Source organism: Priestia sp. TRM10 (assembly GCF_057808375.1).
In genome coordinates this window covers 346,029-402,613 of the sequence record NZ_JBJZOT010000011.1, presented here as the reverse complement: position 1 = coordinate 402,613, position 56,585 = coordinate 346,029, and the positions used below count along the sequence as shown (strand labels likewise).

General features: G+C 37.6%; 63 protein-coding genes, 1 pseudogene and 1 riboswitch (1 of these 65 only partly in view). Of the genes and pseudogenes, 14 read left to right on the top strand and 50 right to left on the bottom strand.

Going from position 1 to position 56,585, the window contains the following annotated elements; translation table 11 throughout:
* Positions 1-289 precede the first annotated feature (289 nt).
* Entirely contained in the window at positions 290-1,354 is a 1,065-nt protein-coding gene (locus ACK3CR_RS10380) for an NAD(P)/FAD-dependent oxidoreductase (protein ID WP_243516766.1), read from the top strand.
* A gap of 31 nt (positions 1,355-1,385) precedes the next feature.
* Here ACK3CR_RS10380 and ACK3CR_RS10375 read toward each other — a convergent pair whose 3' ends face one another.
* Entirely contained in the window at positions 1,386-1,703 is a 318-nt protein-coding gene (locus tag ACK3CR_RS10375) for a YuzD family protein (RefSeq protein WP_243516757.1), read from the bottom strand.
* A 305-nt stretch (positions 1,704-2,008) separates the two neighbouring features.
* On the opposite strand from ACK3CR_RS10375, the gene ACK3CR_RS10370 reads away from it, so the two are divergent.
* Complete coding sequence (locus tag ACK3CR_RS10370; RefSeq protein WP_243516755.1) at positions 2,009-2,245, top strand: NifU family protein; 237 nt, start codon at positions 2,009-2,011, stop codon at positions 2,243-2,245.
* A gap of 43 nt (positions 2,246-2,288) precedes the next feature.
* Here ACK3CR_RS10370 and thrB read toward each other — a convergent pair whose 3' ends face one another.
* The 4 genes from thrB to yutH all read right to left on the bottom strand — a co-directional run bounded on the left by thrB (position 2,289) and on the right by yutH (position 6,819).
* A complete protein-coding gene (gene thrB, locus ACK3CR_RS10365; protein ID WP_243516753.1) occupies positions 2,289-3,206 on the bottom strand; it encodes a homoserine kinase in 918 nt (305 codons plus the stop codon).
* A complete protein-coding gene (gene thrC / locus ACK3CR_RS10360; RefSeq protein ID WP_243516751.1) occupies positions 3,200-4,264 on the bottom strand; it encodes a threonine synthase in 1,065 nt (354 codons plus the stop codon). Before thrC ends, thrB begins: the two co-directional genes overlap by 7 nt.
* Positions 4,261-5,562, bottom strand: a complete 1,302-nt coding sequence (locus ACK3CR_RS10355) for a homoserine dehydrogenase (protein WP_019395036.1) — start codon at positions 5,560-5,562, stop codon at positions 4,261-4,263. The genes thrC and ACK3CR_RS10355 overlap by 4 nt, the downstream gene beginning before the upstream one ends.
* 246 nt (positions 5,563-5,808) lie before the next feature.
* A complete protein-coding gene (gene yutH, locus ACK3CR_RS10350; RefSeq protein WP_243516750.1) occupies positions 5,809-6,819 on the bottom strand; it encodes a spore coat putative kinase YutH in 1,011 nt (336 codons plus the stop codon).
* Positions 6,820-7,230: 411 nt separating this feature from the next.
* Between yutH and ACK3CR_RS10345 the strand changes: the two are divergent.
* A pseudogene (locus ACK3CR_RS10345) lies at positions 7,231-7,966 on the top strand (SDR family oxidoreductase).
* A 3-nt stretch (positions 7,967-7,969) separates the two neighbouring features.
* On the opposite strand, the gene ACK3CR_RS10340 reads toward ACK3CR_RS10345, so the two are convergent.
* The 4 genes from ACK3CR_RS10340 to ACK3CR_RS10325 all read right to left on the bottom strand — a co-directional run bounded on the left by ACK3CR_RS10340 (position 7,970) and on the right by ACK3CR_RS10325 (position 10,564).
* Positions 7,970-8,710 carry an HAD family hydrolase gene (locus ACK3CR_RS10340; RefSeq protein WP_019395034.1) on the bottom strand — a complete coding sequence of 247 codons (741 nt, stop codon included), beginning with the start codon at positions 8,708-8,710 and terminating at the stop codon, positions 7,970-7,972.
* Positions 8,711-8,881: 171 nt separating this feature from the next.
* Positions 8,882-9,652, bottom strand: coding sequence for a TIGR01457 family HAD-type hydrolase (locus tag ACK3CR_RS10335; protein WP_019395033.1), 771 nt, complete (start codon positions 9,650-9,652; stop codon positions 8,882-8,884).
* 32 nt (positions 9,653-9,684) lie between these two features.
* Positions 9,685-10,122: a DUF86 domain-containing protein gene (locus tag ACK3CR_RS10330; protein WP_243516740.1), complete on the bottom strand. Its 438-nt coding sequence runs from the start codon at positions 10,120-10,122 to the stop codon at positions 9,685-9,687.
* A gap of 166 nt (positions 10,123-10,288) precedes the next feature.
* Entirely contained in the window at positions 10,289-10,564 is a 276-nt protein-coding gene (locus ACK3CR_RS10325) for a YutD family protein (protein ID WP_019395031.1), read from the bottom strand.
* A gap of 115 nt (positions 10,565-10,679) precedes the next feature.
* On the opposite strand from ACK3CR_RS10325, the gene ACK3CR_RS10320 reads away from it, so the two are divergent.
* Positions 10,680-11,261 (top strand): YhcN/YlaJ family sporulation lipoprotein, encoded by a 582-nt coding sequence (locus ACK3CR_RS10320; protein ID WP_243516738.1) that lies wholly within the window; start codon positions 10,680-10,682, stop codon positions 11,259-11,261.
* Positions 11,262-11,299: 38 nt separating this feature from the next.
* On the opposite strand, the gene lipA is transcribed toward ACK3CR_RS10320, so the two are convergent.
* Positions 11,300-12,196, bottom strand: a complete 897-nt coding sequence (lipA, locus tag ACK3CR_RS10315; RefSeq protein ID WP_019395029.1) for a lipoyl synthase — start codon at positions 12,194-12,196, stop codon at positions 11,300-11,302.
* Between the two features lie 233 nt (positions 12,197-12,429).
* Between lipA and ACK3CR_RS10310 the strand changes: the two genes are divergently transcribed.
* Positions 12,430-13,431, top strand: a complete 1,002-nt coding sequence (locus ACK3CR_RS10310; RefSeq protein WP_410914055.1) for a M23 family metallopeptidase — start codon at positions 12,430-12,432, stop codon at positions 13,429-13,431.
* Between the two features lie 30 nt (positions 13,432-13,461).
* On the opposite strand, the gene yunB is transcribed toward ACK3CR_RS10310, so the two are convergent.
* The 4 genes from yunB to ACK3CR_RS10290 all read right to left on the bottom strand — a co-directional run bounded on the left by yunB (position 13,462) and on the right by ACK3CR_RS10290 (position 16,515).
* Positions 13,462-14,223 (bottom strand): sporulation protein YunB, encoded by a 762-nt coding sequence (gene yunB / locus ACK3CR_RS10305; protein WP_243516736.1) that lies wholly within the window; start codon positions 14,221-14,223, stop codon positions 13,462-13,464.
* A gap of 89 nt (positions 14,224-14,312) precedes the next feature.
* Positions 14,313-14,615 (bottom strand): YunC family protein, encoded by a 303-nt coding sequence (locus ACK3CR_RS10300; protein ID WP_019395024.1) that lies wholly within the window; start codon positions 14,613-14,615, stop codon positions 14,313-14,315.
* Positions 14,616-14,677: 62 nt separating this feature from the next.
* Positions 14,678-15,541, bottom strand: a complete 864-nt coding sequence (locus tag ACK3CR_RS10295; RefSeq protein ID WP_488975339.1) for a DUF72 domain-containing protein — start codon at positions 15,539-15,541, stop codon at positions 14,678-14,680.
* 104 nt (positions 15,542-15,645) lie between these two features.
* Positions 15,646-16,515: an SDR family oxidoreductase gene (locus tag ACK3CR_RS10290; RefSeq protein WP_328122162.1), complete on the bottom strand. Its 870-nt coding sequence runs from the start codon at positions 16,513-16,515 to the stop codon at positions 15,646-15,648.
* Between the two features lie 253 nt (positions 16,516-16,768).
* On the opposite strand from ACK3CR_RS10290, the gene ACK3CR_RS10285 reads away from it, so the two are divergent.
* Complete coding sequence (locus tag ACK3CR_RS10285) at positions 16,769-16,900, top strand: hypothetical protein (RefSeq protein ID WP_019395021.1); 132 nt, start codon at positions 16,769-16,771, stop codon at positions 16,898-16,900.
* 49 nt (positions 16,901-16,949) lie between these two features.
* Here the strand turns inward: ACK3CR_RS10285 and sufB are convergent, their stop codons facing one another.
* The 18 genes from sufB to ACK3CR_RS10195 form a co-directional block, all read right to left on the bottom strand.
* Positions 16,950-18,347 carry a Fe-S cluster assembly protein SufB gene (sufB, locus tag ACK3CR_RS10280; protein WP_243516730.1) on the bottom strand — a complete coding sequence of 466 codons (1,398 nt, stop codon included), beginning with the start codon at positions 18,345-18,347 and terminating at the stop codon, positions 16,950-16,952.
* Positions 18,348-18,393: 46 nt separating this feature from the next.
* Positions 18,394-18,840, bottom strand: coding sequence for a Fe-S cluster assembly sulfur transfer protein SufU (gene sufU, locus ACK3CR_RS10275; protein ID WP_061804612.1), 447 nt, complete (start codon positions 18,838-18,840; stop codon positions 18,394-18,396).
* Entirely contained in the window at positions 18,830-20,050 is a 1,221-nt protein-coding gene (locus ACK3CR_RS10270; RefSeq protein ID WP_488975328.1) for a cysteine desulfurase, read from the bottom strand. Before ACK3CR_RS10270 ends, sufU begins: the two co-directional genes overlap by 11 nt.
* A complete protein-coding gene (gene sufD, locus ACK3CR_RS10265; protein ID WP_243516725.1) occupies positions 20,050-21,354 on the bottom strand; it encodes a Fe-S cluster assembly protein SufD in 1,305 nt (434 codons plus the stop codon). Before sufD ends, ACK3CR_RS10270 begins: the two co-directional genes overlap by 1 nt.
* A 23-nt stretch (positions 21,355-21,377) precedes the next feature.
* Entirely contained in the window at positions 21,378-22,163 is a 786-nt protein-coding gene (gene sufC / locus ACK3CR_RS10260) for a Fe-S cluster assembly ATPase SufC (protein WP_040060177.1), read from the bottom strand.
* Between the two features lie 325 nt (positions 22,164-22,488).
* Positions 22,489-22,851, bottom strand: a complete 363-nt coding sequence (locus tag ACK3CR_RS10255; protein WP_243516723.1) for a carboxymuconolactone decarboxylase family protein — start codon at positions 22,849-22,851, stop codon at positions 22,489-22,491.
* A 121-nt stretch (positions 22,852-22,972) separates the two neighbouring features.
* Positions 22,973-23,800: a MetQ/NlpA family ABC transporter substrate-binding protein gene (locus tag ACK3CR_RS10250; RefSeq protein ID WP_124051185.1), complete on the bottom strand. Its 828-nt coding sequence runs from the start codon at positions 23,798-23,800 to the stop codon at positions 22,973-22,975.
* Between the two features lie 39 nt (positions 23,801-23,839).
* Positions 23,840-24,508 carry a methionine ABC transporter permease gene (locus ACK3CR_RS10245; protein ID WP_243516721.1) on the bottom strand — a complete coding sequence of 223 codons (669 nt, stop codon included), beginning with the start codon at positions 24,506-24,508 and terminating at the stop codon, positions 23,840-23,842.
* Positions 24,501-25,526 (bottom strand): methionine ABC transporter ATP-binding protein, encoded by a 1,026-nt coding sequence (locus ACK3CR_RS10240; RefSeq protein WP_243516710.1) that lies wholly within the window; start codon positions 25,524-25,526, stop codon positions 24,501-24,503. Before ACK3CR_RS10240 ends, ACK3CR_RS10245 begins: the two co-directional genes overlap by 8 nt.
* A 175-nt stretch (positions 25,527-25,701) precedes the next feature.
* A riboswitch (SAM riboswitch) is annotated at positions 25,702-25,815 on the bottom strand.
* 103 nt (positions 25,816-25,918) lie between these two features.
* A complete protein-coding gene (locus tag ACK3CR_RS10235) occupies positions 25,919-26,284 on the bottom strand; it encodes an SCP2 sterol-binding domain-containing protein (RefSeq protein ID WP_243516708.1) in 366 nt (121 codons plus the stop codon).
* Positions 26,285-26,433: 149 nt separating this feature from the next.
* Positions 26,434-26,754, bottom strand: a complete 321-nt coding sequence (locus ACK3CR_RS10230; protein WP_243520690.1) for a thioredoxin family protein — start codon at positions 26,752-26,754, stop codon at positions 26,434-26,436.
* 15 nt (positions 26,755-26,769) lie between these two features.
* A complete protein-coding gene (locus ACK3CR_RS10225; protein ID WP_410914052.1) occupies positions 26,770-27,117 on the bottom strand; it encodes a toprim domain-containing protein in 348 nt (115 codons plus the stop codon).
* 151 nt (positions 27,118-27,268) lie between these two features.
* Complete coding sequence (locus ACK3CR_RS10220; RefSeq protein ID WP_040060178.1) at positions 27,269-27,514, bottom strand: YusG family protein; 246 nt, start codon at positions 27,512-27,514, stop codon at positions 27,269-27,271.
* Between the two features lie 125 nt (positions 27,515-27,639).
* Entirely contained in the window at positions 27,640-28,020 is a 381-nt protein-coding gene (gcvH, locus tag ACK3CR_RS10215) for a glycine cleavage system protein GcvH (RefSeq protein ID WP_019395005.1), read from the bottom strand.
* A 163-nt stretch (positions 28,021-28,183) separates the two neighbouring features.
* A complete protein-coding gene (locus tag ACK3CR_RS10210) occupies positions 28,184-28,540 on the bottom strand; it encodes an arsenate reductase family protein (RefSeq protein ID WP_243516706.1) in 357 nt (118 codons plus the stop codon).
* 104 nt (positions 28,541-28,644) lie between these two features.
* Positions 28,645-30,429, bottom strand: coding sequence for an acyl-CoA dehydrogenase FadE (locus ACK3CR_RS10205; RefSeq protein ID WP_243516704.1), 1,785 nt, complete (start codon positions 30,427-30,429; stop codon positions 28,645-28,647).
* A gap of 14 nt (positions 30,430-30,443) precedes the next feature.
* On the bottom strand, positions 30,444-31,622 hold the full coding sequence (locus ACK3CR_RS10200) for an acetyl-CoA C-acetyltransferase (protein ID WP_243516702.1): 1,179 nt from the start codon (positions 31,620-31,622) through the stop codon (positions 30,444-30,446).
* A 16-nt stretch (positions 31,623-31,638) separates the two neighbouring features.
* Entirely contained in the window at positions 31,639-33,996 is a 2,358-nt protein-coding gene (locus ACK3CR_RS10195) for a 3-hydroxyacyl-CoA dehydrogenase/enoyl-CoA hydratase family protein (RefSeq protein WP_488975327.1), read from the bottom strand.
* 168 nt (positions 33,997-34,164) lie between these two features.
* On the opposite strand from ACK3CR_RS10195, the gene ACK3CR_RS10190 reads away from it, so the two are divergent.
* The gene (locus ACK3CR_RS10190) at positions 34,165-34,311 is read left to right on the top strand and encodes a YuzL family protein (RefSeq protein WP_019394999.1); all 147 of its coding nucleotides are present in this window, start codon (positions 34,165-34,167) and stop codon (positions 34,309-34,311) included.
* A 38-nt stretch (positions 34,312-34,349) separates the two neighbouring features.
* On the opposite strand, the gene ACK3CR_RS10185 is transcribed toward ACK3CR_RS10190, so the two are convergent.
* On the bottom strand, positions 34,350-35,267 hold the full coding sequence (locus ACK3CR_RS10185; protein WP_111924102.1) for a proline dehydrogenase family protein: 918 nt from the start codon (positions 35,265-35,267) through the stop codon (positions 34,350-34,352).
* A 313-nt stretch (positions 35,268-35,580) separates the two neighbouring features.
* On the opposite strand from ACK3CR_RS10185, the gene ACK3CR_RS10180 reads away from it, so the two are divergent.
* The gene (locus tag ACK3CR_RS10180; protein WP_040060185.1) at positions 35,581-35,853 is read left to right on the top strand and encodes a hypothetical protein; all 273 of its coding nucleotides are present in this window, start codon (positions 35,581-35,583) and stop codon (positions 35,851-35,853) included.
* A 14-nt stretch (positions 35,854-35,867) separates the two neighbouring features.
* Complete coding sequence (locus tag ACK3CR_RS10175) at positions 35,868-36,188, top strand: spore coat protein (RefSeq protein WP_243516696.1); 321 nt, start codon at positions 35,868-35,870, stop codon at positions 36,186-36,188.
* A 22-nt stretch (positions 36,189-36,210) separates the two neighbouring features.
* Here ACK3CR_RS10175 and ACK3CR_RS10170 read toward each other — a convergent pair whose 3' ends face one another.
* The 4 genes from ACK3CR_RS10170 to ACK3CR_RS10155 all read right to left on the bottom strand — a co-directional run bounded on the left by ACK3CR_RS10170 (position 36,211) and on the right by ACK3CR_RS10155 (position 39,466).
* Positions 36,211-36,465 carry a DUF2573 family protein gene (locus ACK3CR_RS10170; RefSeq protein ID WP_019394995.1) on the bottom strand — a complete coding sequence of 85 codons (255 nt, stop codon included), beginning with the start codon at positions 36,463-36,465 and terminating at the stop codon, positions 36,211-36,213.
* 46 nt (positions 36,466-36,511) lie between these two features.
* A complete protein-coding gene (locus ACK3CR_RS10165; protein ID WP_061804630.1) occupies positions 36,512-37,342 on the bottom strand; it encodes an ABC transporter ATP-binding protein in 831 nt (276 codons plus the stop codon).
* Between the two features lie 67 nt (positions 37,343-37,409).
* Positions 37,410-38,465 (bottom strand): FecCD family ABC transporter permease, encoded by a 1,056-nt coding sequence (locus ACK3CR_RS10160; protein WP_430239822.1) that lies wholly within the window; start codon positions 38,463-38,465, stop codon positions 37,410-37,412.
* Positions 38,462-39,466, bottom strand: coding sequence for a FecCD family ABC transporter permease (locus ACK3CR_RS10155; protein WP_430239824.1), 1,005 nt, complete (start codon positions 39,464-39,466; stop codon positions 38,462-38,464). Before ACK3CR_RS10155 ends, ACK3CR_RS10160 begins: the two co-directional genes overlap by 4 nt.
* Before the next feature lie 183 nt (positions 39,467-39,649).
* On the opposite strand from ACK3CR_RS10155, the gene ACK3CR_RS10150 reads away from it, so the two are divergent.
* Complete coding sequence (locus ACK3CR_RS10150; protein ID WP_488975326.1) at positions 39,650-40,615, top strand: ABC transporter substrate-binding protein; 966 nt, start codon at positions 39,650-39,652, stop codon at positions 40,613-40,615.
* A 29-nt stretch (positions 40,616-40,644) separates the two neighbouring features.
* Here the strand turns inward: ACK3CR_RS10150 and ACK3CR_RS10145 are convergent, their stop codons facing one another.
* From ACK3CR_RS10145 to ACK3CR_RS10095, 11 genes are all read right to left on the bottom strand, one after another.
* A complete protein-coding gene (locus tag ACK3CR_RS10145) occupies positions 40,645-41,619 on the bottom strand; it encodes a LacI family DNA-binding transcriptional regulator (protein WP_328122153.1) in 975 nt (324 codons plus the stop codon).
* Positions 41,620-41,682: 63 nt separating this feature from the next.
* On the bottom strand, positions 41,683-42,315 hold the full coding sequence (locus tag ACK3CR_RS10140; protein WP_243516687.1) for a response regulator: 633 nt from the start codon (positions 42,313-42,315) through the stop codon (positions 41,683-41,685).
* On the bottom strand, positions 42,315-43,367 hold the full coding sequence (locus tag ACK3CR_RS10135) for a sensor histidine kinase (protein WP_019394988.1): 1,053 nt from the start codon (positions 43,365-43,367) through the stop codon (positions 42,315-42,317). The genes ACK3CR_RS10140 and ACK3CR_RS10135 overlap by 1 nt, the downstream gene beginning before the upstream one ends.
* Positions 43,364-44,140, bottom strand: coding sequence for a cell wall-active antibiotics response protein LiaF (gene liaF, locus ACK3CR_RS10130; protein WP_243516678.1), 777 nt, complete (start codon positions 44,138-44,140; stop codon positions 43,364-43,366). The genes ACK3CR_RS10135 and liaF overlap by 4 nt, the downstream gene beginning before the upstream one ends.
* Before the next feature lie 20 nt (positions 44,141-44,160).
* Positions 44,161-45,024 (bottom strand): LiaG family protein, encoded by an 864-nt coding sequence (gene liaG, locus ACK3CR_RS10125; protein WP_243516676.1) that lies wholly within the window; start codon positions 45,022-45,024, stop codon positions 44,161-44,163.
* A 76-nt stretch (positions 45,025-45,100) separates the two neighbouring features.
* Entirely contained in the window at positions 45,101-45,757 is a 657-nt protein-coding gene (locus ACK3CR_RS10120) for a PspA/IM30 family protein (protein ID WP_243516674.1), read from the bottom strand.
* 27 nt (positions 45,758-45,784) lie between these two features.
* Positions 45,785-46,180 carry a LiaF transmembrane domain-containing protein gene (locus ACK3CR_RS10115; RefSeq protein ID WP_019394984.1) on the bottom strand — a complete coding sequence of 132 codons (396 nt, stop codon included), beginning with the start codon at positions 46,178-46,180 and terminating at the stop codon, positions 45,785-45,787.
* Positions 46,181-46,379: 199 nt separating this feature from the next.
* Positions 46,380-47,087, bottom strand: coding sequence for a response regulator (locus ACK3CR_RS10110; protein WP_243516672.1), 708 nt, complete (start codon positions 47,085-47,087; stop codon positions 46,380-46,382).
* Positions 47,084-48,685, bottom strand: coding sequence for a DcuS/MalK family sensor histidine kinase (gene dcuS, locus ACK3CR_RS10105; RefSeq protein WP_488975325.1), 1,602 nt, complete (start codon positions 48,683-48,685; stop codon positions 47,084-47,086). The genes ACK3CR_RS10110 and dcuS overlap by 4 nt, the downstream gene beginning before the upstream one ends.
* A 169-nt stretch (positions 48,686-48,854) precedes the next feature.
* Positions 48,855-50,387 carry a solute symporter family protein gene (locus ACK3CR_RS10100; RefSeq protein WP_488975324.1) on the bottom strand — a complete coding sequence of 511 codons (1,533 nt, stop codon included), beginning with the start codon at positions 50,385-50,387 and terminating at the stop codon, positions 48,855-48,857.
* Between the two features lie 15 nt (positions 50,388-50,402).
* Complete coding sequence (locus ACK3CR_RS10095; protein WP_019394980.1) at positions 50,403-50,735, bottom strand: DUF485 domain-containing protein; 333 nt, start codon at positions 50,733-50,735, stop codon at positions 50,403-50,405.
* A 200-nt stretch (positions 50,736-50,935) separates the two neighbouring features.
* On the opposite strand from ACK3CR_RS10095, the gene ACK3CR_RS10090 reads away from it, so the two are divergent.
* Positions 50,936-52,135: an MFS transporter gene (locus ACK3CR_RS10090; protein ID WP_488975323.1), complete on the top strand. Its 1,200-nt coding sequence runs from the start codon at positions 50,936-50,938 to the stop codon at positions 52,133-52,135.
* 46 nt (positions 52,136-52,181) lie between these two features.
* On the opposite strand, the gene ACK3CR_RS10085 is transcribed toward ACK3CR_RS10090, so the two are convergent.
* Together ACK3CR_RS10085 and ACK3CR_RS10080 are read right to left on the bottom strand one after the other, a co-directional pair.
* Entirely contained in the window at positions 52,182-53,540 is a 1,359-nt protein-coding gene (locus tag ACK3CR_RS10085; RefSeq protein ID WP_488975322.1) for a HAMP domain-containing sensor histidine kinase, read from the bottom strand.
* Complete coding sequence (locus ACK3CR_RS10080) at positions 53,537-54,208, bottom strand: response regulator transcription factor (RefSeq protein WP_243516661.1); 672 nt, start codon at positions 54,206-54,208, stop codon at positions 53,537-53,539. Before ACK3CR_RS10080 ends, ACK3CR_RS10085 begins: the two co-directional genes overlap by 4 nt.
* A gap of 149 nt (positions 54,209-54,357) precedes the next feature.
* On the opposite strand from ACK3CR_RS10080, the gene ACK3CR_RS10075 reads away from it, so the two are divergent.
* The 3 genes in view from ACK3CR_RS10075 to ACK3CR_RS10065 are tightly spaced (each overlapping or abutting the next) and all read left to right on the top strand, a layout consistent with a single transcriptional unit that may run on beyond the window.
* A complete protein-coding gene (locus ACK3CR_RS10075; RefSeq protein ID WP_243516659.1) occupies positions 54,358-55,296 on the top strand; it encodes an ABC transporter ATP-binding protein in 939 nt (312 codons plus the stop codon).
* On the top strand, positions 55,262-55,969 hold the full coding sequence (locus tag ACK3CR_RS10070) for an ABC transporter permease (RefSeq protein WP_243516657.1): 708 nt from the start codon (positions 55,262-55,264) through the stop codon (positions 55,967-55,969). The genes ACK3CR_RS10075 and ACK3CR_RS10070 overlap by 35 nt, the downstream gene beginning before the upstream one ends.
* Positions 55,969-56,585 carry the 5' portion of an ABC transporter permease gene (locus ACK3CR_RS10065; RefSeq protein WP_488975321.1) on the top strand. The gene runs 118 nt beyond the window's last position, so only the first 617 of its 735 coding nucleotides appear in the window; the start codon lies at positions 55,969-55,971; its stop codon lies off the right edge, out of view. Before ACK3CR_RS10070 ends, ACK3CR_RS10065 begins: the two co-directional genes overlap by 1 nt.

Here is a 56,585-nt window from a genome sequence, read left to right as displayed (position 1 = left end):
CATTCATACTATAGTAAAAAAATAAAATTTCATCTATACCTTAAAATCCTAGCACTTCTTTAAGTAGGTGTTAATTGTTCACTCATTTTAGTTTGTTCTCTCTTTCACGTCAAATATTATCTACTAAATCATATCAATATACAAATCTATTAACAAAGCTTGTGATTTTTTTTCAATTTGGCTATACTTTTAATGTGTTTTTGATTTAAAATGTTATCAAGAAACCTTTTCACACCGAATTATGTTACTCCATTTACAATATACATAAAACTTTAAAGGGGAAATTTCTATGAAAAAGTTTGTTATTCTCGGTGGCGGTTACGGTGGTATGCGCATGCTTCAGCGCCTTCTTCCAAACGCATTGCCAAATGATGTTGAAATTACGCTTGTTGATCGAGCGCCTTATCATTCTTTAAAAACTGAGTTTTACGCGCTTGCAGCAGGGACGATTTCAGACCAGCATGTTCGCGTTTCCTTTCCTGATGAACCTCGTTTAAACATTAAATATGGAACAATTGTAAGCATTGATCTTCAGAACAATCTCGTCCATTTCGAAGATGGAAGTACCCTTTCTTATGATGATCTTGTAATTGGCTTAGGCTGTGAAGACAAGTATCATAACGTGCCTGGAGCACCGGAACACACCTATAGTATCCAATCCATTGATCAATCTCGAGCAACATATCAAACACTAAACAACCTTCCTCCACATGGCGTTGTATCTATTGTTGGTGCTGGTTTAAGCGGAGTTGAGCTTGCAAGTGAGCTAAGTGAAAGCAGACCAGATTTAACAATTAAACTTTTCGACCGTGGTGCCCTTATTTTATCCGCATTTCCTGAGCGTTTAAGTAACTATGTACAAAAATGGTTTGTAGAAAACGGAGTCGAAATTGTAAGTAAGGCAAATATTACAAGAGTAGAAGAAAACAAACTTTACAATCATGATGAAGAGATTTATAGTGATGCAATCGTCTGGACTGCAGGAATTCAGCCAAGTAAAGTTGTTCGTAACTTGGATGTAGAAAAAGACCCTCAAGGTCGTGTTATCCTCACTCCTCATCATAATATTCCAAACAATGAACATGTATATGTATTAGGTGACTGTGCAAGCCTTCCGCATGCCCCAAGTGCACAGCTTGCGGAAGGCCAAGCCGAACAGATTGTTCAAGTTCTTCTTTCTCGCTGGAAAGGTGAACAGCCTCCTGAACTTTCAACAATTAAGCTTAAAGGAGTGCTCGGCTCTCTTGGAAAGAAACACGGCTTTGGCTTACTTGCAGAGCGTCCTATTACAGGTCGTGTTGCTCGGCTCTTAAAGTCTGGTCTTCTTTGGATGTACAAACACCATAATGGATAAAAAAAGGCGGTTAGCTTATACTAGCCGCCTCTTATACTAACTGCTGAAGCTTTTGATGCAAATGCGAGAGCTGAATATGTCCTTCTCCAGCAATTTCTCCGTTTATTGTCACAAGCGGATAAAAAAACTCTTCTTCTAGAATTCTCTTGCACATATCCGTTTGCTCTCTATCTGATTGTTGTTCATTTATGTCAACATATATAAAATCAAAACAATGCTGACCATATTTACGCGACAGAGCTGCTTTTAGCCATTCAAATGTATCTTTTGAAGAGGGAGCATTTACACAACTTGCACAAATCACTTCTGCTCCATACACACAAATATTAACGACCGATTTTTGAGACATTTCTCAATTCCCCTCTCTTTTTCTCTTTTACTTTATATATTCTCTTCGTTTGCAGGTTTTCTTTCTTTTTTATTCCTAATAAAAAAACTTGATACTATGCGCTTCTGGAAGCGAAAAACAAATTTTCCTTTCTTAAGTTCTGTTCCTCGGATAGATTTTTTTCTTTATAACCTTTATAATGTAGTTAGGTTAGCAAAACCGTTAAGCTTCACATATAAAATTATAAGTATTCATGAGTTCCAAAGTCTTTTTTAGACAAGACTATAAACTCTTTTTAATATTGAAACAGAAAGGGGTTTTCAGGAATGGAAACTGTAGAAATGAAAGGCCAAGTACAAGAGGTTCTTGATAAACTTCGTCCGTTTTTACTACGTGACGGTGGAGACTGTGAGCTTGTTGATGTAGAAGATGGTATTGTAAAACTTCGTCTTCTTGGAGCTTGTGGAAGCTGCCCAAGTTCAACAATCACTTTAAAAGCTGGTATTGAGCGTGCACTTCTTGAGGAAGTACCTGGCGTTATAGAAGTTGAACAAGTATTTTAATAATAATAACAGCCCTTTTGCCTCAGGCAGAAGGGCTGTTTTTTTATGCATGTTCATTTGTAACAGTTTCTACTGAAACACCTTTTACATCAATTTGAATTGCTTCTACAAGGCAATGAGTGAGCGATGGAGCTAAAGCAGCCGCAAGCTCTTCTCCACGACCTTTTTCAACTAAACAAAGCACTGTTGGCCCTGCACCACTTAAAGCTGTACCAAAGGCTCCAAATTCTTTTGCTTTACGACGAACAAAAGAGAGCTCTGGAACAAACTGTTCTCGATATGGCTCATGAAAAGAATCTTGCTCCATCATCTCTCCAACTGTTTTCCAATCTTCAATAAGCAATGCTCCTGTTAATACATTACTTACAGCACTTGCTTCGACAGCTCCCTTAAATGAAAACTGAGAAGGAAGCGCATTTCTAGCATCATCTGTTTTAAGCTCATAATTCGGGATGATAACAACAACATCCACATCTTTTGGCACAATAGAAACAGTATATGTCTTAGCTTCCGTGTGGCAGCCTACGACAATTCCTCCGTTAACTGTTGGCGCCACATTGTCAGGATGTCCTTCCAAAAGGCTTGCAATCCGGATTTTCTCTTCATTGGATAAATTCAGCTCGCACAGCTGATTAGCAAGTTCAATCCCTGCAATAATAGCTGAAGCACTACTTCCAAGGCCTCGTGCAAGGGGAATATTACTTTTTACCTCAACACGTGCACTCGGAAGCGAGACATCAAATTTGTCTGCTACATGCTTAGCTACTTCATACATCATGTTATCTGTTCCTTGAGGAATAAGCGCTACCTCTTGAGTAAGGGGAACAAATGACCATTTTTCAGCAGGATCAACTGTTAGCTCAAGGTATTTTCCAAGGGCCATTCCAACTGAATCAAACCCTGGACCAAGGTTTGCCGTGCTTGCTGGAACGGTAATATGAAACCGTTCCATGGCTAGCATGAAGCGACAACTCCTTGGATATATTGAAATACCTCTTCTTCATCATTTGGAAGAACAGTTGGTGTAAAGTTGTTAGACTCAATGGCAACGTTAGGATCTTTCAAACCGTTACCTGTCAGCACTGCAACAACTGTCTCACCTTTTTTAATTTTACCTGCTTTTAAATCTTTAATAACACCTGCTACAGAAGCTGCTGAAGCTGGCTCTGCAAACACACCTTCTCTTTTAGCAATAAGATGGTAAGCTTCTAAAATCTCCTCATCTGTTACATAGTCAATTTTTCCATTTGAGTTTTCTGCCGCTTCCACTGCAAAGTTCCAGCTTGCCGGATTTCCAATTCGAATAGCTGTTGCAACTGTTTCAGGTTGTTCAATTACTTTATTCTGAACAATAGCTGCTGCTCCCTCTGCTTCAAAACCGTGCATACGAGGTAACCCTGTATTTTTCTTATCGTTATACTCGTTGAAACCTTTCCAATATGCTGTAATATTGCCTGCATTCCCAACTGGGATAGCTAGTACATCAGGCGCTACTCCTAAAGCGTCACAAACCTCAAAAGCAGCTGTTTTTTGTCCTTCAATACGATATGGATTTACAGAGTTTACGAGCGTTAATGGAGTTGTTTCGCTAAGTTTACGCACCATTTTAAGCGCTTCGTCAAAGTTTCCATCAATTGCGATAATCTCTGCTCCATACATTACAGCTTGCGCAAGTTTCCCCATAGCAATCTTGCCATTTGGAATAACAACAATACAACGGAGTCCAGCGCGAGCTGCATATGCAGCTGCAGCTGCTGATGTGTTCCCTGTTGAAGCACACACCACTGTTTTACTTCCTTCTTCTTTCGCCTTCGCAACAGCCATAACCATTCCACGATCTTTAAAAGAACCTGTTGGGTTAGCTCCGTCAAATTTAACATGTAAATTAATTCCAAGTTCTTCTGAAAGAGAAGCTAGATGAACAAGTGGCGTATTTCCTTCATGAAGTGTTAATAATGGCGTATTCTCATTTACGGGTAGAAACTCTCTATACTCACTTAACAAACCTTTCCATGTCATAGCGATCCATCTCCTTCAACTCTATAGCTGCTTTTAATTTCTTGAACAATTGGCAGTGCTTCAATAGCATGTAATACTTTTTCATATTTTCCTAGCGATGCTTCATGCGTAACAAGAACAATTTCAGCTAGATCACTGTCTTTAACAGGAAGCTGAATAATTCTTTCAAGACTTACTCCTTGATCTGAAAACAAGTTTGTCAGCTCTGAGAATGCTCCAACTTGATCATGGACATGAAGACGAAGGAAATATTTCGAAAGTACTTTTTCGTCTGCTTTAAGCTGTTTCGGGAATTGCGGAGCAACTGCACTGCTTCCGTTCACACCAAGTCTCATGTTCTTCATTACTCCAACAAGATCTGATACAACTGCTGTTGCTGTTGGCAAACTACCTGCTCCAGGTCCATAAAACATTGTTTCCCCGACAGCTTCCCCATACACATAGACAGCGTTATACTCATCATTTACTCCTGCTAATGGATGATTGTTCGCAATCAATGTTGGTTGAACACTAACTTCAATTTCTTCTTCATCTCGATGAGCATAACCAATGAGTTTCATTGTATAACCTAGTTGTTTACTATACTGCAAATCTTCCTCTGTAACTCTAGTAATTCCTTCTACCTTTACATCATCAAGATCGACTTTCATAGAAAAACCAAGCGTTGCCAAAATAGTCATCTTACGGGCTGCATCTAGTCCTTCTACATCTGCAGTTGGGTCTGCTTCTGCATAGCCAAGCTTTTGGGCTTCAGCTAGAACGTCATCATATGCTTTTCCTTCATTGCTCATTTTTGTTAGAATGAAGTTTGTTGTACCGTTCACAATTCCCATCATCTTCGTAATTCTATCCGAAGAAAGACCATCAACTAATCCTCTTAAAATTGGGATTCCTCCTGCAACACTTGCTTCGTAAAATAAATCGCATTTATTATCAGCTGCTACTGTCAGCAATTCTGAACCGTATAAAGCCATTAAATCTTTATTTGCTGTTACAACATGCTTTTTATTTTGAAGTGCTGTTAGTAGATAATCACGCGTTTCTTCGACTCCGCCCATTACTTCAATTACAACATCGATTTCTGGGTCATGTAAAATATCGCTTACGTTCTCTGTGAATTTTTCCTTCGTTAAATTCGTATCACGGCTTTTATCAAGGTCACGTACTAATGCCTTTTTTATCTCAACAGGACATCCAATTTGATGCTGCAGCTTATCCTGATGTTCTTCAACAATTTTCACAACACCTGATCCAACTGTTCCAAGTCCTAGTAAACCGACCGATATTTTTTTTGTCATAGCTGTGCCACGCTCCTTCGAATGTTTATCTTGAAAATACATATGTACTCGTATAAAAGACATTATAAAGCTTTTTAAGGATTTTACAACCCATTTTGCTAACAAATATAAATTTTCTAATTATTTTAAAGGAAAGAATGATCTTTCACAATAGCTTTTCATGATTAAAAAGAAAAAGTCGCAACGTTCTTTTATTTTAAAGAATATTGCGACTCCTTTTATTATATCATATCCTACTTCTATATATTAAGAAGAGAGCCAAGGAATTTCCGGGATATAATAGCGCTTTGTAGAAATTCCTAGTAAGCGATAAAATTCTCCTAAAAAAGATTCATAGTTTCCTGACGTATGGAGCATATCTTCTAGTTCTTTTCTGTACTGTTCTTTTAAATCTTCGTTATTCGTGCTATAAAAGCCTTCAACTATCTCAAAATAATGCAGTGGACATAGAAGCCTCGAGTAAAGAAGACGCCAAGCAAAGGATGAGAGAGGTGTTTTACGCTCATACTTTTCTAAAAAAGCGTACATGCTGGCTTGGAACGTTTCTGGTTCTTGAAAATAAATAGTGCGAATGTATTCACTGAGATCTCTACTTGGATGGTCATAAACCCAGTCCATTGGGAATTTCACAAATTTCTCTGCGCTCCATATCTCTTTTGTAAAACGATGATGACAAACAGTTGCTGTGTCAAATGCTCGCGGAAGATCGTCGATCTCTGTATCCACTAAATATTGAATTGCATTTTCAGTAAGACCTGAATAATAAGGAAAAGATTCAATTAATCTTTTATCCATTTCATCATTTGGATGATCGCGCACCTTTAAAATCCAAAATTTCTCCATCTGATCGTGTCTTGTTGCCCAGAGCTCTTTCCAATTTCCAAACCTGCTGCGATGAATTTTTTCTTGTCCACCATACATCATCTTTCCTCGTTCATGAAACAAAGCAAGTTCTTCTCCTAAAGTGGAAAAGGCTTTGTTTGAATGAGCCATATGACGGCAAAGCATAAATTTTTCATCTTGCCATTCAGAAATAAGCTTTCCTTCTTTATTCTGAAGAAATAAACCTGCTTCTTTGTCTCCTTTAGCAATTAAATGCTGACCCATTTCAAAAAGTTCCCTTACTTCTTCTTCACTAAATGAGGAAGCAGGAATAATTGTATATAAAAGATGTCCTTGCGAAAAACCGTCATATCCTAATATATCCGAGAAAGAAGTTGGTTGAATTCCATACATTTCATAAATTGCTTGTTGCAATGCTATCGCTCCTTCTCTATTCATTTCTCTTTATGATTATATGAAGAGATTCCTGTAAAATGGTTACTTTTCTCATCATCAAAAAAGAGCAGCTGTTAGCTGCTCTTTCCTTCTTAAATGATTGGATAGTACTCTATATAACTTGCAGTACAATAGTATGGCAATCTTGCCCGTATTTTGTGTTTTAAAAAGGATACGAGTTATCTCATTCTTTTTAGTTGGCTCTCTTTCTATATAGAAGGCTGCTGAGAAAAGAAAGGGGATTGAGGGTTGTATCGCATAACATCCCCCTGGATGCTCTTCTGTTTACTATCGTCTTATACAGCGTTTCATCAGGTTGCTTACTCAACAGACATTACATTAGATTAATTTGCATAGTGTATAAAGAATTTGATCGTTTTTAGGAAAAAAATGAAACCAAGATATCCATTAATGCCCTACTATGAAAAGGTCACAAAATATGAGGATGTCCCAAGTAGCTTTTCATCTCAATGAAAAACAAAACACCCGGGGCTTGAAAAACTTATGAACCTAAGACCCATTATTAAGAAGTTGGAAGTGGAAAACTAACTGGAAGGGAAGCCTTAATTATTGGTGACGATAGCGGGATTGGAGCAGATGTTGCTATCTCCTACATTGACAAACATGAAGACGCCAAATGAACGAAAACATGCGTTGAGGAACTTAGCAGACGCTTCTTGTTCCTTCCTATTGACTTGCGTGACAAACATCGTTTTCAAGGCATTGTAGAGGCTACAATAGACACATTCAGACATCTTGAAAACATTCGCAACCACGTAGGCATACAGGTTCAACAACTAAGCTTGTTAGATATCACAGATAAACAATTTGATGATATCTTCAAAGTAAACATCTATTTTCCTTTCTATACAACGAGAGCTTTAGCAAATAGCATGATTGATATTGGAATAAAAGTAAATACTATCACTCCTATCCCTGTGTACCCCCCGCTCATTCCAGCTGGTTTCTCAGCTGATTCTGTAAGTATGCATGATTCAGATGTACCAATTAGACGGTCAGCACAGCCTTTTGAGCTTGCTCCAACATACGTTCATTTGGCATTGATGATTCATGCTACATAACAGAACAGACGCTTCATGTTAACGGTATGATGATTATGCCGTAACCTTTAGAGCGCTTTATCTTCCTTAGCATATTGTTTAATAAGAGTTGGCACTTGAGTAAGGGAGTTTAAAGTAATAAGCTCACCTGTTGGATCGATATCAAGCTTAATTTGGTTATAACTCCATTCAAGTTCAGAAGGAATATGAATAGCGTGAATTCCAAGCTCAACAGCTGGCTTAATATCTGTTTTTAGGGAATTGCCTATCATCCATGTTTGTTTAGGGTTAGAGCGGATAGTTTGTAAAACAGTTTGAAGAGCCTCTGTATTCTTGTGTTCAAAAATAAAAACACGATTCCCAAAATACGTTTCAAGCTCAAGCTGCACAACTTTCCTGCTCTGGTTCTCTTCATCACCACCTGTAAAAAGATAAAGCTCGTGTCCTTCATTTTGCAGTGTTGACAACACTTCATACATATATGGAAAAGGCTGTACTTCAATTTCAAAAACGCTCACACCAATTTTTCTTATTTCTTCTATCTCTGTTTCTTTTATCTCTTTCTTTTGCTTCTCACAAAAAAATTTATAAGTTGAAACAAGAGATTCAGGGAACCTTGAGGAATGAAGTCCATGTTGTTCAATGCTTTCTAAATCAATCTGGAGCTGCTTTTCTTTAATTTCATCAGCAGTAAGAGTAGAAAACCATTGTTGCATTGTTGATACAAAAGTATTAATTGTTGCTCGAAAGTATTTATTACAATGAATAAGTGTGTCATCTAAATCAAAAATCAATGTTTGTTTTTCCATCTGTTCAATCCCCTTTTTTTAGTGTGTATAAATAGTATATGTAGAAGAAGCATATCAGTGTTCACAGAATTGTCAAATTATATCTTTGTAATATAAGTGAACTGTTAGTTTTTATTAAAGAAAAGGCTTTTATTCGATAAAAAAAGAGAGGAACAAAAGTTCCTCTCTTCATTAAATAGATTCCATCCATTCTAAAAGTGAGTGTGCAACATGGGTAGGCTGCTGTTCAAATGTTGTTAAATGTTCTGGAGTGGTAACTCCTGTATGAACAAGAAGCGTGTCAATTCCTGCATTCATTCCAGCCATAATATCTGTGTGATAATTATCACCAATCATAAGCGTTTCAGATCTTGGTGTCCCAATTACTTCAAGCGCTTGTTCCATAATAATTTTTTCTGGTTTTCCTATAAAAATTGGCTGTGTTTCTGTTGACACTGTAACAACAGATGTAAGAGAACCATTTCCAGGTAAAAGTCCTCTCTCAGTCGGAATCGCAATGTCACCATTAGTGGATACGAACGTTGCTCCATTTCTTACTCCTAAACAAGCCTTCGTAAGTTTCTCATAACTTATGCTTCTGTCAATCCCAACAACAACAAAGTCTGGATTCTCGTCTTGAAGCGTAAATCCTTTTTCAATCAGTGCTTGTTGAATTCCTTCTTCACCAATCACATATGCTGTTGCATTTTCTTTTTTCTCCGCTAAAAAGTTTGCTGTTGCTTGGCTTGTTGTAAAAACTTGTGGACCCTCTGCTGGGATACCAAAATCTCTTAATTTTGCAGCTACTTGCTCAGGTGTTCTTGAAGAATTGTTCGTTACAAAAAGATATGGGAGATTCTTTTCTTTAAGTTTTACAACAAAGTCTCTTGCTTCTGCGATAAGCTCTGTTCCTTTATACATTGTTCCATCTAAATCAAATAAATAGCCTTTATACTTTTTCAAACCGTAAATCCTCCTTATGTCACTCGTTGTTGTTAGTTTTTAAATGCTGAAACAGGACCAAGTTCATTTTCCAAATATGTACGGATTCGTGTTGGGAATGCTTCAAGCACTGGTGCATTTCTTTTTAAAGCCTCAATAAGTTCTTCATGGTTAATATCTATATACTGCTGTACAAGCTCTTTACGATAGCGAATAAAGTCTTTTAGTAATCCTTCGTCTTCGCTTGTAATAACTTTCTCGTCATGCAAAATATCTACAATATCATCATAGCTTCCCGGATCTCTCATAATAAAGCCGTCAATCATATCGTTCCCAACATCTAGAATGCCTTCGATGAGAAGGTGACCAATTCGCTCAAGAGCTCGTAGCTCCAGTTCGCTTTCCCACTTTTCATGATGTAAAAAAAGCGCATACTGCTCCTCAAAATGAACCAATATCTTTTCAATACGACCTCGATCAACAAAATACATGCTTACTCATCCCCTTATGTTGCATAAGCTAATTTTTGTTTTAGTATTTTCCATCTATAGTTTACCATACAAGGGCAAGCTCTTATACTAAATAACCTAGGAGAAAGCTCAGTAAAACTTCATCAAAAAAATAAAAGCCAAAGCCTTTAATAAAGTGCCTTGGCTTTTATTTTTTTATCTTACGAAGCACAAAATAAGCGCATCCAAAGTTACAGTATTCAAATAAATACTCCTGCAGCGTGCTAATTTTCGTGTCATATGTTGAACGATTGTTTTGATCTTCGAAAAATCCTTTTAGGCGAAGCTGATTATATCCCCAGTCACCTACAATATAATCATATTTATTTAAAATTTCACTGTAGCGTGCTTTGAAAGCCTCCTCTTGAAAACCTTCTTTAACATCTTCAATTAATTCATACGTATTATTTTGAACTTGTACCAAAAACTTCACCTCATTTCTCTCATTTTAACATACCATAACAAAACCCATGAAACCATCATTTGACAGAAAAAAACGCTCGTATTTGTCGCATTCTAATAGGAAAGGAGGTGCTTAAATGAAACGTCTTATTTTCCCTTTTTCTTGTTTGCTTCTTTTCACAGCAGCATGCCAACAAAACGCTGCTGAGAATGATTCTTTAACAGATGAAGGAACAACTCCCATTACGGTTTCAGATCGAAATACTGAAAATGATACAAACTCTAACTATGGCTATGTTAGGCGTCAAAGAAATGATGGAGAAAACCAAGAACAACGACAAGAAGGTGTTCCATACTTAGATCGAGAAGCATTAGCTGACTCTATTAGCCGAATGGCCTCATCGCTTCCAAATGTAGAAGATACGGCAACGCTTGTTACAGATAAAGAAGTGCTCATTTCATACAAAACTAGCGCCCAAGATCGCTCTGCTACAGCAGATAGCGTTAAGCGAACAGCTTTATCTGTTGTGCCTCGTTACTACCATGTATACGTTTCTGATAACGAGGAACATCTAGACCTTATTGAACGTTTAAGCAATGGAAACTCTGCTACAGCATCAGACGAGTTTCGAGACACGTTGAATAAGACGATAGAAAAAATGAAAACTTCACCACAAGGTAAAGAAGTTAACAATAATGAAAACGCAAATGGCGAATAAAAAACAACACGCGTTTTATTAACGCGTGTTGTTTTTGTTTATGCTTTTTCTTGACGTGCTTTTGAAGCTGCATTTACTTGCTCATCAGCATGATAAGAAGAACGAACAAGAGGGCCTGCTTCAACGTGGCTGAAGCCTTTTGTTAAAGCAATATTTTTTAACTCTTCAAACTCATCTGGATGATAATATTTCTGTACTTTAAGATGTTTTTTAGATGGTTGTAGATATTGACCAATTGTCATGATATCTACATTGTTTGCACGTAAGTCATCCATTGTTTCAATAATCTCTTCTTTAGTTTCTCCAAGACCAACCATAAGACTTGATTTCGTTGGAATATCAGGCTGCATCTCTTTTGCACGGCGTAAAAACTCTAGTGAGCGGTCATATGTAGCACGAGCACGAACTCTCTTAGTAAGATTTCGAACAGTTTCAATGTTGTGATTTAAGATGTCGGGACGAGCATCCATTAACATTTTTAAGTTTTCTTCCACTCCACCCATATCTGAAGGAAGAACCTCAATTGTTGTAAATGGATTTTTTCTACGTACAGCGCGAACTGTTTCCGCAAATACTTGGGCGCCGCCGTCTTTTAAATCATCACGAGCTACAGCTGTGATAACTGCGTGTTTCAGGTTCATAAGTTGAACGGAATCTGCTACGCGTTCCGGCTCTTGTAAATCTAGCTCTGTCGGTAAACCTGTTTTTACCGCACAGAAACGACAGGCACGTGTACATACAGCACCTAGAATCATGAACGTAGCTGTACGACGTACTGCCCAGCATTCATGGATATTCGGACATTTTGCTTCCTCACAAACTGTATGAAGATTGTTTTCTCTCATCATCTTCTTTAAGCCTGTATAGTTCTCATTTGTGTTTAGCTTAATTTTCAACCAATCTGGTTTACGAATATGATCTTCTTTCGTTGCCATATCCCATCATCTCCATCATATAAAAGTTGTTATTTTTCTAAAAATTTTTAAGTAAATAATAAGTCAATCCTATGCCACTTTATCATATTTACCATTAAATAGACAAGCTTGCTTGCTTATTCTTCCATGAGTTCTGTGCCTCCTGAAAAGGCTTTTCCATAATTTTAAGTTTATGAAAAAAAAACTTTTTCACACACTAATGAATAGCAGTTTGAAGAAAGGAGGACTTTTCGTTGCGAACCTTATTTATTGGTTTATTTATAATTAGTTTTTTCTTTAGTAATGTGCAAGCTGCTTTTAGCGCGGAGAATGAAAAAGACGAAAAAACGCTTCGTGAAGAACGTATGAGCTTGTATAAAAAAGCAGAAGCAACAACACATATTCCTTGGTATTACTTTGCTGGAATTGATCAATATGAGCGCCAAGTCCGACGAACTCATAAAGATATTCCGCATGAAAAAGGAGCACTTGGGATTTATATCGAGCCAAGCCGTTGGGTTGGACTAATGAATCCTCATAAAGAGGCTCAGAATGAAACAGTTATCTCCTTGTTTGGAGGAATAGGGAAAGATGGAAATGGTGATGGAAAAGCGGATCAATATGACGACGAAGACATTTTATATACAATTGGTTCTTATTTGCAGTCATATGGAATTACCCCTTCTCAAATTAAGATTGGCCTTTGGCAATATTACCATCGTGACCGAACTGTAAGTATTATTCTAGGACATGCAAAGCTCTTTAAAACTTTTGGAACTCTAGATTTAGATCATCATGCTTTCCCGCTCCCGCTTAACGCTAATTTCAGCTACAAAAACACATGGGGAGATGCACGCGGATGGGGCGGGCGTCGCATCCATGAAGGAACAGACATCTTTGCAAACTACAGCGTTCCTGTTCGTTCTACTTGCTATGGAATTATTGAAATGAAAGGTTGGAATAGATATGGCGGATGGCGGCTTGGCATACGCGATGTAAATAATAATTATCACTACTTTGCTCACTTAAGCGGATTTACGAAAGATCTTGAAGTTGGGCAGGTTGTGGAGCCAGGAATGGTTGTCGGCGGTGTTGGAAGCACTGGTTATGGCCCTCCTGGAACATCAGGAAAATTCCCACCTCATCTTCATTATGGGATGTATAAAGACAATGGGCGAACTGAGTGGTCTTTTGACCCTTACTCACATTTAAAAATGTGGGAACGAGCAGATCGTCAAAAAGCAAAAGGAGATTAAATAAAAGGGCTTCCTTTCCTGGAAGTCCTTTTATTTTTTCCCTGGCAGTTCTATTGCTGCTCCATTCCCGTCTCCGCCTCTATTGTAATAGTCTGGTACACTTCCTTCATGAATTCTCATTGCAACAGGAACTTTCGTTGTTACCCTAGCTACGTCTGTTGCAAACGGAAGCACTACTTGCACATCAACTTGAACTTTCACATAAACAGTAATCATAGCATTATTAATTCCGTACTCCTCAATACTTGTGTCTACATCTGTATGGGCCGCTCCAATTGTGCTAAACTCTACGGGAATGTCTGGACCTAGATTTGCAAGCAACGCATTATCTGTAGCACGCCCAAGTGGAATATGATACAAAATTCCCTCTTCACGGAGTTTTTTATTTTCTTCTATTTCTACTCCACTAGGGGGATCTGTAATTTGTCCTTCTCCTTTTTCAATATCGCGCAGGCTTTTTTGTACAAGTGTTGTTGTCTCTTTTAAAACATTTGTTACAACAGCTGTATTAAGATTTACTGCTGTGCCATCTCCTGCTTCTCCAGTTGTACTAAATACCGACTCAGGATCAAGCTGGTTTGTAATTTCTTTATCAATTGCTTCATTAATGACATACTGAGCAATTTTTTTCGTTTGCATATTTGCATAAGCCATAAGTGTCGGTTCTACCGCTTTGTTAATAAGCCAAATTCCAAGCGACGTCGAGAAAATAAAGAAAACAAAGCTTAACAATAATACATACCGAAATGGCAAAGGACCTTTGCGATGGGGTCTTCTTCTTAATCTGTACACGGCTTATCCCCCCTACAAACTATATATATGCAAGAGAAGATAAGCTCATTTCTAAATTCACAAAAAAGAAGACGGCATCTTCCGTCTTCCTACACCATTTTCAATAAAGCATCTTTTCCCTTCATGCCAGCCACAATCCCTTTTTGTTCTGCATAAAGTGTCACAGATTCAAGAGGAGCCTCTAAGAGTTGGTCAATTGTTTTAACCCCTGTTGCCCGTCCTGCTAGAATATTGCGATCTTTTAACTTATCGTTTAATAATCCGACATCAAGGGCACCACACATAATGTATCCTTTATCGTTAGAGACAACAAGCAGCGTTGTTTTTGGCAGAGCAACTGTTGTAGCATTGAATGTTTTTCCTTCAATTACAATTGGTTCTAACGTTATCATTTTGACTACACCCCTTCTATAGTCAATGTATGATAGCCATTTAGAAAGGTGATTAATGGCAGTTATAAATCAAAGAAATCTAGCTGCTTTGGAGCAAGCCCTTCATACTCTAGATCAAGAAGGTCAATCATCTGCTTAGCATTATCTGCAGCATCTCCTGCTGAATTGTTGTTAAAAAGAAGACAAATTTCTTTTGTTTCCTTTTTCATCTCTTCAAGTCGATTTTTCCACTCTGCTAATTCCTTTTCATTATAGCGGTACAAGCAGCGTACTTTTCGCCATTCTGCATTTGAGCGATTCCCTCTCGTCCATCCTGCACTATTACGACCGTGAAAACGAATAATTGTTAACTCTTTGGATGTTGCCTTTGGCACAATTGGAACGTACCCTTCTCCACTTTGAAGCTGTGGTTCATCACATACAGTGTGAATCCATCCGTTTTCTTTCAGATAAGATATTGTACGCTCTCTCATATCTCCTTCAAACCATGTTTTATTGCGAAATTCAATTGCAATAGGAATAGGTCCCATCATTTTCTTTGTATAGTTCAGTAAGTTGACTGAAGCTTTTTCACATCTGAACCAAGGCGGATATTGAAAGAGAACAGCCTTTAGCTTACCTGATTTTATAAGAGGAGAAATGGATAGCTTAAACTTCTCAAACATTTCCTCTTTCGACTCAAAAGGAATTTCTTCTTTCAAATGTCCTGTCATTCCTTGATATGCCTTTACAATAAATCCAAATGATTTTGGTGTTTGTGCTACCCATTTCTCAAATGTTGAAGAATGTTGAACAGCATAAAATGAGGAATCCACTTCAACAATCGGAAAATGGCCGCTGTATACTTCTAATTTTTCATTACTTCTTGTTCTAGCTGGATAAAGGGAATCATGATCACCCCAGCCTGTTACACCTATTTGAATCATATCAAAACCCCACACCATTTTATTTTCTTCTATTATATCCTATTCTTTTCGATTTCTCGATTGAGCAGTGTTGATAATAAAAAAAAGCCGGAAATCGGCTTTTTTTAGCTTGAAATGTAGGCTCCTCCATTAATGTGGATGAACTGACCTGTCATATATGATGATTCATCACTTGCAAGCAGTACATAACTTCCTACGTGCTCTACAGGCTGTCCTGGTCTATTCATTAATGTGTCTAAGCCAAACTCTTCTACTTGTTCTTTTGGGAATGTCGCCGGAATAAGCGGTGTCCAAATTGGACCGGGTGCTACACCATTCACTCGAATCCCTTTATCTGCAAGAGACTGTGCCATTGAACGTGTGAAGGCCACAATTGCTCCTTTTGTTGAAGAGTAATCAATAAGAGTTGCATGCCCTCTATATGCATTAATAGAAGCTGTATTGATAATTGTGCTTCCTTCTTTCATATAGGGAAGAGCACCTTTTGTTAGATAAAACATAGAGAAGAAGTTTGTTTGGAACGTTTTATGCAATTGCTCTGTTGAAATGTTTTCAATTCCGTCTTGTGGGTGCTGTTCACCTGCATTGTTTACTAGAATATCAATACGGCCATGCTCAGCTACAACATCTTTAATAAGACGTTTACAGAAGTCTTCATCTCCTACGTCACCTGCATGAAGCGTACATTTTACTCCTTCTTTCTCAACTGCTTCTTTAACAACTTCTGCATCTCCCTCTTCATCTAAGTAAGAAACAGCAACATGGGCGCCTTCTTTTGCATAAGCAATTGCTACAGCTCTACCGATTCCGCTATCTCCACCTGTAATAAGAGCTACTTTGTTTTTTAATTTGTCCGCACCTTTATAGTCCTTCTCTTCATATACAGGTCTAGGATCCATTTCACTTTCAATTCCTGGCTGACGATCTTGAGTTTGTCCTTTTGTTCCGCCAACTTGTCGATTTGTGTCCTTCATTCTCAATTCCTCCTTGCTATTATCTTTAATTATTTTTTATTGTTGTATTTATCAGTACCACGTTTAATTTTTCTTTAAACAGGGCGATAGGTTACGATTACAATAATGTTTATTCTAAAAAAAATGGGGAAAAGGATAGATGAATGCTTTTTAAGAGGAGGAAGATATGGTAGAAGCTTAATTTCTAGAACAATCTAATGGACAGTACGTAAGCTGCTTTGATTACAAATTTTAAAAAAGGAATGATCAACAAGTGGAAATCCCTCATTCTAACAATGAGACAGAAAAGATTGAAGAAAAAGCGAAAAGAGACCATATTGAAGACCAAAAAGCAAAAAGAATGGTAGAAGAAGCCAAACAAAAAAGCCTTAACGCTCTACGATAAAGAAAAAGGGTGAACCTCTTTGAAAGAGGTTCACCCTTTTTTCTGTTTATTAACCAATAGAACCTTCCATTTCGAACTTGATAAGACGGTTCATTTCAACTGCATATTCCATTGGAAGTTCTTTTGTAAACGGCTCGATGAAGCCCATTACGATCATTTCTGTTGCTTCTTCTTCTGAGATACCACGGCTCATTAGATAGAAAAGCTGTTCTTCAGATACTTTTGAAACTTTTGCTTCGTGTTCAAGCGAGATGTTATCGTTTAAAATCTCGTTATACGGAATTGTATCTGATGTTGATTTGTTATCCATGATAAGCGTATCGCACTCGATATTAGAGCGAGCACCTTCTGCACGACGACCAAAGTGAACAATACCACGGTACGTTACTTTTCCGCCATGTTTAGAAATCGATTTAGAAACGATTGTAGAAGACGTATTTGGTGCTAAGTGAATCATTTTAGCTCCTGCATCTTGGTGCTGACCTTTACCAGCTAGAGCGATAGAAAGTGTCATACCACGAGCACCTTCACCCTTTAAGATAACTGCTGGATATTTCATTGTAAGTTTTGAACCGATGTTACCATCAATCCATTCCATTGTCGCATTTTCTTCACAAACTGCGCGTTTTGTTACAAGGTTGTATACGTTGTTCGCCCAGTTTTGAATTGTTGTATAACGACAATAAGCATCTTTTTTGATGATGATTTCTACAACGGCACTATGAAGTGAGTTTGTTGTATAAACAGGTGCTGTACAGCCTTCAACATAGTGTACATGTGCGCCTTCATCAACAATGATAAGCGTACGTTCAAACTGTCCCATATTTTCTGAGTTAATACGGAAGTAAGCTTGAAGAGGTGTTTCCACTTTTACACCTTTTGGTACGTAAATGAATGATCCACCAGACCAAACTGCTGAGTTTAGCGCTGCAAACTTATTGTCTGTTGGCGGGATTACTTTTGCCCAGTGTTCACGGAAAAGCTCTTCATTTTCTTTTAGGGCTGAATCTGTATCCTTGAAGACAATCCCTTTTGCTTCAAGATCTTCTTGCATGTTATGGTAAACAACTTCTGACTCATACTGAGCAGACACCCCTGCAAGATACTTTTGTTCTGCTTCTGGAATTCCTAATTTATCAAACGTTTGTTTGATTTCTTCAGGTACTTCATCCCAAGAACGCTCTGAACGCTCTGATGGTTTTACATAATACGTAATCTCATCAAAGTTTAAGCTATTTAAGTCTCCGCCCCATTGAGGCATTGGCATGTTATAAAAATGTTCAAGCGACTTTAAACGGAAATCAAGCATCCACTGTGGCTCTTCCTTCATACGTGAAATTTCTTCTACGATTTCTTTCGTTAAACCACGTTCTGAACGGAAAATGGATACGTCTTTATCGGAAAAACCGTACTTGTAATCGCCGATTTCTGGCATCTTCTTCGCCATTTTTTACTACCCCCTACATATTGGTTTGATACGATCATAAAGCTACTTATGCGTCGCTATCCTTCTCGTGCAAACCTTTTTCCATTGCTTTCCAAGCTAATGTTGCACATTTAATGCGGGCTGGAAACTGGGATACACCTTGTAACGCTTCAATATCTTCTAACTCAAGGCTGCTATCTTCATATTCTTTTCCCTGCATCATATCTGAAAAAACTTTTGACATTTTAAGAGCATCTTCAACTTTTAAGCCTTTAATAGCTTGTGTCATCATAGAAGCACTTGATAATGAAATTGAACAACCTTCACCATCAAACTTCGCATCGACGACTTTATCATCCTCAACTTTTAAAGAAAGTTGAATTCGATCACCACAAGTTGGGTTGTTCATATTAATTGTCACTGTGTCGTCATCAAGGTTACCCTTGTTACGAGGATTTTTATAATGATCCATAATCACTTGACGGTACAGTGTATCAAGGTTACTAAAAGACATTTGTGAAATACTCCTTCGTTTTAATTAATGAAGAAACAAAACGGTCAATTTCTTCTTCTGTATTGTATAGATAGAAACTTGCACGAGCTGTTGCAGATACGTTCAAGTACTTCATAAGAGGCTGTGCACAGTGATGACCAGCACGAACAGCAATTCCATCCGCATCAAGTACTGTTGCTACATCGTGTGGATGTACCTCATCTAGATTGAACGTTACAACTCCTGCGCGTTCTTTCGGTCCATAAATCGTAATGCCTTCAACTGTTGACAACTTTTCTAACGCATATTGTGCAAGCTTATGCTCATGTGCAGCGATGTTATTAAGACCTACATCTTCTAGAAAATCAATTGCAGCGCCTAATCCAATAGCTCCTGCAATGATTGGTGTTCCACCTTCAAATTTCCAAGGAAGCTCTTTCCATGTTGAATCATAAAGGTTAACAAAATCAATCATTTCTCCTCCAAATTCAACAGGCTCCATTTTTTCTAGAAGTGCTTTCTTTCCATAAAGAACACCGATACCAGTCGGACCACCCATTTTGTGTCCTGAAAAAGCATAAAAATCACAGTCAAGATCTTGGACGTCCACTTTCATATGTGGCGCACTTTGTGCTCCGTCTACAACCATAACTGCTTCATTTTCATGAGCAATGCGAGCAATTTCTTTAACAGGGTTGATTGTTCCAAGAACGTTAGAAACGTGCATAACAGCTACAATCTTTGTGTTTGATGTAACTGTATTGCGTACTTCTTCTAAATCTAGGGAACCATCATCTGTTAATGGTATATATTTTAACGTAGCTCCTGTTGCTTTGGCAACTTGCTGCCATGGAATGATGTTACTATGGTGCTCCATATAAGTGATAACAATTTCATCGCCTTCCCCTACATTTGCACGCCCATAGCTTGCAGCAATCGTATTAAGAGCCGTTGTTGTACCTCTTGTAAAAATAACTTCCTCTGTTGATGAAGCATTAATAAATTTACGTACTTTTTCACGAGCCCCTTCATATCCATCTGTTGCTCTTGTACCAAGTGTATGAACACCGCGGTGCACGTTTGAGTTATACTCACGGTAGTATTTATCAACTGCTTCAATCACTTTTAGAGGTTTCTGTGATGTTGCAGCACTATCTAGATAAACAAGCGGATTTCCATTGACCTCTTGATGTAGAATTGGAAACTGTTCACGAATATCGTGGATATTCATTACTTAACTTTCCTTTCGATTACCTCAACAAGCTGTTTTTTAACTTCTTCAATTGGTAATTCGCGAACAACTGGGTCAAGGAAACCATAAACAATTAGACGTTCTGCTTCAGCTTTTGAAATACCGCGGCTCATTAGATAGTAAAGTTGAATTGGATCAACGCGACCAACAGAAGCTGCGTGTCCTGCTGTTACATCATCTTCATCAATAAGAAGAATTGGATTTGCATCTCCACGTGCTTTTTCACTTAACATAAGAACCCGAGACTCTTGTTCAGCATTTGATTTTGATGCACCATGCTCAATTTTACCGATACCGTTAAAAATTGAAGATGCACTATCTTTCATAACGCCGTGCTTTAAGATATATCCTTCAGAGTTTTTACCGAAGTGTGTAATGTTCGTTGTTAAGTTTTGTGTTTGATGACCACGGCCAACTGTTACTGTTTTAATATCGCCATATGAACCATCGCCGATTAGATGTGTAATGTTTTCAGCAACAGTATTGCCTTCATTCATTAATCCAAGTGCCCATTCAATACGGCCATCGCGTCCTGCAATACCACGACGATTCACATATGTTGTTGTACCTTCTCCAAGGTAGTCTACAGCACCAAATGTCACTTTCGCGTTATTGTTTGCGAAAACTTCCGTCACGATGTTTGCGATACTTTCATCTGCATTTGTTGTTGAAATGTAGTTCTCAACATATGTTACAGAACTATTATCATCAGCAACAACAATAACATGGTTGAATAATGGTGTTTTAGCATTTTCATGAACAAAAACAGCTTGCAACGGTTCTTTTACTTCAACGTTCTTTGGAACATAAACGAACACGCCGCCATTCATTAGAGCTGCGTGAAGAGCTGTCAGACGGTTTTCGTCTACTTTTGCTCCTTGCATGAAGTATTTCTGTACAAGGTCACTATGCTCTTTTGCTGCTTTTTGAATGTCTGTAAAAATAACACCTTGCTCTTTAAGATCTGCTGTTAACTCTGAGTAAACAGCCGTCTGATTTTGCTGAACGTATAGATTATTTGCATTCTCTTTATTAATTAAAGACTGTACAACTTCAGGTAGCTCATCAATAGAAGAAATTGCAGAACCTTCTACTGTATGCTCCTTAAAGCTTGTAAAATTCCAGTTTGTAATCTTTGTTTTTTCTGCTTTTGGCAGTGGAAGAGATTCCGCTTGTTCAAGAGCTTGTAAGCGGATGTCTGTTAGCCATGTTGGCTCTTCTGACTGCTGTGAGTAATTACGGACATACTCTTTATCAAATGGTAATGTTGTCTCAATCGTCATGACATTTCCTCCTAACGCTTACTTTATGCTTCTTGTCCTACTGTTTCATCTTCAATACCAAGTTCTTTTTTAATCCAGTCGTAGCCTTCTGATTCTAGACGTTGTGCTAGTTCTGGACCACCAGATTTAACAACGCGTCCTTGCATCATAACGTGAACATGATCAGGTGTAATGTAGTTAAGTAAACGTTGATAGTGAGTAATCATTAAGCAGCCGAAGTCTTCTCCGCGCATTTCATTGATTCCTTTAGAAACAACCTTTAATGCATCAATATCAAGACCAGAGTCAATTTCATCAAGGATTGCTAGTTTTGGCTCAAGCATCATAAGTTGAAGAATTTCATTACGTTTCTTCTCCCCACCAGAGAAACCTTCGTTTAGGTAACGCTGTGCCATGTCTTGATCCATTTCAAGCAATTCCATTTTTGAATCTAATTTACGGATGAATTTCATTAGAGAAATTTCATCACCTTCTTCACGACGAGCATTAATTGCTGAACGTAGGAAATCTGCGTTTGTTACACCGCTGATTTCACTTGGGTATTGCATCGCAAGGAAAAGACCTGCTTGTGCACGTTCGTCAACTTCCATCTCAAGAACATCTTTTCCATCAAGCGTGATGCTACCTTTTGTTACCTCATACTTAGGGTGTCCCATAATTGCAGATGATAACGTTGATTTACCAGTACCGTTCGGTCCCATAACAGCGTGGATTTCGCCACCTTTAATTTCTAAGTTAACACCTTTTAAAATCTCTTTTCCTTCAATCTCAACATGAAGGTCTGTAATCTTTAATGTTGAACCTGCCATTCGTAAACCCTCCAATTATTAGCTTATATATGCCAATATTTATTATTAATTTTATTACTAATCATTCTCATTTTATTCTCATTATAATTTTATAACAAATAAAATCCTATGGCAACCCAGAAAGGCTAATCTCCTTATTAGGCTTAGCTCTTAATCTCTTCTCATTCTATCCTATTTTCTACTATAGAAACAGGGAAAAGTTTTAACTAAATTTAAGGAATAGGCTGTTATTGGTTTCTTTCCTTACTTATGTAAAAGACCCCTTTTGAAAAAGGGGCATTGCAAAGCTTGAACACTAATCTCGAAACCTTAATCAAACGTTTGTTTAATGTGTGCGCTGATCTAGTTCTCCAATGCATTCTTGCACGAGCGTAACAGCTTGACTCATTGCTGCTCCTCCGCCAAATGCTGCGCCAACGCCGCATGCTTCAAGAATTTCCTTCTCACTTGCGCCTTCATCTAGACATCCTTTTGTATGGTAAATAATACAGTATTCATCTTGTGCTACAAGACTGATTCCAAGAGCAATCAGCTGTTTCTGTTTTGCTGAAAGTTCTCCTTCTTTAAAACATGTTTCTGTAAATGCGTTAAATGCTTCAGCAACATCTGGAAGCTTCTGTGTAAATTCACCAATACCTACTTTATACGCATGCAACGCCTGGTCTGTTGAATTTTGACCTGTATCCATCCCTATCAACTCCATTTCTTTAAACTTTTCAACACTAGTATGGTCTTCTAGAAAAAAATGTATGCTTTCTGCACTTCTTATAAAAATAAAAAGGGGAGCGCAAATGCGCCCCCTTTCCAAATTATTTTGAAACTGGAATGATAGAACCTTTATATTTCTCTTTAATAAAGTCTTGAATCTCTTTTGAATGAAGAACTTTCATAAGTTCTTTAATTTCTTCACGATCTTCGTCACCTTTTTTAACTGCAACGATATTCACGTATGGTGAATCTTCTCCTTCTAACTCAATCGCATCTTTTGTTGGCGTTAAGTCAGCTCCGATTGCATAGTTAGTGTTAATAATAACTGCGTCTGCTTCTTCATTTTCATATGCTTTTGGCATTAAAGCAGCATCTCCACCAACTTTAATGTTGATATTTTTCTTATTTTCTACAATATCTTTCTTCGTTGCTGAAACAGGGTCAACGCCTTCTTTTAGTTTAATAAGACCGCCTTGTTGTAAAAGAGAAAGCATGCGTCCTTCTTCTGCTACGTTATTACTAATCATAATTGTTCCGTTTTTAGGAATTTCATCAAGGTTTTTATATTTTTTAGAGTATACACCCATTGGCTCAAGATGTACGCCACCTGCACTTACAAGATCAAAGCTTTTGTCTTCCTTCATTGCATTTTTAAGGTATGGTGTATGTTGGAAAAAGTTTGCATCAACTTCACCACTAGCTAGCATTTTGTTTTGTAAACTGTAATCGTCGTTCACTTCAACATCAAGCTTGATGTCTTTCTTTTCTAAAATTGAGGCTGCTTCTTCTAAAATCTCAGCATGTGGAGTACTTGTTGCTACAATTTTAATTTCTTTTTCTTTAGAGCTGTCGCTACCGCCGCTTGAACCACAAGCTGCAAGGCTTGTCACAGATAAAGCTAGGACAGCTGATGCAAATAACTTTTTCATGTAATGACTCTCCTTCTATTTTTAAATTAGTTTATAGCATTAGCGTTTGTCGATTTTCTTTGTCGCTAAGTCGCCAATAAATTGAAGAATAAATACAATAACTAAAATTAATGCTGTTGCTAAAAATGTTACATCATTCTCATTACGTTTAAATCCTTGGTCATATGCTAGAGCGCCAAGTCCTCCTGCTCCAATTGCTGCCGCTACTGCTGTGTATCCAATAAGAGCAATAGCTGTTACAGTAATACCTGAAATAAGGGCTGGCAATGACTCTGGTAACAATACTTTGAAAATGATAGTTCTTGTTTTCGCTCCCATTGCTTGAGCTGCTTCAATAACGCCACGATCAATTTCACGCAGCGCAATTTCTACAAGTCGCGCATAGAAAGGGGCTGCTCCAATAATTAATGCTGGAAGAGCTGCTTTTGGACCAAACATAGAACCAATTATAAAGTTTGTAAAAGGAAGCAATAGAATGATTAAAATGATAAAGGGAATGGAACGAAATACGTTCACAATAACAGCAATAATCGTGTTAAAGAACTTGTTTTCCCATAGACTTCCCTTAGATGTTAAAAATAATAAGAGTCCAAGTAAAATCCCCAAAATAAACGTTGCAATAACTGAGATAGACGTCATATAGAGCGTCTCAACTGTTGCTTGCTGAAAAGACTCTAAGTCTACGTTTGGAAACCATTCACTAAACATGATTGATCACCTCTACTTCGATGTTCTCTTGTTGTAAAAAGGCTAATGCCTTGTTTAGTTCTTCTTCATTTCCATCAAGATGGATAAATAATGTACCGTACGCACCATCTTGGAGCTGAGACACTTTCCCTTGTACAATGTTTACCGCAATATCAAACTTTCGGATAAGTTGAGTAATAAGCGGCTGCTCTGCATCATCTCCGATAAATGTGAGCTGTACAATTCGTCCGCTCTTATAACGTTCTACTAAAGTAGAGATTGTTTCAGAAGCATCTTCTGCTTCTGCTATTTGCTTCACGAAACGTTTTGTTACGTTCTGCTGTGGATTGCGGAAGACTTCTAATACTTCCCCATGCTCCACGATATTCCCGCTCTCCATCACTGCTACACGATGGCAAATTTTGCGAATAACATGCATTTCATGCGTAATAAGAACAATTGTTAGTCCTAATTTTTTATTAATGTCTACGAGTAAATCTAAAATCGAATCTGTTGTTTGAGGATCAAGTGCTGAAGTTGCTTCATCACAAAGAAGGACTTTTGGATTGTTAGCAAGTGCTCTCGCAATTCCAACCCTTTGTTTTTGTCCTCCACTTAATTGAGAAGGGTAAGCTTTCTCGCGCCCTTCAAGCCCAACAAGCTTAATAAGCTCCTCTGCTCTTTTTTGTCTCTCTTTCTTTGGCACTCCAGCAATTTCAAGAGGAAACGAAATATTATCACGTACAGTTCGAGACCATAATAAATTGAAATGTTGAAAGATCATTCCTATTTCTTGACGGGCTTTTCGAAGCTGTTCGCCCTTTATATGACCAATATTGTTATCTGCTACTACGACATCCCCACTTGTAGGTTTCTCAAGGCCGTTAAAAAGTCGAACCATCGTACTTTTTCCGGCTCCGCTGTAACCAATAATACCAAAGATTTCTCCCTTTCCAACTTCGAGATTGACGTCTTTGACTGCTACAACTTCACCTGATTTTGTTTTGTATGTCTTGTTGACGTTCTTCAATGTAATCATTGCGTATTCACCTTCTTCGATCTGTCAGTTATTCTTGTTTATCGTTTAAAAAGTCAGTTTTTTCCGATAAAGAGGCCTAGTAATGAAGAATAGTATCCCCAAACAAAATCTTTTCAGCATAATAAAAAAACCTTTCTGCACGACGAGCAGAAAGGTTGTGTATGTTCAAGCCTCTCTCTCATCTCTCAAAGTCGTATTACACAACTTTGCAGGAATTGGCACCTTTTCAGATTATCTGACGGTTGCCGGGCTTCATCGGGCACAGTCCCTCCACCTCTCTTGATAAGAGTTGCAATATTTAATTAAACGATTAGAAGTTACGAGAGTGATTGTAGCACCTATCATAAACAATGTCAAATAATTTTCAACAGTGATAACATTTCTATTTTTTGCTATGAGGCTAACTGGACAACTTTTCCTTTTTGCTCTTTCGTAGCCAGTTTAATCAACATTTCAGCTTTCAGAACGTCTGCAAAACTACCTTCTATAACCACTTCGTGCTGTTTACTTAGCTTCTGCAGAGCTTCTAAACTTAGTAGTAAATCATAATAACTTTTATTATCACCCTGAATCCGAACGTTCGCTTGTTGAACTAATCCAGACACAACAATTTGCTCGTCTTTTGAAATAAGCAAGGAATAGGAATCTGTTTCATCTTGAAGAGAAATAACAAAATATTCTTCTCCCATTAACGGCAGTAAGTGAGCGCTTTTAGTAAGGCGTTTCATAAAACTGTGAACTAATGTTTTTAGTTTCATCCGCTTACACTCCTTTTTTCTCGTATTGTTAAAGTTCTCTCTTTTTTTTCCTGTTCCTTGTTCTTTTTCTCGACAATCTCTTTTCTTAAACTTCAAACAATGTCGTAACACCTTTATTTCCTAAGAAATATGTCAAAAAGTGCTTTACATTAGCGTAAAGCACTTTCATAAGAGCCTAATTTTCCAATAATGTTTTCAACTGAATGAAAAGCATATACTTTTTCTTCTAATTTCCCATCTTTCAAAATGAGCAAACACGGTACACTTTCTATCTTAAATTCACTTGCCTTATCTGGCATATAGTTTAAATTAGCTGCTCCAATATTTACATCTGGTAGCACTTTCTCACTTACTTCAAGCATCTTCTTTGCAAGCTGACATGTTCCACAAAGTGGGGTGTAAAAATAGAGAAAGCGATATCCGTCTTTGTTTATATTTTCATTTACAATCTCTTCTGTCCATTCCTGCATCATTAACCAAATCCTTTAAACTAAAAATTCTGTGTTGATATCAATATTAGCACTCAACAACACGGTTGCAATATGGTTTCTTGGTGCAGCAGCTACTTCTCGATAAGATCGATCAATATAAAGATGTTCTGCCTCAGGAAATTCACGACGAAATTGTTTTCTAAGTTTATCACCAGCATCGTCTGAATCGACTAATATATAGACGTCTCTGTCGAATGTGGCATCAATAATTTCATCAAGTTTGGCCACACTAAGCGTGCCATTTGTACAAATGATCTCAATCGGTTCTCTAATAATGTTTTCAATCCTTTTTTTATCCGATCTTCCCTCAACAATAATTACCTTATCCATACCTTCTACCATTGTCATCACCTGTTTGTTAGAATGTACACCAATATCCATTTATCCTTTAGTATACAGTATTCGCTTTCTCACGTCTTTTCCCCTGTTTCTTCATATTTAATTTTGTAAAATGCTTTCTTTAAGAGAAAAAGCAGCGGAATCCCGCTGCTTTTTAGCACCAACCTTCTTCATTGTCACAATCGGTGTACTTCATGTCTTTACCTGTTGTAACATCTGTATGTTGGTAAAATTTATTATCGCGATATTGATATCCGTTATTTAACTGATACTCTGATTTTCCTTGCTCGTTAACAGTCATCTTCCCAATCGGTTCATTTTCAACGTATAAATTCAATTCATCATTTACATACTTTCCGACAACTCGGTCCGTTACATCAATATGACGCTTTTCTAACATTAAGCTTCACTCCTCCTAGACGAATCTAACTATAGATTCTCCTGAAAGCGAAGGGTTCATAAATGAAATTTTTCCCTTTCCAAAAGAAAAAAGGAATGTTTCCCTTTTGGAAACATTCCTTTTTTTTATTCTGAAATCATTTTTTGATATTCTTCTGCTGTCATTAATTTCTCAATATCTTCCTTATTATCAGGCTCCAAAACAATCATCCATGCATTTTCGTATGGAGATTCATTAACAAACTCTGGGCTGTCATCTAGGTTTTCGTTGATTTCAACTACTTTTCCACTAATTGGTGCGTACAACTCAGATACTGTTTTAACAGACTCAACGCTTCCAAAAGGCTCGTCCGCTTCAATTGTTGCGCCTACTTCAGGAAGCTCAACAAATACGATATCGCCTAGTTCTGATTGCGCAAAGTCAGTAATTCCAATTGTTACTTTGTCACCCTCAACTTTTACCCACTCGTGTTCTTCTGAATAACGTAAATCTTTTGGTAAATTCATTTTAGTTCCCTCCATACATCGTTCATTTTCTTATCATTTTTATTCGTTATCAAAGGGAGCACCATAAACGCTCTCATATTATCTTAATTGTAACGTAAAAATAGAATATTTTCTATTTGAAAGCATTCTAAAATAAGAAAAACTTTTAATAAGCATTATCCTTCTATTTCCATTCTTTCTGAAACATCTCATCTTTAAACCCAATCGTTACTTTCTCCCCATCTGTCACAATTGGTCGTTTTAAAAGCATGCCATCTGAAGCTAAAATTTCAAAAAGTTCTTCATTTGAAGCAGAAGCTACTTTATCTTTTAATCCAAGCTCACGATACTTTTTACCACTTGTATTAAAGAATTTCTTTAGCTCTAAACCGCTCTTTTCATAAAGTTCCCTAATTTCTTCTTTTGAAGGAGGATTTTCTACAATATGTATTGCGTTATATTCCACATTATGTTCATCAAGCCATTTCTTTGCATTTCGACATGTACTACATTTTGGATATTCATATATTGTTATACTCATTTATTACACCACCATAATTCCATATATTTTCTTTCTCATTTTATCGTGAACCTTCATTAAAAAACAAGGAAAGCTCGAACGCTCTCCCTGTTTTTTTATAGTCATTACACAGCAAACTCCTCTTGTTCGATTAGCACTTCAGCTACTTCTCTTTTCTTAGTAATTATATTTTTGGGGATGTATTTCGTAAATTTACGCAAAGCAGAAAGCATCATTCGGAGACTATCCCCATCTTCAACATATGAAAGAGTTTCTTTTGCATGATGCTCAATTTTTTGAAATGCTTCTTGACAAAAGATTTCGGTATAACGTACTTTTAATTGATTTTTCTCTTCCCCAGTAGCGCTCACTGCCTTTTGCGTTCGAAGTAAAACAGATTCCATTGCATATACTTCGCTAATAATATCAGCAGCATTTGCCAAAATTTCTTGTTCTTCCGCTGCTTTTTTTCCATACTTTTGAGCAATAAGACCAAGAATTAATAAAGCAATTTTTTTACCGTTCTTCACTAAGTTCTCTTCCTGATCAAGAAGCCCTTCTCCTGCTTCTACAGCTCTTGTCATCATCATTTCTTCTTGAAGAGCTTGCGCTTTCTCAAATAGAGGTAGCTCTCCTTTTACTCCTTTACGCAAATAAGTTGCTGGGACAAGCAATCGATTAATTTCATTCGTGCCTTCAAATATCCGATTAATGCGTGAATCTTGATAAAGCCGTGAAATTTCGTATTCTTCCATAAATCCGTAGCCGCCATGAAGCTGCAACCCTTCATCAACAACATAATCAAGCACTTCTGTACCAAAGAATTTATTTAGTGAACATTCAATAGCGTATTCAGCAATTGAAGCCGCTACTTTTCCACCATCTTTTCTTTCCGCTTCGTTTAAGGATCCCATTCTCTCTTCAAAAAGCCCCACTGTTCGATAAACAGAGCTTTCTGTTGCATAAATCTTAGCTGCCATTGTTGCTAACTTTTCCTTTGTTAAAGCGAACTGTGAAATCTTTGTTTTAAATTGCTTTCGCTCATTTGTATATTTTACAGCAAGTTCAAAGGCATGTTTTGAAGCTCCAATTGCTCCAACGCCCAATTTATAACGGCCAATATTTAAAATATTAAAAGCAATGATATGCCCTCTCCCAATTTCCCCTAACACATTTTCTTTAGGGACTCTAGCATCTTCTAAAATAAGGGTTCTTGTTGATGAACTTTTAATTCCCATTTTCTTTTCTTCTGGGCCTGTTGAAACTCCCTCTGCTGTTCGTTCTACAATAAATGCGCTAAAATGCTCTCCATCTACTTTCGCATATACAATAAAGAGATCCGCAAATCCTGCATTTGTAATCCACTGCTTTTCACCATTTAAAAGATAATGTGTTCCTTCTTCATTTAGACGTGCCGTTGTTTTAGCACCAAGAGCATCAGAACCAGATCCAGGTTCTGTTAAAGCATATGCTGCAATCTTATCCCCGCTTGCAAGCTCAGGTAAGTATGTTTGCTTTTGCTGTTCTGTACCGAAAAGAACAATTGGCAAAGAACCAATTCCAACGTGCGCTCCGTGAGTAATAGAGAATCCGCCTGCTTTTGAAAACTTTTCTGCTACAAGGGCTGAGCTGATTTTATCAAGATCAAGTCCCCCATACTCCTCTGGAATATCTCCGCCGAGCAATCCAAGATCCCCTGCTTTTTTCAACAGCTTCACAGATCGGTCAAACTCATGATTCTCAAGATGCTCTACTTCTTTTAATACTTCTTTATCAATATAGTCAGCTGCTGTTTTAGCAATCATTTTGTGTTCATCTGTAAAGTCTTCTGGGGTGTATACCATAGCAGGATCAATATCTTCTAAAATGAAACTTCCACCTTTTACTACTTTCTCCCCTTTGCTTTTCATAACTCTTCCTCCCTTTATGATAAAAGTTCGAAAACCCCAGCCGCTCCCATGCCGCCGCCAACGCACATTGTCACGATGCCAAATTGTTCTCCTCTTCGCTTCATCTCATGCAAAAGCGATAGAGTTAGTTTGGTTCCTGTACATCCAAGTGGATGGCCAAGCGCAATTGCTCCTCCATTTACGTTTACTTTTTCCTCGTCTATCCCCAGCTCTCTAATAATCTGAATGGCTTGTGATGCAAATGCTTCATTTAATTCAAACAGCCCGATATCACTCAATGACAGGCCAGCTTGCTTCAAAGCCTTTGGAATAGCAACAACAGGACCGACTCCCATTATTTCAGGCGGAACTCCCCCAACAGCAAATGAACGGAATTTGGCCATTGGTTTAAGACCTTCTGCTTTCGCCTTTTCATGATCCATCAAAAAGACAGCTGCTCCTCCGTCACTTGTTTGAGAAGCATTTCCTGCTGTCACTGAACCATTCAGGGCAAAAGCTGGACGAAGGTGCCTAAGGGCTTCCATTGTTGTGCCAGGACGTACTCCCTCATCTTTGCTAAACAACACTTTCTTCTCTTGCCATTTATGATGTTCATCCACCGTTCTTATCGGTACTTCCACAGGTACTATTTCATCTTTAAATTTACCTTCCTGTATTGCTTTTGCTGCTTTTTGGTGACTTCTTACAGCAAAGGCATCTTGATCTTCCCTGCTAATGCCATACTTATCGGCAACTCGTTCAGCTGTATGCCCCATTGCCATATAATACTCCGGTTTTTCTTCCGCCAGGCGAACATTTAATCGTGTCACATGCCCTATCATCGGCACAAGGCTCATTGATTCTACGCCTCCTGCTAATACTGCATTTGCTTTTCCAAGCATAATACTCTCTGCACCATACGCAATCGTTTGTAATCCAGATGAGCAGTACCGATTGATCGTAACCGCTGGAACGGTGTACGGTAACCCTGCTAAAGCCCCAATGTTCCGCGCTAAGTTTAACCCTTGCTCTGCTTCTGGAATCGAACAACCGATAATGAGATCATCAATTTCACCACTATATCCGCCTGCTCTTTTCAACGTTTCTTGCACAGCAAGGGCTCCTAAGTCATCAGGTCTTACGTTTGCTAATGATCCTTTTTTCGCTTTTCCAACAGGTGTTCTTGCTCCAGCTACAATAACTGCTTCTCTCACAGTCCTACTCCCCCTTCTAATTACGCAATGGTTTGCCTTTCAAAAGCATATGCTGCATTCTCTCCTGTGACTTTAGCTCTCCAATCAGGCTTAAAAAAGCTTCACGCTCTAAATCTAATAAGTATTGTTCATCCACTTTTGTACCAAAAGGTAGTCTCCCACCAGCGATCACAAAAGCAAGCTTTTTAGCAATTTTCAAATCATGATCAGAAATATATCCAGAGTATTTCATGCTTTGCGCACCAAGCAAAAGCGTCGCATAACCGCTCTCTCCAACAACCGGAATCTTTTGCTGTACAGGCGCACGATAATCAGAAGAAAGATGAATGACTGCTTGTTTTGCATCATAGAGTAGGAATTCTTCATTTTGCGTGATTTTATCTTGTGGATTTAAAAAACCAAGCTCCCCTGCTTCACGAGCAGAAGTCGAAACTTTTGCCATCGCAATCGTTTCAAAAACGTGTGAAGCTACTTTTAAAAGATCTGTCCCACTCCCACTTTGAGAAAGAACTTTTTGATAAAGGTTTTGACTTCCTCCCCCGCCAGGAATAAGACCAACTCCGCCTTCTACAAGTCCCATATATGTTTCACTTGCAGCTTGAATATGGGCAGAAGGCAAACAAACTTCCGCTCCTCCACCAAGTGTCATGGAAAATGGAGCAGTTACAACAGGTACAAGGCTATATTTGATATGCTGCATTGCTCCTTGAAATTTGGAGATAACAAAATCAATTTCTTCATAGTTATCGTCCTGTGCTTCCATTAGCATCATGGCAAGATTGGCGCCAACACAGAAGTTTTTTCCTTGATTTCCAATAACGAGCCCTTTATAATTTTGCTCTGCTTCATTAATACCTTTGTGAATCATGTCGATAATATCAAGACCAATTGCATTGTTCGGTGATGTAAATTGTAAACAAAGCACATCGTCCCCCATATCGAGTAAAGAAGCACCGCTATTTTTCTGAAGTACGTTTGTTTTTTCAAGACTCGCTAGATGAATCCTTTTTTCTTCTCTTTCTTTTACTTTGTACTCACTCTCTTTAAAATAGAATAGAGCTTCAGGGGTTTGCTTATAGAAGGTAGTGAAGCCACTTTCAAGCATTTCTTCAACCCAGCTTGGAACCGTTTTTTCTTCGTTTTTCATTTTGGCGACGGTCTCTTCTACACCAAGCTCATCCCATAGCTCAAATGGTCCTTTCTTCCATCCAAACCCAGCTCGCATTGCTTCATCAATATCAATAATATTGTCAGCAATCTGTGACACAAGATGGGCAGAGTAAAGTAATACAGGGCTAATGATGTTCCATAGAAATTGATCTTCTCTGTTCGACGAATATAAAAGCGCTTTCATATCTTTCTTCTTGCCTTTACTTTTATCTGTCAGCGGGAACTTTTGACGTGGTTCATATTGAAGTGTATCAGTATTTAATTGAAGAATTTCTTTTCCTTCTTTTTTATAAAAACCCTTTCCTGCTTTGCTTCCATAAAAGCCCTTTTCTAACATCGCTTCCATAAAAGGTGGAATGGTAAAAAACTCTCTTTCTTCTCCCTCTACATGCTGAAATACATTGTGTGCAACGTGAGCAAATGTATCTAATCCAACCACATCGAGCGTTCGAAATGTTGCGCTTTTTGGTCTTCCAATAAGAGGCCCTGTTAGAGAATCGACTTCTCCAACATTTAACTGACTTTTGTTCATCTCTCTTACTGTTACAAGCAATCCATATGTGCCAATTCTATTGGCAATAAAGTTTGGCGTGTCTTTGGCAAACACTACTTTCTTACCTAATACTTCTTCACCAAAGTTTTGCATATATTGAGCAATAGCTGATTTTGTCTCTTTTGTTGGGATAATTTCTAGTAGTTTGAGGTAGCGAGGTGGGTTAAAAAAATGAGTGCCTAGAAAATGCTCTTTAAAATCTTGTGAGCATTCCTCCGACATGGCATGAACAGAGATTCCTGATGTGTTAGAACTTACAATGCTTCCTTTCTTTCTTACTCTATCAATGTTTTGAAGCACTTGTTTCTTCACTTGTAAATTCTCTACGACAACTTCAACAATCCAATCACATGTTTTTAATTCATTCCAATGGTCTTCAGTATTTCCAATCGTTATAAAGTCGATGTTTTTCTTTGACGTAAAAGGAGCTGGCTTTCTTTTTAAAGATTGCTCTAACGATGTTTTCGCTAGTCTGTTTCGCACTTCATCATCATCTTTAGATAATCCTTTCTTCTTTTCAGCTTCTGTGAGCTCGTTTGGCACAACATCTAAGAGGAGTGTTCGAATACCTACGTTTGCAAGTAAAGCAGCAATCCCTGACCCCATTACACCTGAACCAATGACAGCTGCTTTTCGAATCGTTTTCACCATATAAATTCCCTCCAAACTCTATTGAATGAATAACCATTCATTTTATGGCTAAAAAACGCCTTATTTACCCTTCTTTTAATATATATTATTTTTAGAATTTTCTCAATACTAATCGTTTGGTTATTTTGCTTTTTTCAGGTTATGTTAAAAAAGGGAGGTGGTTATGCGATGGCACGTTTGCAAAAAAATCCGTCTCGAAATGGCGTAAGCGCTGCAAGTGTGAAAGGAAATGCAGGTCCTCATGGAAGAGATAATACGGGAAAACAAAAATCACAAAATCAACAGTACAAACAAGAAAATACCCAAGGACATTAACGATAAAAAGACTTGCTAAAATAGTAGCAAGTCTTTTTCTACTTTTTGCTCATTCCTTTTAAAACAAAAGCTACGTTTGCAGGACGCTCTGCTAGTCTTCTCATAAAATAGCCATACCAATCTGTCCCATAAGGAACATACACCCTCATTCTGTACCCATCTTTCACAAGCTCTTCCTGCTTTTCAGTTCGAATCCCATACAGCATTTGAAACTCAAATTGTTCCTTTGGGATGTTATGTTTTAAAACTAGATTTTTTGTGTATTCGATGATCTTGTCATCATGTGTTGCAACAGCTGTATAATGACCATTGAGCATATGCATTTCAATAATCTTCTTAAAATTTTCATCAACATCCTGCTTTTTTGGGAAAACTACTTCTTTTGGTTCCTTGTATGCCCCTTTAACAAGACGTAAATTTGGCTCGTATGCATCAAGTTCTTTCATATCATTTTCTGTCCGTCGCAAATATGCTTGAATCACTGTTCCAATATTATCATACTTTGTTTTAAGTTCTTTGAAGATTCTAAGCGTTTTCTCACAGCGTGAATAATCTTCCATATCAATTGTTACAAACACCCCGTTTGCCTCTGCTTCATCTAAAATACGCTTCATATTTTGTATTGCTATATCTGAAGACAAATCAAGTCCAAGTGATGTGAGCTTAAGAGAGAGCTGTGACTCTATACTTTCACGTCCGATTGCTTGTATTGCTTCAATGCACTGATTTGTCATTTCCATTGCTTCTTCTTCGCTTTCGATAAACTCACCAAGATAATCAATTGTAACGTCCAATCCTTTATTATTTAATCCTCTAATAACATCCACTGCCAAATTAATTGTATCCCCTGCTACAAATCGTTTAGCTCCAAATTGTAAACCATACTTTTTAGCTACTTTCGTAAGCGCTTTATTCCTAGATAAATATAGAAAAAAACCTCGCATTGCTTGTTCCATTTCTTTCTCCCCCTTGATTAAATAACATTTAATGCTACTTAAATGATTTCATTCCTTTAAAATAGCAGTAGACCATCAGAGCTAGATTGAATATCTTTAAATGTTTCTGTGTGTAAAGGGTAACGTACTAGAAATTTACCCTCCCTAAAAAAAAGACAAACATTTTTTCAAAAAGTAGGCTCATTTACTCAGGTCTTTTTTTTTTTCATTCAAACATATATTTATGCTATATAATATGAAATTTCCGGTGAATAGGAACATCCTAAAGAAGCCAAAATAAAGGAGAATTTTTTGGTCTTAAGGAGGGGTTTTTATGCAAAATGAAATGAATGAACAAAGTACAAATCAATCACAACCAATGTTTATGGAACCACCAAAAGTCATTTCTACAAAAGACGCTCTTTATATTGCAGATATGTTAACGTGGAACTTAGTAGCAATGAAAAAAGCACATTTCTTTGCTTCTCAATGTCAAGATGCAGAGATTGCACAAGAAATAGAAAAAGTATGTAAAATGCATCAGCGCCATTATGAAAGAATCTTACCTCATCTCGAAAATACACAATCACAGCAAACTTTACAGTAAAGGAGAAATAAACGATGGCTGATCAGAAAATCAAAAATCCAGAATTACCAATTAACAAAACGTCTGCAATGAATGACCTTGATTTTATTACAGACATCCTTTCAACTGAGAAATATATGACAGCTTCATATTGCACGGCTCTTAATGAATTTAGTCATGATGAACTATATCAAGAGATTTCATCAATCTTTAACGAATCACAAGACTGTCAGCGTGAGATTTATAATCTTATGTTTAAAAAGGGATTTTACGGTATTGAGGCTCAGGATTCAAATAAACTTCAGCAAAGCTATGAACAATTCCAAGGATATATGAATCAATTTCCAACTCATTAAAAAAAGGCTTGATACTAAAGTATCAAGCCTTTTTTTGATTTTCCCGATGTCTCTCGTTCAGTTCTTTAATCTCCCGCACAAGATCAATCATTTCTTTCTTTGCGTCTGGATACTGACTGTTCCAATGTTTAGCAAGAGGTGGCATCGTTTTAGAGATATGGGTATACAGAGCCCACATTTTGATTTTTTCTTGAAGTTCTTCTGACGTATCTCCAAGCATAAGCTCTGTATATTTTTCAATTAATGCTGAAAATTGACCTTGGAACTCTTCTTTCATTATTATCCCTCCAAGCTTTTAAAGGTTTCCCTTTACCGCTTGCTTGTTATCCAACGTCTGCATTTTGATTTTTTGTTACTTGCTGAACAATACATCTTCCTTTTCCATGTGGAATACAAAGAGGCGTTCCAAAGAGCGGGTCAACCGTTACTTGACAGCTCATTTCAAAAACGTTCTTTACAAGTTCACAGCTTACAATATCTTCTGGACGCCCTTGTGCATATACTTTTTTATCACGAATAGCTACAATATGGTGTGCATAGCGACAGGCAAGGTTCAGATCATGAAGTACCATTACAATCGTGCGCTGTTCTTTCTCATTTAAATCAAATAGCAAATCTAAAATTTCAATTTGGTGTGTCATATCTAGATATGTTGTTGGTTCATCAAGCAAAATAATTTCTGTATCTTGAGCAAGCGTCATAGCAATCCATGCTCTTTGACGTTGACCACCTGAAAGGGAATCAACGTGGCGATCCGCAAGAGCGCTCATCCCTGTTGATTCAAGCGCATTCTGAACTTTTCTCTCATCTTCTTCAGACCACTGTTTCAACCAGTTTTGGTAAGGATAACGACCTTGTTTTACAAGTTGTAACACAGTAAGTCCTTCTGGAGCTACAGGGCCCTGTGGTAAAATCGCAAGCTTTTTAGCTACTTCTTTTGTAGCAATTTTGCTCATCATTTCTCCCTCAAGTACAACAGAGCCTTGCTGCGGTTTTAGCAAACGTGCCATTGAACGAAGCAACGTTGATTTTCCACAACCATTTCCCCCAATAAAAACGGTTATCTCTCCTTTAGGAATTTCCAAGTTCAGTTCGTCAATAATAACCGTTTCTCCATATCCTAATGTTAAATCTTTTGTTTCCATTGCCTTCATATGTGCTAACGCTCCTTCAACAGAAATTTTCTTTTCTCATTTATACACTCCATAAACTTCTGTTTCCCTATCCTACATTGCGCTGTTTGTAGAGTAAAAAAATAAAATAAGGAGCTCCGACAGCTGCCGTAAAGACTCCGGCTGGTATCTCTAATGGAAGAAATACAACTCTTCCAATCGTATCTGAAATCAAAACTAAAATTGCTCCAATAAAAGCACTTAGTGGAAGTAATGCCCCAAATGATGATCCTACAAGTCTTCTTGCAATATGTGGAGCTAATAAACCGACAAAACTAATCCCCCCACCAAAAGCAACGGCGCTTCCTGTTAACGCTGTGCTTACAAGCAGTAGGAAAAAGCGGGAGAGTTGAACACGGTTTCCAACTGAAGTTGCTACGTCTTCTCCAAACTCTTGAATATTAATCATTCTAATCATCACTATTGTAACAAAAAATAAAATAAGCGTAATAGGAAAAAGAATCCGAACTCCTTCCCATGAAGCTCCATATACTGATCCTGTAATCCAAATATTTGCCTGACTTTGTTGATGGATCGGTCCCATAATAAGAAGAAGTGTTGTTGCAGCTTTCGTAAAAGCCCACATTCCAATACCTACAAGAACCATTCGAACGGGTGAGACTCCACCTTGCCATGCAAAAAGGTAAAGAAGAATAGAAATGATACAGGCCCCAGTAAATGCTGCAAGCGGAAGCCACTCAATACTCACAGTTAGTGTCCCACTATCTGTACTAAAAAGATTCAAAAATAGCACAACGGCAGCAGCAGCTCCTCCTGTAATCCCAATGATATCAGGAGATGCTATAGGATTTTTTACCACTCCTTGTAAAATTGCCCCTGCTATTGCTAAACAAATGCCAACAAATATCGCAATAATAATTCGAGGTAGACGAAAGGAGTTCACAATAAGCGTTGAAAAAGGATCGCCATTCCCGAACAAGACAGCAACAACTTTTAAAGGGGAAATAAACTGCTCTCCAAGCCCTATTACAACAATCGCGCTCCCCAACAATAAGACAAAAAAGACAATATTAATATTTAATGATTTCCGATCTATTAAGAATGAAAAGCTATTACGCATCCGAAAAGGTGTATATTTGTTCATAAAACCTCTCCTTTTCTACGCGCAATGTATATGAAAAAAGGAGTTCCCAAAATAGCTGTCATAATTCCCACAGGCACTTCTTCTGGCATGATTACATATCGTGCTCCAATATCTGCTAGAAGTAGTAGCACAGCTCCTAGCACTCCGCTGTAAGGAATGAGCCATCGATAATCATTTCCAATCACAAAACGAGCAAGCTGTGGAATAATAATGCCAACAAAGCCAATTGGCCCTGCTACAGCAACTGCTCCTCCCGCTAACAGAATGGTCACAACTGCTGTTATTAGTTTGACAGTTCCTGTTCGTTGACCAAGTCCAAGAGCTACCTCTTCACCCATTGCTAGTGTATTTAATTTTCCTCCTAGAAATAAGGAGACAGCCGTTGCTCCTACAAGATAAGGTAAAACAGCTTGTAAAAGTGATAAATCACGGCCCTGTACAGAACCAGCCAACCAGAAGAGCATCTGTTCAAGAGCTTGTTCATCCAAAACAAGTAAACCTTGCGTTAATGAAGCAAACATGGCTGCGATTGCTGCTCCCGCTAACGTAAGCTTCATTGGTGTAAGACCATCTCGCCCAGCTGAAGCAAGCAAGTAAACGACAATACCTGAAAAAGCAGCTCCTAAAAAAGCAAGCCAAGTAAATCCCTGCAACGAATTGATGGAAAAAATCATAAGTCCTATCACAATGAAAAAACTTGCTCCTGCATTAAAACCAATAATATCTGGAGAAGCGAGCGGATTTTTAGTTAAAGCTTGCAAAAGCAAACCAGAGATAGCTAAGCTGCTTCCTATTGCCGTTGCAATTAAAGCTCTTGGGATTCGCACAGTTCTTACGACAATTTGCTCATTAGAACCATTAAAATGCGATACGGCATTTATAACAGTATGTATTCCTGTATTCGTATAACCCATTAAAACACTTAAACACATACAAAGTATTAACAAAAGAATGAGCAAAAAAAGGCCAAGACTTCTTTGAAGAGGTGTGCTCAGATTCATGACGGTGACCCCTATTCTATCTTAAGTATAAAATTTTCTGTTTTTTTTCTCTCTTTAGTGTATGAGATGATAAAAATACTGTCAATGACTTTGAAAATCATTTTCAATTATTATTGACTTTCCATTTTCTTTCTCCTATTATCTAATTGATAATGGTTTTCATATATTGAGGGGGATGAAGATATGCTAAAGATTACAAAAAATCGTTTTCTTGCTCTTTTTACTATCCTAACATTGCTATTTGTATTAGCAGCATGCGGAAACAGTGAAAGTTCAGGAAAGGAAAAAAGCAGTGAAAAAGAAACAATACCAATTAAACATGCAATGGGAGAATCCAAAGTTCCACAGAATCCGAAACGAGTTGTTGTGTTAACAAATGAGGGAACAGAGGCCCTTCTTGCACTTGGTATTAAACCTGTTGGTGCTGTTCAATCATGGACAGGCAACCCATGGTATAACCATATTAAAGATGACATGAAAGGCGTTAAAGTTGTCGGAACAGAAATGGAGCCAAGTCTTGAAACAATTGCGGCTCTTAAACCAGATTTGATTATTGGAAATAAAGTACGACAAGAGAAAGTATATGATAAGTTAAACGCTATTGCTCCAACTGTTTTCACTGAAGAACTTCGCGGAGATTGGAAGGAAAACTTCAAGGTGTACGCAAAAACGGTTAATAAAGAAAAAGAAGGAAATAAAGTATTAAGTGATTTTGATAATCGTGTTGCTGGACTAAAAGAAGAGCTTGGGGATGAAACAAATAAAAAAGTCTCACTTGTTCGCTTTATGGCTGGTGAAACAAGAATTTATCATAAAGATACATTTGCAGGAATTATTTTAGATCAACTAGGTTTTAAGCGTCCTGAAGAACAGAATAAAGCAGACTTTGCTGAGATGGGTGTAACGGACGAACGCATTCCTGCAATGGATGGAGATGTTCTCTTCTATTTCACGTATGACACAGGCGATAAAAAAGGAAATGAAGTAGAAAAAGAGTGGACAAACAAAGAGCTTTTCAAAAACCTTTCCGTTTCTAAAAATGGGCAAGTTTATAAAGTTGATGATGCCACTTGGAACACTGCAGGTGGTGTAATTGCAGCAGATAAAATGCTTGATGATATTGAAAAATACTTTTTGAATAAGAAATAATATGAAGGAGGCTAATAATAGCCTCCTTTTTATACTGTTCTCCGTTCAATTAATTTTAAAGGAAGTTGAGATTGAGAAGGAGCTTCTGCTTCATGCAGAACTGAATGAATCTTTGCAAGAGCTCTTGAACCAAGCTCTACAATCGGATGTTCAATTGTCGTAATATGAAGTGCTTCTGCTAATGGGTGATTATCAAAACCTATGAATGCTAAATCTTTTGGAACTTTTACCCAGTATTCATCACAACTCGTCATGATCCCTGCTGCAACATAATCACTTGCCACAAGTAAAGCAGTTGGCGACTCAGGCATCTTCTTTAACTGCTCTATCACTCTTTTCCCGTCTTCAATAAATAAACATCCCTTAAAAATCCACTGTTCTCTAACATCCATTTCAAACTTTTCCCCGAAGTCATAGTAAGCTTGTATCCTTTTTTTACTATTTGATCCTTCTAAACGATTAAGACAGCAGCCAACTCTCTTGTGTCCCTTTTCTCTCAAATAGTTCATTCCAATGGCAAAGCCTTCGTAGTGGTTAATTGAGATCGTAGAGATTTTTTTACTCTCTCGGTCTTCACAAATAAGGATAGGACCATACTCACTATAAGATTCGATAAGACTCCATTCTACTTTCCGAGAAATAATAATAAGGCCATCAACCTGCTTTTTCTTTAACATTTCTAGGGCTTCAATTTCCTTTTCTCTTTCATACTTTGTTTGATAGATCATTAGTTTATAATCATGTTCCATCGCTTGATTTGAAATGCCATCTACAACACCGCTGAAATAAGGAAGAGTCATATTAGGAACGACAACACCAACAATACCTGTGTGACCTTTTGCAAGATGAATCGCATTAATATTAGGCGTATAATTTAATTGTTTGATAATGTCTAATACTGCTTTTCGCTTTTCTTCAGCCACATATGGATGATTATTTAACACTCTAGAAACTGTTGTAATAGAAACATTTGCAAGCTCTGCAATCTTACGAATGTTACTCATCTCTTCCCTCCTTCTTTTATAAAGCAAAAAAGCATAGGAGAATACTCTTATGCATAAATCCAACTAGTCCACAAGTTTGTTTCGGTGAGCATAGATAGCTGCTTGTGTCCGATCTTCTACTTCTAGTTTTGAAAATATATTTGTTGTATGAGTTTTAACTGTCTTCACAGCAATAAAGAGAGCTTCTGCAATCTCTCCATTTGTTTTTCCTTCTGCAATAAGACGAAGAATTTCAAGCTCACGCGCTGTTAAAAAATCATGTGGAAAAGACTGTGAAGGCGTTCGCATTCTTGATAGCACTTTTCCCGTTACCTTTGCTTCAAGGACAGACTCACCTTTAGCAGCAGCTCTAATTGCAGAAGCAATTTCATGAGCTTTCGAAGTTTTAAGCAAATAGCTTAATGCCCCAGCTTCAATAACGGGATACACTTTATCATCATCAATAAAGCTTGTTAGAACGATAACTTTAGCATCTGACATAGATGAACAGATTCGTTTTGTTGCTTCAACACCATCCATTCCTTCCATCACAAGATCCATTAAGATAACGTCTGGTTTATGTTCTAAAGCAAGCTGGATTCCTTCCTCCCCGTTTGACGCTTCCCCAACAACTTCAATATCAGGCTGTGCTTCTAAATAAGCAGCCATTCCAAGTCTAACCATTTCATGGTCGTCTACTAGCAGTACCCGAATCATTATTCTCTCTCCTTACTCTCATCTACAATCGGTATTTTTACTGTTATTTGTGTTCCTTTATCAGGAAGCGATATAATCTCGGCTACTCCTCCAACCTCACTTGCTCGCTCTGTAATAGACTGCAAACCGTATGAAGAAGCTTTGGTATCTCCCTGATCAAACCCTACACCATTATCAATAATCTTTAAATATACTCCATTATGTACTTTATGAAGCTTCACAACGACAGCACTGGCCTTTGAATGTCTAAAGACGTTTGAAAGTGCTTCTTGCACAATACGAAACAAGTGATCTTCAATGCCTTTTGAAAGGAGAATATCTTCAAAGTCCCAATGAATGTCCATTGTTTGTTTGCTATTTAATTCTTGCAAAAGTTCCTGTAGTCCTTCATTGAGCGATTTATTTTCAAGCGTTGCTGGACGCAAATGTAATAAAAGGGCTCTCATTTCATTCTGAGCATCTCCTGCCATTTTCTCGATTAATGTAAGTTGTTTTAAATGCTTGCTGTCCTGCTGCGTCATTTCCTTTACAGCAGAAGACATCATTGAGATAGCAAAAAGTTGCTGACTTACTGCGTCATGAAGCTCTCGTGCCAAACGCTGCCGCTCTTCAACAACAGCTGAACGTCTTAGCTGATCACGCCACTCTACTTTCTCTGCTGAAAGTTTTTGAAGAGAAGCTACTTGCTTTTCAATTTGACTAGCCATCTGATTAAGCTGTTCTCCAATTAAACCAACCTCATCTTCCCCAAGGTTAGATAATCTATAAGAAAAGTTTCCTTTTTCATACCGTAAAATAGATTCAAATAAGACCTCCAGCCGTTCTTTAAGAGGATTTCCATATGAGTAGCCTGCTACAACACCAATTCCGATCACAGCAAAGAGAAGAAAGAAAATAAAGGGGATATTAAACCAATTCAAGCTCAAAAAATCGAGGGGATTAAGTTTGAAATAAGACATTACAATTGTTAAAACAAAAAGAAGAGTAATAATGTTCATGACTACGAAAATATTAATAAAGCGCCACTGAATATTTAATCGTTTCCTTTTCATAAATGCCTCACATCAATATCCCCAATAAGCGTGGTAATAGCAATCTTCACTTTCGCATCAGCCCCTTCGTATCCGTTTGTAGCAATAGAGGCTTGGCGATTGAATCCGCTTTGTTCATAGTGGAAAACTTTTGTTTTCCCAAATAGATTTGTTGTTGTTACCGAAACTTCCAAGTCATACGGTACATAAATATCAACATCTCCAATAAGTCCACTAATAACAATGGCATTTTCACCGCCTGGAACAATTGCTTTAGATAGATCAATTTTCACATCTCCAATAAGATGAGAAAGATTTAAATCTTTTAAATCAAACTGATGATTAATCAAACGAAAATCACCAAGAAGTGAATTTTGGTATGGTATTCCTCGCACATTGATATCTTCTTTGTATACTTGTTCCTCTTTTTGAAATGAAATAGGTTCCTTGCCTTTCTTAGAAAAGAACCCTTTCTTTTTACGATTCTCTTGCTTTTCTCGTGTTTTCCACATCTTTTTCCCTGAAAGAAGACGATAGCCAACATATATAAAAGCTGCTGCAACTGCTAATCCTGCTAGATTTATATTGAAAATATTTTGAAAAGCAACAACTGCTGAAAGACCTAAAAATCCTATGCCAATCATTCGATTGCTGTATCGTAAAAAGAAGGCGCCAACCATAAATAAAAAGAGAGGACCTGCTAATATACCAGCTAAATGAATAATGTTTAGTAAAATACTAATTCCGATAAAAACAATTAGAAGTCCGAGTAGTTTGTTTTTAGGCAGGCGCACATCCTCCCCTCCTTTTCCCATTATTGAATATCAATATCACCGCTTGTAGCCTTGATGTTGAAAGCGTATTTTCCATTTCCTTCTTTAGCCTCTAAATCTTCTTCCATTTGTGTTTTCACTTTAAATCTTTGATCTACGTTAATATCGCCTGAAGAAACATGGGCTTTGAGGTGCGTATTGCTCTTATGTGGAAGTTTGACGTCAATATCGCCTGACGTTGCTTTCACATTTCCGTTACCTTTAACCTCATCCATTACAATGGAGATATTACCTGAGGTTGCTTTTGCATCAATTTCTCCTTCAAATCCGTTAAGCGTCAAATTTCCTGATGTTAAATGAGCAAAGGTGGTCTCTGTACTAAGATTTTCACCCTTCACATTTCCAGAAGACTTTTCAATGTGAAGCTGTTTGGCATCTATATCAAAAAGCTGCGTATCTCCTGAGGTAGCTTGAACGATAAGACGATCTAATTCCAATGGTTTCTCCCCATTATTCTTAATGGAAACATTACCAGAGCTTGATGCAATATTTACATCTCTTTCATAGCTACTTGGTACCTCTATTGTAACCTTTGTAGATTGAAACATATTAAACGCAGCACCTTTTTGTTTAATATTTAACACATCTCCAACTTGATTCATGCTTATACTCTTTTTAAATGCCCGCTTATCTTCTACGATTACTTTAATATCTCGACGGTCTTTTGCAATAAAGTTAACATCAGCACTTTTAATGTTTAACTTAATATTATGAATCTCATCTTCTGCAAACGTCTCACTTTTCGTTCTCTTGTCTCCAAATGCAAAAGAACTTTGATTAATAAGAAAACTAGACAGCACGGTTATTCCTATAATAACAAATAAAAGCCCTATTAATTTTTTCATATTCGTTTCTCCTTAGCCTAAAGTAAAATTCCCATCGGTGCGGAAAGAACACCGATGGTTTGTTTACTTTTCATAGTTAAGCCTTTTGTACTTCTTTCAATTTTTGAAGCTCTTTTTCTACATCTTCCTCATGCTCAAGCTTTGTAAATGATGTTTGTTCTCCACCAAAGTTGTAGGAAGTATATACATTTGCTTTTGTTTCCATGTCCATAATACGCGCTTCAAGACGCTGAAATTCTCTGTATGAACTATTCGAATCAATTCGATTAATAGATGCATTCATATGTTCTTTTGCTTTTACAACATTTGCACGTGCAACAAGCGTATGTCTCTTATCTCTTAAAGCTTGAATTCTTTCTTCTAGTTTTCCTAATTGTTCTTTTAATTCAACAAGCTGGGCTACAGATTGCTCATATATCTCTTCGTATTGTAACACTTTTTCTTCATATTGTTTCATCTCCATGAGTGCTTTTCGAGCTAAATCTTCCTCACCAGAATTAACAGCAATCTGAGCTTGATCATAGCGTTTCTTTTTCATTTTTTGAGAGTATGTTAAACGACGTTCAAAATCTGCTTTAATAGCTTCTTGCTGAGCGACAGCATGCCTTGCTTTGGAAAGCTCTTCTTCCATATCGCGTAAATATTGATTAATCATCACTAGCGGATTTTCCATCTTGTCTAAGTTATCGTTTACTGTTGCAACAACCATATTTCTAATTCTTCTTAATACCATTTTTATTTCCTCCTCAGGGGTTTTAAATTATTTATCTTTTTTCAAGAAATCTTCCCATTCTGTATCAAATGAACTTTTGGTTACAGGGTCTGAAACAACTGGGCTACTGTAATGATATTCTTCTGATGAAGTTTCTTTTTGGCTTGTTAGCATCTTCCAGCCAACATAGATAAAGAAAGCAGCGAAAGCAACTCCCGCTAGAAACGGTACTGCGTTTGCAATTAAGATGATTCCAAAGAAAATAGCAATGATGCCTAATACTTTTTTTCCTTTTGAATCCCCTTTATTTACCGTTAGCCACCCATAGTATAAAAGGACGCATGCTACAAGGAATGATAGAATCCCTCCTAAAAAACCGTTTCCTAGTAAAATGCTTCCTCCAATAAGTACGAAGACAATTCCAAGCAATGCTTTTACATTCAATGTTTTGTCCCCTCCTTTCGTTTCGTTACTTTTACTATAGGTAATTTTTATTGTTCTCATAACGTCTTAGCGGTGCATTTTGCGCTAAGACTCTAGTCTTATTTTTATGTCAGTCCACCAAAAAAAGAGGATTCCCCTTAGCGGAGAACCCTCTTTTTCAGGCTAATCAAACGTTTGTTTAAACGACATTCGCCTACTCTTACAAATAGTTCTTAACAAGTGAACGATTCTTTTCATTAAAGTGATAAAGATAAACAGGTCTTCCTACTGTACCATATGTCATCTTTTCCTCTAATACATGAATGTCTGTTAAAAAACGCAAATATTTTCGAACAGAAACCCTTGAAATCCCTACATCTTCGGCAACATCGTCTGTTGAAAATGGATCTTTTTCCATATTCTCGATTGCTGCTAGTAAAATTTTAAGAGTGCTTTTAGTTAATCCTTTTGGCAATGATTCTGTAACTGTTTTTTGTGTTCTACTTAGAATATTCTGATCCAAATCTTCTTGCTTAACATTTGTTTGCATGTCAAAAAATGCTCGTTTCTCCCGATATGATACAAGTGCACGATTAAAACGATCAAATTCAAATGGTTTAATTAAATAATCTACAGCTCCATAACGCAATGCTGTTTGGACCTTGTCCACTTCAGAAGCTGCCGTAATTAAGATAACATCAATTTTCTTATGCTGTTTACGAATTTCATCTAACAGCTCTAGGCCTGTACGTTCAGGCATAAAAACGTCTAAAAGTATCAAATCAACAACTGTATCTTGCAACTTCCCGAGTGCCTCATCGACAGAATAAGCTACCCCAGCAAGCTCAAATCCTTCTATTTCTTCAAGGTAGCGTTTATTAAATTCAGCTACCATTGGATCGTCTTCAACAATTAAGACTCTAATCACGCTTCTTCACCTCTAGGTTCATAAAATAGTTCTACAACAAATGTTGTTCCTTCGCTAGGCGTTGACTCTACGTCAATATAGCCACCAAGCTCTCTTACACTTCTCTCTACCAAATAAAGTCCTATTCCTCTATTGTTTCCTTTTGTGGAGAAGCCTTTAATAAATAAATTTTTCTGGACTTCTTCTGAAATGCCAGCCCCTGTATCATTTACTTCAATCGTTAGACGATTGTTTTTATAGTGTAAATTAACCGTAACTTCTTTTCTTTCCCCTTTTGCTACAGCATCAATTGCATTATCAATTAAGTTTCCGATGATTGTAATAAGCTCGTGAGTTACTTCTGGTGATTTAGGTTCAGGGATAGGTGTTTCACTATCAATTTGCAAGCTTGTTCTTTCTTCTCTCGCATAGCTTAATTTCCCGATAATAAAACCAGCAAGCGCAGGGCTCTTAATATGTTTCATCACAAGCCCAACTTCTTGATTTTGATGATTTACAAGCTGGTTAATGTAATCAGATAGCTCATCATAATATCCCATTTGGGTCATCCCTAAAATTACGTGAAGTTTATTTTTAAACTCATGTGATTGTGCTCTCAACGCTTCTGCATAAAGTCGTACTCCTGTTAACTGCTCTGCTAGCTGGTTCACTTCTGTCTTATCGCGAAGTGTTGAGATAGCTCCAACAACTTTATCTTCCAAAATAAGCGGAACTCTGTTTACAAGCATTGAAACCCCATTAATATTAATCTCTTCATCTAACTGAACCTGTCTTCTTTTCAAAATAGTGCTTAGTTTTGATACGGGCAGATATTCGTCTACAGCCTTCCCAATTGGCTCATTTGATAAGCCTGCTCTTTGAAAAAGACGCAGAGCAGAGCGGTTAACAAGCGTAATCTTACCATCTCGGTCAACGGCAACAATACCTTCATGAGCAGACTGAAGCATTGTATTTCGCTCTTCTAATATTTTAGCAATTGCATATGGTTCAAGCCCAAAAAGAGTCTTTTTAATATAACGAGCAAGCAAAATGGCTCCAAGAACTCCAATGATAAGACCAACAATAGACCCGACTAAAATACTATCATGAGCTTTTTGCAAAGCTTGTTCAATCTTATTCAGAGAAGTTCCTACAGCAACAGCCCCAATTTGTTTTCCGTTCTCATCCATTACAGGTGTGAAAGAGCGGGAAGACATGCCAAGTGTTCCTTCTGAAATAGAGATAGTTTCTTTTCCTTCTAGAACTTCTTTTTCATCTCCCCCTGAAAACTTCTTGCCAATATTTTTTGGATTTGGATGTGATTTACGAATGCCTTTCATATCAATAACAACGACAAATTCCACTTTTGTGGCTTTTTGAATATCTTTTGTATACTCCTGAATCTCCTTGCTTTCTTCTTTATGTAAGAGCCCTTCTCGAATAATAGGAGAAAGCGCAACAGTTCGGGCTACGTTCATTGCTTTTTCTTCTTGATCTGTTCGAATCGTTTTAGTAATGGTTCGACTAATTAAAGTATCTGTTAAAAATAAAGACAAAATAACAACAACACAAACAAAGATGATAATACTAGAGCTTAACTTTAGGCGATGCTTGAACATCGACCTTCACCCCCGCCTCTTGTCAATTGGGCTGTTTTAATCACACTATATTCTATCACTATTTTGATCTTAAAAGAAAACGTTTAGCGGGAATTTCTATTCTCCTCCGTAAGAAAGCACATCGTTTTAATATATAAAAAAGACTGCCAAATAAGGCAGCCTTTCTTTCTTAGTTTTTCATTCCTGTATTTGCTTTAATCAGAATTTCATCAAATTTTTTCTGATCTGCTTTTTTACTAGAGAAGATTGTGCCAAGGTAGGCACCTAAGAACCCTAGTGGAATAGACACAATCCCAGGGTTTGCTAATGAAAAGAGTGGATCTCCTACAAGAATAGCTCCCCCAACCTCAGGAGACCAAACATTAGGTCCTACAACGACGAGAACAAGAGAACTAATTAGTCCAACAAGCATACCTGTGACAGCACCTGTTGTATTGAAACGTTTCCAAAAAATCGTAAATAAAATAATAGGCAAGTTAGCACTTGCTGCAACCGCAAAAGCAAGCGCTACAAGAAATGCCACATTAAGCTTTTGAGCGAATAGAGCTAATATGATAGAAAGGACAGCAACTCCAATTGACGCCCAGCGTGCAGCAATAATTTGTTCACCTTCTGTTGCTTTTCCTTTTCTTACAATATGACTATAAAAATCATGTGCAAAAGCGGAAGCTGCTGAAAGAACAAGCCCTGCAACAACTGCTAAAATCGTCGCAAAAGCTACAGCAGAAACGAAAGCAAATAAAAAGTCTCCTCCTAATACTTGAGCTAGAAGTGGAGCAGCCATATTTCCAGCTGCATCTGCTGCTGTAATATTATCAAATCCTACAAATGCCGCAGCTCCAAACCCTAAGAAAATCGTCAAAATATAGAAAATACCAATAATCCAAGTTGCATAAACAACTGATTTTCGAGCTGTAATAGCATCCTTTACAGTAAAAAAGCGAATTAGAATATGTGGAAGTCCTGCTGTACCAAGTACTAAAGCTAAGTTAAGAGAAATCATATCAAGAGGATTTGTAAACTTATTACCTGGATGAAGAAAACTTTCTCCAAGAGGTGTAGCACTTTTCATCTCACTGAACATCTTAGCAATGCTAAAATCAAATTTTGAAAATACAATAATAGAAATGACAAACGTTCCAATCATAAGTAAAACAGCTTTTGTAATTTGAACCCAGCTTGTAGCAGTCATTCCACCAAATACAACATAAATAGTCATTAGAACCCCTACGATAAGAACAGAATATACATAATCAATTCCAAGAAGAAGTTTAATGAGACCACCAGCTCCTACAAGCTGAGCAATCATATAAAAAATAGAGATTGTAATTGTGTTTAAAGCAGCAACTCCACGCACCTTTTTTTCGTTAAAACGGGCAGCAATCATATCTGCCATTGTATATTTCCCAAGGTTTCTTAGAGGTTCTGCTACAATGTATAGAACAACAAGGTAAGCAACAAGAAAACCAATACTGTAGAAAAAACCATCAAAACCTGAAAGCGATATCATTCCAGCAATTCCTAAGAACGAAGCTGCCGACATATAGTCTCCTGCAATAGCTAATCCATTTTGCCATCCTGTTAAACTTCCATCTGCTGTATAAAAATCGCTGGTTGTTTTTGTTCGTTTTGAGGCATAATACGTAATAATAAGTGTAAGAGCTACAATTGCTAGAAATAGTGAAAAAGCAAGTACATTCATCCTAAACTTCCCCCTTTAACGGCCAGCTTCTTTTTTTAGGTCTTCTACAAGCACATCAAACTTTTGAGCTCGCTTTGTGTAAATCATACAGAGGGCCCAAGTCATGACGAATTGTGCAAATGCAAAAACCCATGCCCATGTTAAAGACCAAAAAGCCGTCTCATTTAAGAATGTAAAATAGGCAGTTAAAACAGGTAGTGTGAAATAAAAAGCTAAAAAGAATAGTGAAAAAGGTAAAATAAAACGACGTTTTTCACGCATAAGCCGTTGAAATGTTGGAGATTGGACAAGCTCCGTGTAATCTAATTCTTGTTCTTCCCTCTCTAACTTCACTTTTTTCCCTTCCACAACAACTCCCCCTTATTGTTCATTCCTCCTCCAAATTTCCCTCCTTCCACAGAGATACATCTATTATATATTTTTCTAAATAATTAGTAAATTCTGTTTTTTGTTATTTTTGAACTATCTAGTGACAAAGTGTAAAGACACATGTAAACTATTAATCAGCATATGTATCTACATTAATCTATACAGGAGATGAAAAGAATATGAAGGCACAAAAATCCCTATCTGAGCGAAAACTGCTTGGAGTTGCTGGGCTTGGGTGGATGTTCGATGCCCTAGACGTCGGAATTCTTTCCTTTATTATTGCTGCTTTACAAATTGAATGGAAACTTACACCTGAAGAGATGAGCTGGATTGGAAGCGTTAATTCAATTGGTATGGCTGTTGGGGCCCTGATTTTTGGACTTTTAGCTGATCGAATTGGTCGAAAACCTGTCTTTATTATAACGCTCTTACTTTTTTCAATTGGAAGTGGCTTATCAGCGCTTGCTCCAACATTGTTTGTGTTTTTATTATTACGCTTTTTTATCGGTATGGGGCTTGGCGGGGAACTTCCTGTTGCTTCTACACTTGTTTCTGAAACCGTTGCTCCAGAAAAAAGAGGGAAAACAGTTGTGTTACTTGAAAGCTTCTGGGCTTTCGGCTGGTTGCTTGCTGCTCTTATCTCCTACTTTATTATTCCAAAGTATGGCTGGCAAATTGCACTGTTAATTACAGCTCTTCCTGCTTTTTATGCGTTGTATCTACGCATTGGGTTACCAGATTCACCACGCTATTTGGCACTTGAGAAGAAACCTTCATTTTCTCAAAACATTGCAAAGGTATGGTCGAAAGAGGTTCGCAAACAAACGATTGTCCTTTGGGTGCTTTGGTTTACAGTTGTGTTCTCTTACTATGGTATGTTTTTATGGCTGCCAAGCGTTATGGTTTTGAAAGGTTTTAGCCTTATTAAAAGCTTTGAATATGTGCTTATTATGACCCTTGCCCAGCTTCCAGGTTACTTTACAGCTGCATGGCTCATTGAACGAGCTGGACGCAAGTTTGTACTTGTAACATTTCTACTCGGAACTGCCGCGAGTGCTCTTTTATTCGGTACAGCCGAAACATTACCGCTTTTACTCGCATCAGGTATGTTTCTTTCGTTTTTTAATCTCGGAGCATGGGGAGCTCTTTATGCTTATACGCCTGAGCAATATCCGACTGAAGTTCGTGGAACAGGAGCAGGAATGGCCGCTTCATTCGGTAGAGTTGGTGGGATTTTAGGTCCACTTGCTGTTGGCTATTTAATGAGCGGCGGATCTTCTGTTGCCACGATTTTCACTGTCTTCTGTCTGTCTATTATCGTTGGGGTTGTTGCTATTGCCTTTTTTGGAACGGAAACCAAACAACGTGAACTTGCTTAACAAGCAAAAGCTCATCTTCTAAGGAAGATGAGCTTTTGCTCTAAAATCAGTTAGACTTCTTATAATGAAACTCGAATGTTGTGCCACTTTCATTTGAGTCTACTTTCCACTTAATATTCATCGCTTCAGCCATAAGAGCAATAATCGACATTCCAATCCCTCGACCATGTTTGTTTCCACTTGTATTCGTAAACCCTGGCCCATGATCTACAACTGATATTTTATACTCTTCACCTTTTCCTTCCATATAAATCCCAATAAACTGACCATCTTTTGCATGACGAATCACATTTTGAATGACATTATCGATCATCCGCTGGAACCAGTTCACATCAATATTGCTTTTAATGTCATCTCCTTGAATCTCTATATCCACTTCAAAGCCTTCCTCTTCCAAGCGGTCATACCAGCAGGCAACTGTTGTACGCACAAGCCTCACTATATCTGTTTTCTCAGGCTTATATGGATATTTGTTTGATGTGAGTAATGAATAAGAAAGGAGGTTTTCGATGAGCTCTCCTAAATAATGAATTTTTTCATCAGCAAGAGCAATTGTTTCTTCACCTTTCTGAGAAAGTACTTCCTTCTTTAAAGAGTAAATTTGCGCTTTTAGGGCGGTGAGCGGTGTTCGCAAATCGTGAGAAAGGTCAGCAATAAGCTTACGACGTGCACTTTCCTCTTCACGCTCATTTTGCTGACTTTCTTCTAACGCCATAAGCATATTATTAAACGATTGCTCAAGAGCTCCGATTTCATCTTTTCTTGATATTCGTATTTTAGGAGGAACATTTCGAGCATTTGGCATTTCCATTGCATCTTGAAGGCGTAGCAGTCTTTTTCGAATGCTTCGGAAGAAAAACCATGAAATCAGTAGGAATAAAACAATAATGATAATAGAGAGAAGAAAAGTAAGGAAATCATATAGTGGGTTCTCATCTCGATTTATAGCCGTAATATAAGAACGTGGCATTTGCAAAATAACAAACCCTGCTTCTTTCTTCCCACCTACATAGGAAACAACCGTAAAAGGATCGCTATCAATACTGCTTTTCATAAAATCCATGGCTGTCATCGTATTCCACTCTGTCGGAAGGTTTACAGGCTCTCCTTCCTTTAACACTGTTTCTCCATTTCCATTAACATAAACCATTGCTGTAGATTTATAGCTCTTTTCTACTTTGCTAAAAGCTTTTTTTACACTTTGAATGTCATTAGGCGTCATTTTTTTAGATTCCTTATGCCACGTATCAACAACTTCATAGCTTGGATAATAAGGCTCATCCTGCTTTTTATACCATGGGCTAATATAAAGAACTCCGCTAGCTAGCATTGCTACCGGCAGCATAACAATTGCCATTAGAATGATAAAAATATACCGTGTTGTTAACGAATTAAGCCTTCTCATGCTTTCATCCGATATCCGATGCCGCGAATTGTTTCAATTATTTTTGGCTTGCTTGGATCTTCCTCTATTTTCTCACGGAGATGGCGAATATGAACGGTGAGCGTTTTATCTCCTTCAATATATGGGTCTTTCCATATGCTTTCAAATATTTGTTCTTTTGTTAGTGTCTGATTAAAATGTCGTGTGAAAAAGAAAAAAAGCTGATGTTGCTTTCCTGTTAAGATAATCTCTTCGTCATCACTCCGGCGAATAATACGTTGTTGTTTTGTATACACGTCCAAATGTCCAACCGTTCTATAGTCTTCTTCCTGACGATTATAGCGCCTGAGCAACACTTCCATACGAGCCATTAGCTCTTTTGGATGAAAGGGTTTTGTTAAATAATCATCTGCAAATGTTAGCCCTTGCACTTTGTCATCCAGAGCCGTTCTTGCGGTCAGCATAATGATCGGAACATCATTATAGTTGGTTTTAAAGCGCTGACCGAGCGTAAACCCATCAAGTCCTGGAAGCATCACGTCTAGAATGACTAAATCAGCATTTTTCATTCCCTCTTCACTGCCCTCGTCTGAAAGATACCATGACACATGATACCCGTTGTCTTCAAGCTCTTCCTTTAGCCAACTCCCAATTGTTTCATCATCTTCTATATAAACGATGTTTTTCATAAAACCACCCTTAACCTAATAGTTTCTAATCTTATGATAGAACTAAAAAAGGAAGTTGAAAACTATTTTTCTACATTTAACCAAAACTTAACCTTCCCCTTCTCTGTTATTAACCTTTGCTGTCTACACTGATTTATGAGGTGATGAAAATGGAAAATATTTTAACGGCAAATGATTTAACGAAAAAATATAAAAGTGACGCGGTTGTAAATCGCATTAATTTACAAATTCCACGTGGAGCAGTTTATGGATTTTTAGGACCTAATGGAGCTGGAAAAACAACAACAATCCGAATGCTCCTAGGTTTAATCAAACCTTCTCATGGTTCTATTTCAGTTTTTGGCAAAGATTTGCGCAAAAATCGCATTGAAGCATTAAAAGAAATTGGTGCACTTGTTGAAAATCCATCTTATTACGGACACTTAAATGCTATTGAGAATTTAGAAGTTTACCGTGTTCTCCGTAAAGCACCAAAATCTAAAATTAAAGAAGTATTAGAGATTGTAGGACTTGAAAAAGCAGCCAAAAAGAAAGTTAAAGAATATTCATTAGGAATGAAACAGCGACTAGGGATTGCGATTGCACTTCTTGGAGATCCTAAATTACTTATTTTAGATGAACCAACAAACGGACTTGACCCACAAGGCATTTTAGAGATTCGTACACTCATTAAATCTCTTGCAAAAGAACGCGGTATTACGATTATTGTTTCAAGTCACCTTTTAAGTGAGATTGACCAAATGGCTACATATGTTGGAATCATTTCAAAAGGACGACTCATCTTCCAAGACCGGATTGAAGAACTGCGACGATTCTCTTCCACCTCTGTTTCTTTTACAACAAGTTCTCCTGAAGAAACGTTTAAACATATTGTTTCATATGGAATTCAAGCTTATCGAGAGGAAGAAAAAATCATGGTAGAAGCGGAGGATGAAGCCATTGCGCAAGTTATTAGTCTCCTTGTTCGTCACGGCATTAGCATTTATCGGGTGGAAGAAAATAAAAAATCGCTAGAAGATATTTTCCTTGACCTTATAAAGGAGGAAGGCACAAATGTACAAAGCACTTTTAAAAGCCGAATTTCTTAAAATTAAGCGAAAGTGGATATGGGGGTTAGTTTTTCTTGGACCTTTTGGGGTAATCGCTCTTGAAGCTTTAAACTTTGGGCTGAGATATGACTATTTAACAGATGTCTATAAAGATGATTTATGGAAAGGGTTAATCGGTGAAGCCAATATGCTCTCTGTGTTTGCTTTAATGCTTGGCGCTACGCTTGTTGCTTCACTAATTTCATCTCTCGAACATCAATCAACATCGTGGAAGCATTTATTGTCACTTCCTCTTTCAAAAACAAAAATTTTTATGGGGAAGTTCTCTCTGGCTTTTATTTTATTAACAACATCGTGCGTTCTACTCACAATGGGCATTGTTATTCTTGGAATTAGCTTAGGGTTTGGAACTGATATTCCGATTGCCTTGTTATTAAAAACATGCTTTTACCCTTTCTTAGCCTCACTTCCGGTTGTAGCACTACAATTATGGCTTTCAGTTGTGCTAAATAACCAAGCTCTTCCACTTGCTATTGGAATTGTTGGCTCTATTTTTGGAGGAGCTTTACCGCGATGGACCATTTGGAGCTGGCCTTCTTTAAGTAATCAGTGGGATAAACCCATTATTAACGTTTGCCTTGGCATTGTTGTTGGTCTAATTTTGTTATGGATTAGCACCATTCATTTCACAAAAAAGGATGTGAATAATTAATGATACCTCTTATGAGAGCAGAATTATTGAAGTTAAAACGGACAAAAATTTGGCTATTATTGCTTATTAGTCCTCTTATCATTCTTACTGATGGTTTGGCATTTCCTGATGAGCTAAAAGCAGAGGGTGGTAAAGTCATACTTATGCATCTATATCAAAGTGGAGCTGTCTTACACACCATTCTACTTTTCCCTCTTCTTATTGGGATATTTGCGGCTTCTCTTTGCCGTCCTGAACATCTTAATGGCGGATGGAAACAGTTACTTGTCCAGCCCGTCCGAAAAGGGAATGTTTTTCTTACCAAACTCCTTTTCACTGTTATGATTTGTGCTCTCATTCAGCTACTTTTTCTAGGAAGCTTATTGCTTGCTTCAGCCATTAATGAAGGATCTGTTGTACCCGAGGACTATATGCTTAAAGGTGTTTTAAGTGGGTTTATTGCTTCTATCCCGCTTGCAACGTTACAAATTTGGGCTTCTTCTCTTTGGGCAAGCTTTGGTGCATCGCTTGCTTTAAACGTGATTTTTACAGTACCAAATATACTTATTGTAAATTCAGAAACGTACGGTCCTTTTTATCCATGGGTTCAGCCAGCTCTTGCGATGATTTCAAAAGA

Bases quoted from the DNA above. Each gene is read 5' to 3' on its own strand.
- ACK3CR_RS10380 (WP_243516766.1), top strand. From the start codon at position 290: ATGAAAAAGTTTGTTATTCTCGGTGGCGGTTACGGTGGTATGCGCATG.
- ACK3CR_RS10375 (WP_243516757.1), bottom strand. From the start codon at position 1,703: ATGTCTCAAAAATCGGTCGTTAATATTTGTGTGTATGGAGCAGAAGTG.
- ACK3CR_RS10370 (WP_243516755.1), top strand. From the start codon at position 2,009: ATGGAAACTGTAGAAATGAAAGGCCAAGTACAAGAGGTTCTTGATAAA.
- thrB (WP_243516753.1), bottom strand. From the start codon at position 3,206: ATGCTAGCCATGGAACGGTTTCATATTACCGTTCCAGCAAGCACGGCA.
- thrC (WP_243516751.1), bottom strand. From the start codon at position 4,264: ATGACATGGAAAGGTTTGTTAAGTGAGTATAGAGAGTTTCTACCCGTA.
- ACK3CR_RS10355 (WP_019395036.1), bottom strand. From the start codon at position 5,562: ATGACAAAAAAAATATCGGTCGGTTTACTAGGACTTGGAACAGTTGGA.
- ACK3CR_RS10340 (WP_019395034.1), bottom strand. From the start codon at position 8,710: ATGGAAAAACAAACATTGATTTTTGATTTAGATGACACACTTATTCAT.
- ACK3CR_RS10330 (WP_243516740.1), bottom strand. From the start codon at position 10,122: ATGTATTTTGTTGATCGAGGTCGTATTGAAAAGATATTGGTTCATTTT.
- ACK3CR_RS10320 (WP_243516738.1), top strand. From the start codon at position 10,680: ATGAAACGTCTTATTTTCCCTTTTTCTTGTTTGCTTCTTTTCACAGCA.
- lipA (WP_019395029.1), bottom strand. From the start codon at position 12,196: ATGGCAACGAAAGAAGATCATATTCGTAAACCAGATTGGTTGAAAATT.
- ACK3CR_RS10300 (WP_019395024.1), bottom strand. From the start codon at position 14,615: ATGATAACGTTAGAACCAATTGTAATTGAAGGAAAAACATTCAATGCT.
- ACK3CR_RS10295 (WP_488975339.1), bottom strand. From the start codon at position 15,541: ATGATTCAAATAGGTGTAACAGGCTGGGGTGATCATGATTCCCTTTAT.
- ACK3CR_RS10290 (WP_328122162.1), bottom strand. From the start codon at position 16,515: ATGAAGGACACAAATCGACAAGTTGGCGGAACAAAAGGACAAACTCAA.
- sufB (WP_243516730.1), bottom strand. From the start codon at position 18,347: ATGGCGAAGAAGATGCCAGAAATCGGCGATTACAAGTACGGTTTTTCC.
- sufU (WP_061804612.1), bottom strand. From the start codon at position 18,840: ATGTCTTTTAGTAACCTTGATACACTGTACCGTCAAGTGATTATGGAT.
- ACK3CR_RS10270 (WP_488975328.1), bottom strand. From the start codon at position 20,050: ATGAATATCCACGATATTCGTGAACAGTTTCCAATTCTACATCAAGAG.
- sufD (WP_243516725.1), bottom strand. From the start codon at position 21,354: ATGACGATTGAGACAACATTACCATTTGATAAAGAGTATGTCCGTAAT.
- sufC (WP_040060177.1), bottom strand. From the start codon at position 22,163: ATGGCAGGTTCAACATTAAAGATTACAGACCTTCATGTTGAGATTGAA.
- ACK3CR_RS10255 (WP_243516723.1), bottom strand. From the start codon at position 22,851: ATGGATACAGGTCAAAATTCAACAGACCAGGCGTTGCATGCGTATAAA.
- ACK3CR_RS10250 (WP_124051185.1), bottom strand. From the start codon at position 23,800: ATGAAAAAGTTATTTGCATCAGCTGTCCTAGCTTTATCTGTGACAAGC.
- ACK3CR_RS10245 (WP_243516721.1), bottom strand. From the start codon at position 24,508: ATGTTTAGTGAATGGTTTCCAAACGTAGACTTAGAGTCTTTTCAGCAA.
- ACK3CR_RS10240 (WP_243516710.1), bottom strand. From the start codon at position 25,526: ATGATTACATTGAAGAACGTCAACAAGACATACAAAACAAAATCAGGT.
- ACK3CR_RS10235 (WP_243516708.1), bottom strand. From the start codon at position 26,284: ATGAAACTAAAAACATTAGTTCACAGTTTTATGAAACGCCTTACTAAA.
- ACK3CR_RS10230 (WP_243520690.1), bottom strand. From the start codon at position 26,754: ATGCAGGAATGGACAGAAGAGATTGTAAATGAAAATATAAACAAAGAC.
- ACK3CR_RS10225 (WP_410914052.1), bottom strand. From the start codon at position 27,117: ATGGTAGAAGGTATGGATAAGGTAATTATTGTTGAGGGAAGATCGGAT.
- ACK3CR_RS10220 (WP_040060178.1), bottom strand. From the start codon at position 27,514: ATGTTAGAAAAGCGTCATATTGATGTAACGGACCGAGTTGTCGGAAAG.
- gcvH (WP_019395005.1), bottom strand. From the start codon at position 28,020: ATGAATTTACCAAAAGATTTACGTTATTCAGAAGAACACGAGTGGGTA.
- ACK3CR_RS10210 (WP_243516706.1), bottom strand. From the start codon at position 28,540: ATGAGTATAACAATATATGAATATCCAAAATGTAGTACATGTCGAAAT.
- ACK3CR_RS10205 (WP_243516704.1), bottom strand. From the start codon at position 30,429: ATGAAAAGCAAAGGGGAGAAAGTAGTAAAAGGTGGAAGTTTCATTTTA.
- ACK3CR_RS10195 (WP_488975327.1), bottom strand. From the start codon at position 33,996: ATGGTGAAAACGATTCGAAAAGCAGCTGTCATTGGTTCAGGTGTAATG.
- ACK3CR_RS10190 (WP_019394999.1), top strand. From the start codon at position 34,165: ATGGCACGTTTGCAAAAAAATCCGTCTCGAAATGGCGTAAGCGCTGCA.
- ACK3CR_RS10185 (WP_111924102.1), bottom strand. From the start codon at position 35,267: ATGGAACAAGCAATGCGAGGTTTTTTTCTATATTTATCTAGGAATAAA.
- ACK3CR_RS10180 (WP_040060185.1), top strand. From the start codon at position 35,581: ATGCAAAATGAAATGAATGAACAAAGTACAAATCAATCACAACCAATG.
- ACK3CR_RS10175 (WP_243516696.1), top strand. From the start codon at position 35,868: ATGGCTGATCAGAAAATCAAAAATCCAGAATTACCAATTAACAAAACG.
- ACK3CR_RS10170 (WP_019394995.1), bottom strand. From the start codon at position 36,465: ATGAAAGAAGAGTTCCAAGGTCAATTTTCAGCATTAATTGAAAAATAT.
- ACK3CR_RS10165 (WP_061804630.1), bottom strand. From the start codon at position 37,342: ATGAAGGCAATGGAAACAAAAGATTTAACATTAGGATATGGAGAAACG.
- ACK3CR_RS10160 (WP_430239822.1), bottom strand. From the start codon at position 38,465: ATGAACAAATATACACCTTTTCGGATGCGTAATAGCTTTTCATTCTTA.
- ACK3CR_RS10155 (WP_430239824.1), bottom strand. From the start codon at position 39,466: ATGAATCTGAGCACACCTCTTCAAAGAAGTCTTGGCCTTTTTTTGCTC.
- ACK3CR_RS10150 (WP_488975326.1), top strand. From the start codon at position 39,650: ATGCTAAAGATTACAAAAAATCGTTTTCTTGCTCTTTTTACTATCCTA.
- ACK3CR_RS10145 (WP_328122153.1), bottom strand. From the start codon at position 41,619: ATGAGTAACATTCGTAAGATTGCAGAGCTTGCAAATGTTTCTATTACA.
- ACK3CR_RS10140 (WP_243516687.1), bottom strand. From the start codon at position 42,315: ATGATTCGGGTACTGCTAGTAGACGACCATGAAATGGTTAGACTTGGA.
- ACK3CR_RS10135 (WP_019394988.1), bottom strand. From the start codon at position 43,367: ATGAAAAGGAAACGATTAAATATTCAGTGGCGCTTTATTAATATTTTC.
- liaG (WP_243516676.1), bottom strand. From the start codon at position 45,024: ATGAAAAAATTAATAGGGCTTTTATTTGTTATTATAGGAATAACCGTG.
- ACK3CR_RS10120 (WP_243516674.1), bottom strand. From the start codon at position 45,757: ATGGTATTAAGAAGAATTAGAAATATGGTTGTTGCAACAGTAAACGAT.
- dcuS (WP_488975325.1), bottom strand. From the start codon at position 48,685: ATGTTCAAGCATCGCCTAAAGTTAAGCTCTAGTATTATCATCTTTGTT.
- ACK3CR_RS10100 (WP_488975324.1), bottom strand. From the start codon at position 50,387: ATGAATGTACTTGCTTTTTCACTATTTCTAGCAATTGTAGCTCTTACA.
- ACK3CR_RS10090 (WP_488975323.1), top strand. From the start codon at position 50,936: ATGAAGGCACAAAAATCCCTATCTGAGCGAAAACTGCTTGGAGTTGCT.
- ACK3CR_RS10085 (WP_488975322.1), bottom strand. From the start codon at position 53,540: ATGAGAAGGCTTAATTCGTTAACAACACGGTATATTTTTATCATTCTA.
- ACK3CR_RS10080 (WP_243516661.1), bottom strand. From the start codon at position 54,208: ATGAAAAACATCGTTTATATAGAAGATGATGAAACAATTGGGAGTTGG.
- ACK3CR_RS10075 (WP_243516659.1), top strand. From the start codon at position 54,358: ATGGAAAATATTTTAACGGCAAATGATTTAACGAAAAAATATAAAAGT.
- ACK3CR_RS10070 (WP_243516657.1), top strand. From the start codon at position 55,262: ATGTACAAAGCACTTTTAAAAGCCGAATTTCTTAAAATTAAGCGAAAG.